45 protein-coding genes (2 of these 45 cut by a window edge) are annotated in these 57,671 nt (G+C 48.4%); 12 read left to right on the forward strand and 33 right to left on the reverse strand.

The window, feature by feature from the left end; all coding sequences use genetic code 11:
- The 7 genes from FE296_RS20865 to FE296_RS20895 form a co-directional block, all read right to left on the reverse strand.
- Positions 1-1,200: the 5' portion of an ABC transporter substrate-binding protein gene (locus FE296_RS20865; protein ID WP_150366177.1), read on the reverse strand. 459 nt of this gene lie to the left of the window's left edge; the window shows 1,200 of its 1,659 coding nt (coding positions 1-1,200); the start codon lies at positions 1,198-1,200; the stop codon falls past the left edge of the window.
- 284 nt (positions 1,201-1,484) lie between these two features.
- Positions 1,485-2,024: a nickel-responsive transcriptional regulator NikR gene (gene nikR / locus FE296_RS20870; protein WP_150366178.1), complete on the reverse strand. Its 540-nt coding sequence runs from the start codon at positions 2,022-2,024 to the stop codon at positions 1,485-1,487.
- Positions 2,025-2,076: 52 nt separating this feature from the next.
- Positions 2,077-3,102: an alpha/beta hydrolase gene (locus FE296_RS20875; RefSeq protein ID WP_150366179.1), complete on the reverse strand. Its 1,026-nt coding sequence runs from the start codon at positions 3,100-3,102 to the stop codon at positions 2,077-2,079.
- 80 nt (positions 3,103-3,182) lie between these two features.
- Entirely contained in the window at positions 3,183-4,289 is a 1,107-nt protein-coding gene (locus tag FE296_RS20880) for a hypothetical protein (protein WP_150366180.1), read from the reverse strand.
- Positions 4,290-4,578: 289 nt separating this feature from the next.
- Positions 4,579-6,606: a hypothetical protein gene (locus tag FE296_RS20885; protein WP_150366181.1), complete on the reverse strand. Its 2,028-nt coding sequence runs from the start codon at positions 6,604-6,606 to the stop codon at positions 4,579-4,581.
- A complete protein-coding gene (locus FE296_RS20890; protein ID WP_150366182.1) occupies positions 6,581-7,483 on the reverse strand; it encodes an ABC transporter ATP-binding protein in 903 nt (300 codons plus the stop codon). The genes FE296_RS20885 and FE296_RS20890 overlap by 26 nt, the downstream gene beginning before the upstream one ends.
- Positions 7,476-7,865: a GntR family transcriptional regulator gene (locus FE296_RS20895; protein WP_036606399.1), complete on the reverse strand. Its 390-nt coding sequence runs from the start codon at positions 7,863-7,865 to the stop codon at positions 7,476-7,478. Before FE296_RS20895 ends, FE296_RS20890 begins: the two co-directional genes overlap by 8 nt.
- Positions 7,866-9,076: 1,211 nt before the next feature.
- Here FE296_RS20895 and FE296_RS20900 point away from each other — a divergent pair.
- Positions 9,077-9,982 carry a futalosine hydrolase gene (locus tag FE296_RS20900; RefSeq protein WP_150366183.1) on the forward strand — a complete coding sequence of 302 codons (906 nt, stop codon included), beginning with the start codon at positions 9,077-9,079 and terminating at the stop codon, positions 9,980-9,982.
- Positions 9,979-10,821, forward strand: a complete 843-nt coding sequence (locus FE296_RS20905) for a 1,4-dihydroxy-6-naphtoate synthase (protein ID WP_150366184.1) — start codon at positions 9,979-9,981, stop codon at positions 10,819-10,821. Before FE296_RS20900 ends, FE296_RS20905 begins: the two co-directional genes overlap by 4 nt.
- 480 nt (positions 10,822-11,301) lie before the next feature.
- Here the strand turns inward: FE296_RS20905 and FE296_RS32900 are convergent, their stop codons facing one another.
- The 3 genes from FE296_RS32900 to FE296_RS20915 are packed head-to-tail and all read right to left on the reverse strand — an operon-like array spanning position 11,302 to position 13,122.
- Positions 11,302-11,472 carry a hypothetical protein gene (locus FE296_RS32900; protein WP_190945398.1) on the reverse strand — a complete coding sequence of 57 codons (171 nt, stop codon included), beginning with the start codon at positions 11,470-11,472 and terminating at the stop codon, positions 11,302-11,304.
- A 3-nt stretch (positions 11,473-11,475) separates the two neighbouring features.
- Entirely contained in the window at positions 11,476-12,099 is a 624-nt protein-coding gene (locus FE296_RS20910; RefSeq protein WP_190945400.1) for a pyroglutamyl-peptidase I, read from the reverse strand.
- Between the two features lie 21 nt (positions 12,100-12,120).
- Positions 12,121-13,122, reverse strand: a complete 1,002-nt coding sequence (locus tag FE296_RS20915; protein ID WP_150366185.1) for a Gfo/Idh/MocA family protein — start codon at positions 13,120-13,122, stop codon at positions 12,121-12,123.
- A gap of 357 nt (positions 13,123-13,479) precedes the next feature.
- Here FE296_RS20915 and FE296_RS20920 point away from each other — a divergent pair, with 357 nt between their 5' ends.
- From FE296_RS20920 to FE296_RS20935, 4 genes are all read left to right on the forward strand, one after another.
- Positions 13,480-15,210, forward strand: a complete 1,731-nt coding sequence (locus FE296_RS20920; protein WP_150366186.1) for an AraC family transcriptional regulator — start codon at positions 13,480-13,482, stop codon at positions 15,208-15,210.
- A gap of 99 nt (positions 15,211-15,309) precedes the next feature.
- Positions 15,310-16,383, forward strand: coding sequence for a FecCD family ABC transporter permease (locus tag FE296_RS20925; RefSeq protein WP_150366187.1), 1,074 nt, complete (start codon positions 15,310-15,312; stop codon positions 16,381-16,383).
- 2 nt (positions 16,384-16,385) lie between these two features.
- Entirely contained in the window at positions 16,386-17,402 is a 1,017-nt protein-coding gene (locus FE296_RS20930) for a FecCD family ABC transporter permease (protein WP_150366188.1), read from the forward strand.
- 60 nt (positions 17,403-17,462) lie between these two features.
- Positions 17,463-18,410: an iron-hydroxamate ABC transporter substrate-binding protein gene (locus tag FE296_RS20935; protein WP_150366189.1), complete on the forward strand. Its 948-nt coding sequence runs from the start codon at positions 17,463-17,465 to the stop codon at positions 18,408-18,410.
- Between the two features lie 131 nt (positions 18,411-18,541).
- Here the strand turns inward: FE296_RS20935 and FE296_RS20940 are convergent, their stop codons facing one another.
- The 4 genes from FE296_RS20940 to FE296_RS20955 form a co-directional block, all read right to left on the reverse strand.
- Positions 18,542-18,964, reverse strand: coding sequence for a macro domain-containing protein (locus FE296_RS20940; RefSeq protein ID WP_150366190.1), 423 nt, complete (start codon positions 18,962-18,964; stop codon positions 18,542-18,544).
- 144 nt (positions 18,965-19,108) lie between these two features.
- Complete coding sequence (locus FE296_RS20945; protein ID WP_223868984.1) at positions 19,109-19,981, reverse strand: TIGR02452 family protein; 873 nt, start codon at positions 19,979-19,981, stop codon at positions 19,109-19,111.
- Between the two features lie 115 nt (positions 19,982-20,096).
- Entirely contained in the window at positions 20,097-20,582 is a 486-nt protein-coding gene (ybiA, locus tag FE296_RS20950; RefSeq protein WP_150366192.1) for a riboflavin biosynthesis intermediates N-glycosidase, read from the reverse strand.
- Between the two features lie 91 nt (positions 20,583-20,673).
- A complete protein-coding gene (locus tag FE296_RS20955; RefSeq protein ID WP_190945402.1) occupies positions 20,674-21,615 on the reverse strand; it encodes an NUDIX hydrolase in 942 nt (313 codons plus the stop codon).
- A gap of 240 nt (positions 21,616-21,855) precedes the next feature.
- Here FE296_RS20955 and FE296_RS20960 point away from each other — a divergent pair, with 240 nt between their 5' ends.
- The 3 genes from FE296_RS20960 (at position 21,856) to FE296_RS20970 (ending at position 26,006) form a co-directional block, all read left to right on the forward strand.
- Entirely contained in the window at positions 21,856-22,290 is a 435-nt protein-coding gene (locus tag FE296_RS20960; RefSeq protein WP_124117193.1) for a MarR family winged helix-turn-helix transcriptional regulator, read from the forward strand.
- Positions 22,291-22,393: 103 nt separating this feature from the next.
- Entirely contained in the window at positions 22,394-24,181 is a 1,788-nt protein-coding gene (locus FE296_RS20965) for an ABC transporter ATP-binding protein (RefSeq protein WP_150366193.1), read from the forward strand.
- Positions 24,165-26,006, forward strand: a complete 1,842-nt coding sequence (locus tag FE296_RS20970; protein ID WP_223868985.1) for an ABC transporter ATP-binding protein — start codon at positions 24,165-24,167, stop codon at positions 26,004-26,006. Before FE296_RS20965 ends, FE296_RS20970 begins: the two co-directional genes overlap by 17 nt.
- A gap of 136 nt (positions 26,007-26,142) precedes the next feature.
- Here FE296_RS20970 and FE296_RS20975 read toward each other — a convergent pair whose 3' ends face one another.
- Positions 26,143-27,699 (reverse strand): ATP-binding protein, encoded by a 1,557-nt coding sequence (locus FE296_RS20975; RefSeq protein WP_223868969.1) that lies wholly within the window; start codon positions 27,697-27,699, stop codon positions 26,143-26,145.
- A gap of 272 nt (positions 27,700-27,971) precedes the next feature.
- On the opposite strand from FE296_RS20975, the gene FE296_RS20980 reads away from it, so the two are divergent.
- Positions 27,972-28,307 (forward strand): hypothetical protein, encoded by a 336-nt coding sequence (locus tag FE296_RS20980; RefSeq protein WP_091034259.1) that lies wholly within the window; start codon positions 27,972-27,974, stop codon positions 28,305-28,307.
- A gap of 277 nt (positions 28,308-28,584) precedes the next feature.
- Here the strand turns inward: FE296_RS20980 and mglC are convergent, their stop codons facing one another.
- The 7 genes from mglC to FE296_RS21015 all read right to left on the reverse strand — a co-directional run bounded on the left by mglC (position 28,585) and on the right by FE296_RS21015 (position 38,369).
- Complete coding sequence (gene mglC / locus FE296_RS20985; protein ID WP_076214373.1) at positions 28,585-29,604, reverse strand: galactose/methyl galactoside ABC transporter permease MglC; 1,020 nt, start codon at positions 29,602-29,604, stop codon at positions 28,585-28,587.
- Between the two features lie 15 nt (positions 29,605-29,619).
- Positions 29,620-31,125, reverse strand: coding sequence for a sugar ABC transporter ATP-binding protein (locus FE296_RS20990; RefSeq protein WP_124117196.1), 1,506 nt, complete (start codon positions 31,123-31,125; stop codon positions 29,620-29,622).
- A gap of 74 nt (positions 31,126-31,199) precedes the next feature.
- Positions 31,200-32,261, reverse strand: a complete 1,062-nt coding sequence (locus FE296_RS20995) for a galactose ABC transporter substrate-binding protein (RefSeq protein ID WP_036606548.1) — start codon at positions 32,259-32,261, stop codon at positions 31,200-31,202.
- Positions 32,262-32,423: 162 nt separating this feature from the next.
- Positions 32,424-33,596: a substrate-binding domain-containing protein gene (locus tag FE296_RS21000; RefSeq protein WP_190945404.1), complete on the reverse strand. Its 1,173-nt coding sequence runs from the start codon at positions 33,594-33,596 to the stop codon at positions 32,424-32,426.
- A complete protein-coding gene (locus FE296_RS21005) occupies positions 33,574-35,370 on the reverse strand; it encodes a sensor histidine kinase (RefSeq protein WP_190945406.1) in 1,797 nt (598 codons plus the stop codon). Before FE296_RS21005 ends, FE296_RS21000 begins: the two co-directional genes overlap by 23 nt.
- A 26-nt stretch (positions 35,371-35,396) precedes the next feature.
- Entirely contained in the window at positions 35,397-37,130 is a 1,734-nt protein-coding gene (locus tag FE296_RS21010) for a response regulator (protein ID WP_150366197.1), read from the reverse strand.
- A 336-nt stretch (positions 37,131-37,466) separates the two neighbouring features.
- Positions 37,467-38,369: a tyrosine-type recombinase/integrase gene (locus FE296_RS21015; RefSeq protein WP_150366198.1), complete on the reverse strand. Its 903-nt coding sequence runs from the start codon at positions 38,367-38,369 to the stop codon at positions 37,467-37,469.
- Positions 38,370-38,538: 169 nt separating this feature from the next.
- On the opposite strand from FE296_RS21015, the gene FE296_RS21020 reads away from it, so the two are divergent.
- Both FE296_RS21020 and FE296_RS21025 read left to right on the forward strand, forming a co-directional pair.
- Positions 38,539-38,739, forward strand: coding sequence for a cold-shock protein (locus FE296_RS21020; RefSeq protein ID WP_017690333.1), 201 nt, complete (start codon positions 38,539-38,541; stop codon positions 38,737-38,739).
- A gap of 99 nt (positions 38,740-38,838) precedes the next feature.
- Positions 38,839-39,111, forward strand: coding sequence for an HU family DNA-binding protein (locus tag FE296_RS21025; RefSeq protein WP_124117202.1), 273 nt, complete (start codon positions 38,839-38,841; stop codon positions 39,109-39,111).
- Between the two features lie 340 nt (positions 39,112-39,451).
- Here FE296_RS21025 and FE296_RS21030 read toward each other — a convergent pair whose 3' ends face one another.
- From FE296_RS21030 to FE296_RS21080, 11 genes are all read right to left on the reverse strand, one after another.
- Positions 39,452-40,096, reverse strand: a complete 645-nt coding sequence (locus FE296_RS21030) for a Vat family streptogramin A O-acetyltransferase (protein ID WP_150366199.1) — start codon at positions 40,094-40,096, stop codon at positions 39,452-39,454.
- Positions 40,097-40,131: 35 nt separating this feature from the next.
- Positions 40,132-41,820 carry a methyl-accepting chemotaxis protein gene (locus tag FE296_RS21035; protein ID WP_150366200.1) on the reverse strand — a complete coding sequence of 563 codons (1,689 nt, stop codon included), beginning with the start codon at positions 41,818-41,820 and terminating at the stop codon, positions 40,132-40,134.
- A 350-nt stretch (positions 41,821-42,170) separates the two neighbouring features.
- The gene (locus FE296_RS21040) at positions 42,171-44,120 is read right to left on the reverse strand and encodes a CotH kinase family protein (RefSeq protein WP_150366201.1); all 1,950 of its coding nucleotides are present in this window, start codon (positions 44,118-44,120) and stop codon (positions 42,171-42,173) included.
- A 341-nt stretch (positions 44,121-44,461) separates the two neighbouring features.
- The gene (locus tag FE296_RS21045; protein ID WP_223868970.1) at positions 44,462-48,874 is read right to left on the reverse strand and encodes an alpha/beta hydrolase fold domain-containing protein; all 4,413 of its coding nucleotides are present in this window, start codon (positions 48,872-48,874) and stop codon (positions 44,462-44,464) included.
- Positions 48,875-48,876: 2 nt separating this feature from the next.
- Positions 48,877-50,427: an extracellular solute-binding protein gene (locus FE296_RS21050; RefSeq protein ID WP_150366202.1), complete on the reverse strand. Its 1,551-nt coding sequence runs from the start codon at positions 50,425-50,427 to the stop codon at positions 48,877-48,879.
- A gap of 141 nt (positions 50,428-50,568) precedes the next feature.
- Complete coding sequence (locus FE296_RS21055; protein WP_150366203.1) at positions 50,569-52,938, reverse strand: DUF4962 domain-containing protein; 2,370 nt, start codon at positions 52,936-52,938, stop codon at positions 50,569-50,571.
- 33 nt (positions 52,939-52,971) lie between these two features.
- Entirely contained in the window at positions 52,972-53,739 is a 768-nt protein-coding gene (locus FE296_RS21060; RefSeq protein WP_150366204.1) for an SDR family NAD(P)-dependent oxidoreductase, read from the reverse strand.
- A gap of 36 nt (positions 53,740-53,775) precedes the next feature.
- Entirely contained in the window at positions 53,776-55,614 is a 1,839-nt protein-coding gene (locus FE296_RS21065) for a cache domain-containing sensor histidine kinase (RefSeq protein ID WP_150366205.1), read from the reverse strand.
- Positions 55,611-56,648 carry a response regulator transcription factor gene (locus tag FE296_RS21070; RefSeq protein WP_124117210.1) on the reverse strand — a complete coding sequence of 346 codons (1,038 nt, stop codon included), beginning with the start codon at positions 56,646-56,648 and terminating at the stop codon, positions 55,611-55,613. The genes FE296_RS21065 and FE296_RS21070 overlap by 4 nt, the downstream gene beginning before the upstream one ends.
- 42 nt (positions 56,649-56,690) lie before the next feature.
- Complete coding sequence (locus FE296_RS21075) at positions 56,691-57,569, reverse strand: carbohydrate ABC transporter permease (RefSeq protein ID WP_124117211.1); 879 nt, start codon at positions 57,567-57,569, stop codon at positions 56,691-56,693.
- Positions 57,570-57,581: 12 nt separating this feature from the next.
- A protein-coding gene (locus tag FE296_RS21080; protein ID WP_223868986.1) for an ABC transporter permease crosses the window boundary here: on the reverse strand, positions 57,582-57,671 show its 3' end. 828 nt of this gene lie beyond the right edge of the window; the window shows 90 of its 918 coding nt (coding positions 829-918); its start codon lies beyond the right edge, outside the window; its stop codon occupies positions 57,582-57,584.

Here is a 57,671-nt window from a genome sequence, read left to right on the forward strand (position 1 = left end):
AGCCAGTGCCAGAGATTGTCTTGTTAAATCACCTGCAAAATAAAGCAGATTGAACTCGGCCTCAACTCCGTTTTTCTCGACGATACCATCACCATCCGCATCCACCCAGCCACCAGACGCTAGAATGCGCTTCGCTTCTTCGAGATTGGCATCCGTAAATACAGCTTCTGCATTGCTCCAAGGCAGATCATCACTGACAGAATAAGCCGGACGACCATGCCCTTCCAGTACACCCTCAACCAAAGCCTCACGATCAATCACAACATTCACCGCTTGGCGAATCGCCAGATCGGATGTCACATCATTTCCTGCGGGGAGACCATCGCCCGCCTTGGCACCAGCAGGTTGCATGGGGAACATGATGCCCCGGTTATCTACGGTTTTCACGGCCTCTAATGTCATGCCATTCACCTGTTGTTTGCTAAAGGCTGCCGGGATCGCAGCGATATCCACTGTACCTGCCTGTGCAGCTGCATAAGCCGCATCTTCATCCAGATAGAGGAAGGTAAGTTTGTGGAATGCAGACTTGTTACCGTAATATTCTTCATTGGCTTCAACGATGGCCTGTTGTCCTTTGTCCCATTGAACCAGCTTGTACGGTCCTGATCCGACCGGGTGTTCTGCATAATCAGCGCCATAGGCGTGTTCAGGTACAATGCCAAGTGTCGTCAGCAGACTGATGAATGTAGACTGCGGCGACTTCAGTGTAAATACAACCGTGCTATTATCAGGTGCCTTCACATCAGCCATATTTGTCAAATCAATCACAGACCCACTCTGGGCAGCTGTATCAAACGTAAATTTTACATCTTCAGCCGTAAGCGGCTCCCCATCAGAGAATTTTACATCGTTCCGAAGTGTAACCGTCCAGGTCAGCCCATCTTCACTAACGGAGTATGCCGTAGCCAGATCGTTAACCAGTTGTAGCTTGGCATCCCTCTTCAGCAAGGTACTCTGGAAAAGTGGTGACCCATATTGCCCCCATCCGGTTGTTGGATCAAACCCACCTTCCGGCTCGGTGCCAACGGCCAGCACCAATTCGTCTTTGGTTAAGGTTGTACCTGATTGTCCATTCTCTGCTGGTGATGCTGTCGGCGCTCCCCCCTGCGCACAACCAGATAATGCAATGGAACATACAAGCAGGATGCCTAATCCTGTTCTAACTTTTCGTTTTCCCCATCTCCATGAAAATTTGCCCATTCTGGTCGTTCCCCCTCTAAATATGTGCTGCACCCCTTTTTTCGTGTTACTTTTTAGAGAAATTGTAGCACAAAACACAAATCATATGTCGACAAAGTTCACTTCATCATCCATATTTTCTCATAATTTAGAATTAATAATTAAAAAGTTATATAACTGAGCATTTGTAGCGCTCTATAAAGTCAGGTATTATAACAAACCAAAAAAACAGACGGTTGGCATCTAACCAATAGTCTGTTTTTTAGATTTGCTATATTTTCATAGAAATTACACTCGTATTTGTCTTACTCCGTAGAGCGATGATGATGATGGCTGTGACCATGCTGCCCCGCACTGTGATTATGATCCAGACTTTGAATTGGATTGCCATCCTGACCGCTACTCTGAGCATGAGCCAGTTTGTTGAGTTCATCTACATAAGTCACAGACAGCTCCGCATACAAAACACCTTTTTGCACCTGGATCTGCTGATGCAGATGACGCAATCGTCCCAGGTTACCCCGTACGGCAATTACCTCCAGGCATTGGTCATGGTTCAGGTGCACGTGCATATTGGAAATGATGTCATGATGCGCCTCATGTTGCAGCTCCATCAAACGAATGGGAAGATCGCTGATATGGTGATCGTAGACCATCACAATGGTGCCTGCCACATCCTGGTCGGATTGTAATGTAGAAGGTTGCAGTAATGTTTTGCGAACAAGATCACGGAAAGCCTCAGATCGGTTTTTGTATCCCTGTTCCTCAATATAATGGTCAAACTGCTCAATCAGAGGTGTAGGAAACGCCACCCCGAACCGGGTCAAATCTTCTTTATCTGCCATACTTCTCCTCCTGCGCCCTCATTTGCTTCGAGTGTACCACAGACTTGTCTGCTCATCGACTATACTGTTGCATGAATCGTACTGCCGAATGTATCGCCTGTTGTCCGGCGTCACTCTCCAGATCAAATTGATAATCATGTCCCAGCTTCTCTGATGAGTTCGAGAAAAACAAGGTTTCCACCTCAACATCAAGGCGCTTCAATACTTGCGCGAGCTCAATCGATTGACTGGTCAACGGGTCATCATTGCCTGAGGTAATAAATGCAGGCGGATACTCTGCTGTGGCCTGAAGCACGGTCGACATTTCATGCAGACGTGGGTAGTCTTCGAATGTTTTGACTCCGGTGTATGACCAGAGAAATGTCCGTATGAGTGGAAAGCCTGTATTGGCTACCGTGCTTAGATTGTATGGACCACAGAATAGAAGAACCCCACGCAACTCTTCCGGCTGGGCGGCTGGAGTTATATTCATCAGCTTGGCGAGGGAAGGATTTGTCACCACGGCCGCAGTCTGACTTGCAATCTGGGCACCTGCCGAATTGCCTGCGAGAAATATGTTTTCCGGGTCACCCTGATACTCACTGACATGGTTCTTCACGTAAGTCAAAGCCTGATTCGCCTGGATCACGGGAATGGGATATTTCGTGTCCGGTGCGAGCGCATAATTCATACTGACCACAACATAACCTTGTTTGGCTAATTGTACGGCATAATCTGCGATATCTTCTTTGTCACCCAAGACCCATCCACCGCCATGAACCCATAACACAACAGGCAAAGGTTCCGATGTTACGGAAGGATAATAGATATCCAGCGTACTGTCATTACGCCCTCCGTCTGTATAGGGTACATCCACAACACGAGTTACGCCTCCCGAGATCATACTATCCTTGCCGTTCGTATCTGGATTAGCAATCTCAATAAATGACTTTAATAAAGATACCGTTATTTTGGGTGTCCATTGTGTACCAATCCCAATAAAACCTATGATCAAAATTAGTACAACGGTGGGAATCCAGTAACGTTTACGTTTAAAACCTTTTGCCCCCGTACGTTTCGTTTCCAATTTGGACTGCAATAGTTCCACCTCGTTCCATCATCATCGAAGCGTCTTTACATCTAAAGTGGTGTACGTAGCAGGGAGAACCAGGTTTCCTCTTATTTGGGTCTCTTCGCGATTTCCTGTCTGACTCTCACATACGTAGTAGATACTTTTTGCTCCAGTGTATGAATGTTTTGTTTTGTGCCTGTCCACTTCTCTGCTGCAGAAGCCAATGTGTTCAATGAGCTGAGTACACGTGACGTTTGGCCTTGCTTTGTATTCTGTTTGAACTGTTGTAGAGCATTGGAATATCGTTCTTTTGCCAGAGTTGCCTGTTTTTTAGCCGTTTGAATCTGTTTTTTCGCCGAGTCGGCCCCTGCTAGCATAGCTCGTAAACGTTTTATTTCAGCGCTCTTCCGTTTACGTGCTTCAGCAAGTTCCTTTTTCTTGATCCGGATGTCTTCTCTGGCAAGTTTCACAACGGGTTTCAACGTCTCTGCCTGAGTACGGATCGCTGCACTCCATTCCTTATTTTTGATGGCTTTGGCTGCATCCAACTGTCTATTGACTGAACTATAGAGGGCGAATAGCGGCTCATATCGGGCTTGGGTTTGCTTTACCTTTTCAGCTAGAGCTGCGACCTTCGCGTCATCGGTTTGTCTTATTTCTACACGTAATCGCTCCAATTCCGCGGTATTGGCGGCATGAAGTGTCTTTATCTTTTGTTCCCAAGTTTGCTCTTGAGCCTTCCAGTTCCCCACTTTCTCATACGCTTGCTTCAACGTTAACTTGGTTTGTGCATCGGCTTTGTTCAAAACGGAATCCCAGGCTTTCTGCGCGGTTACGCCAAGATCTATGCCCGCAGCCTCCACTGAAGAAGCAAAATAAATCGTGCCTGCGCTGAACAGAATCACAAGCCCTATAAGTAGGCGTGATCCGAAAATAAGATGAGCGAATGATGACAATTGGCGACGCCGGACGTTACTTTGTTCCATCATGTGACTATGACTAGTTGCTATTGGAGAAGGGAATAGTATGTCACTCGTCTCCATTGAAGCTATATCTTCTGTAGCTGTATCTTCGATATGCTGTCGCCCCTTCTTTTCTTCTAATAAACCGTGATGTTCTATGATGTTATGAGAGCTTGATCGTTCCAATAGGGAAGAACAACACTCCATTGCCTCCTGTTCACTTATTGTTTCCTTCCATGCTTCTGTTTGCATCCGTCTCTACACCCTTTCTTCTAAAGTATTTAGCAGAATAGCCAACGAAATCGGCGAACGACAAAAAAAGCACCCGCAAGTCAGGCATTTGCCTGCTCTTACGGGTGCTTCCCTCATAAGCCGTTCCATATGAGATTCGATTGAACGAGTCGCTCGAACCTTTCCTTTTTCTAATATATTCCATTCACTGTATCTGGTCAAGTCGTGCTAGTTTGACTGGTCTAATATCAACCCATCAATCAACGGGAGAACCCTTCCCGCTTATAGTTAACAACTGATACAGCTCAGCTTATTGATTGACCAAAATAGCTTTCATTTCCTCGGTCAGATCCTCTTCTTTTAGCATCATATAGATGTTCTCACCACGAGTTACATTCAACTTAATCTGATAAATGGTATCTTTCTCTGTTAGATAACCAGACCGTTGACGTTTGAGCAGATCGCTAATGATTTCTTTGTTTTGAGTCGCGACCTGCTTCTTGATGCTTAGACTCCCATCAATATATTCTGGCTGCGGAGTAGCCCACTGAAGCGAACCCGGACTATTAATCTCCTGCTTCGCAAACTGAGCGGAGACAATCTCATCTGCCTGGACAAGCAACTGGTCGTATAATTGGTTCTCCTTCAGCCAAGCCAATACCCGATCATAGCTGGGTTTGATCTCAAAATTCCACATCTCCCTCGGTTGAAATGGATCTTTCGAAGTAGAGTCCTGATTCATCTCCGCGTAAGCAAACGACTGCCATGGAGAGCGCTGTTCTTCATAAGTCTGGTCCAAAATGTCCTGTTTCAAGAGTTCCTTGAATTCACGGACTTGCTCTGGATTGCTAATATACACCTTTCGGTAAGAACTAGTGGCAGAGCGAATGCCAAAACTTAGTGCATCCTCTTCCAGCTTATACGTTTCAAAGGCAACTCTTTTGTAATCCTGGGACTGTTTCAGAGCCATTAATTCCTGATGGAATTCGGCTTCTGGAATGTAGTATTTGCGTTTCATCACCTTGCCGTTATCCAGCTTGTAATTAATAAATACATACTCATCATCACGCATACCTGGATTGATTGGATCATTCAATAAAGGAAGATCGGAATCCACGATTTTTTGATGAAGATCGATAACTGCCCCCATGTATTCCGGATCATTGGAATAGAGGTGCCCGTCATCCATTTTCTGATTGACACCGTTACTATAGATATAACGTTCTCCGCCAAGCTTGATGCTGTTCACCTTGTTTAGTTCAGGCACTCGGGCAGCGTATCCATTCCAGTCGGCAATAGGTACGTACAGTATCAGACCAGCGATAATACCATATAGAATCATCTTGGGTAGTAACTTGCTGCTCCAGATCAGCCATGTTTTGCGAATAATCATCTCGGCAACGATATAGCCTACAATGCCACCGAGAACATATCCGAAGATTCCCCATCCAGCTGATCCTCTTGGAGCAATAATAGTGAAGTAAGCTCCGCCAATCAGAACCAACGTAAACATTAAACCAAATCGGAATATAGGTTTCACAAGAGCAAACGTAACTGCTTGCGTAGCAGATTCAACCTGTCTTCTCGCATAGAGCACATAAGTCAGAGGAATAAACAGGATTGCGAATATCGAATAGATTATAAGTTCTCCATTAGTGACAGGAGAATAACTGATTGAAGCTACACGAAGAACAAGTGACATTTCTTCGGCATTACGTCCCAATTCATCGTACGGATATCCAAGCAAATAATGTTGGAGATGCAGCGACATAATGAACCACACAACAACAGGTAACAAAAGTAGCGCGTACACGGTAAGCCCCTGCAATACAGATTGACCAATGCACATACCGACCGCCACAGTTAGCATGAACATAAACAGCGAGTAGATACTCATGCTCAAACCCCACATCCAGATTGTATTGCCATCGAACAGAAATGCAGGTGTGTCCAGTACTGCCCATACCCAGCCTGTAATCGCAGTTGTAATCCAGATTGGAATCAGGATCATGGCATATCCGTTCAACAGATTCACCGTTAACAGATGTTTACGACGTAACGGCAAACTATGAAATAGATCAGAAGGTGCACCGGATTGAACATAGCGGAAAAGAAAGATACCCGCAGCTACCGGCAGTGTAATAGCGAACAAAATCTGCACTTCACCATTAGCCTGAAACAAACTTGTAATCTGTTGTGGCACATCCCTGTACTCGGTAGCGATATATAACGGAAGTGAGAACAACAATGTGATGAGATATAAAATGCCTATCCATCCATGTTGTCTGAAATTTTGGATCAGGATGCCCCGGTTACAGAACAATCGGTTGAATATCATATCCTGCGTCCTCCATTTCGTAAATAAAGATTTCTTCGAGCGTCAAAGGCAGTACATCCAGCAGATACGGATCATGTACACGGAATTGATCCGTTACCTGTTGTCGGTTGCCTTTGACAATGTACAGGGATACACTTCCCCGTTTTTCTTCATGCAAAATATTAATCTGTTCCTCCATGGCTTTGGCATGGTCCGGATGGCGGAAAGCAACCTGGATTTTGTGCGTATCGGCCTTCAGATCATCAAGATCCTTCTCTACAATAATTCGGCCTTTGTGCATAATCGCCACATGGTCACACAGATCTTCAATCTCACGCAAGTTGTGCGACGAGATAACAATGGTTACCTGACGCTCAGCTGCTTCCTGGAAGAGCAAGTTTTTGATCTGCTGGCGCATGACCGGGTCGAGGCCGTCAATCGGCTCATCCATCAGCAGCACTTCAGGCATGCAGCTAAGTCCCAGCCATACGGCTGCCTGACGGCGCATGCCTTTGGACATGCGATGCAGCTTGCGTTTTACGTCCAATTTGAACACGGTGGCCAGTTGCTTGAACCGATCCTCATTCCAGCGTGGATATACGGAACGATAGAATGCAGCCATCTGTGTTATTGAAGATTGCGGGAAAAAGTAGGGCGAATCTGCCATAAAGATCGTGCGGCCTTTGAGATCCATATTTTCATAAATCTCATTATCTTCGATACGAACTGTCCCGCTGTCCTGACGGTAAATACCAGCCATCATTTTGAGCAGCGATGTCTTGCCTGCCCCGTTGGAACCGAGCAAACCATAGATCGACCCCTTATGTATGTGCATCGTTACGCCATCCACTGCCTTTTCCTGTTCAAACGCTTTGACGACTTGATTCAGCTCAATCATGAGGCTCCTCCTTCTCTATACGGGCCATCGCTTCCTCAAACAAAAGCGTCATATCCGCTTTGGTCAAACCGGAATACGAAGCTTCTGCAATCAACTTCACCAGGGACTCTCTGATCTCATCTCTCATGGCTTCATTCGGATGTTCCACTGACGATGATACGAAGCTCCCTTTTCCCTGCAAAGAATAAATGTAACCTTCACGTTCAAGCTCACGATACGCTTTCTGAATCGTATTCGGATTCACAGTCAGCTGCGTGGATAACGCACGAACGGAAGGAAGCTGCTCGTCGGGCTTTAGAATACCGTATACGATCATTTCTTTGACTTTGTCCACCAGTTGCTCGTAGATCGCCTTACGGCTGCGTACATCTAATTCGAACATCCCGCACCTCCTTTCTGTAAATGTGTGAAATAACCTATGGGTGTTAAATGACTGTATCTGAGGTGTATGTGCAAATATCTGGGTGTAAAAAAGATGCTACCTAAGCTGTACAGCTGTACGTATTCAACTTTTAAGTGTGTTAACTGTACTACTATTATTAATACAGTTAAATCGAATTGTCAACCGTTGACTTTGACTTCTTGTTTTATTGGGAGTACGTTAATAAAGATAGGTTATATGGTTTATTTGACATATCAAACTATTGGAAGTAAGTTCATTTCGACTTAGGACGCGACACGATCAGGGTGGCATTCACATGAGGTGAGGCAAAACGGCTATCTGAAGCGATAGGGCTAGATGTGGCTACTCGAAGTGATACGGCTACCCGCCACCTTTGCTTGACCGCTTTTGACAGAATTACATGCAAAGGTTGTTCAGGTCTTTCCCCTTCCGTTATGATGGAGATGAAATATTGTTCAATAATCACTGTATCTTTGTTACTTTTTTGTGCGCGTTTAATCTGATTGATTGTTAGGTCTGTTATGCGTTATATATGTTGTGTTGTGTTATAGACCTATTGTCTGCATAAACGGTAGGCCGTAAAGTGGGCAGCTATATCAGAGTTAGCAAAACTGTGTATTTTGCTTTAAATTCGGGTTTACACAAATGAGCTACTATATAGGGATCAGGTGTAGACCCGGCCAGTTATTCATTTGGTTTGTGGTAAATAATCCGATGGCCCGATATATAATTAGCGTTGAACGGGTCGGGGCAGTCTTCAGCGTTTTCAATTGTTTATCTGTTCGTTTGGAGGGCCAACTCGTGCTGTCCACACTGAGCATATATATTGTAGATATGTCTTTCAAAGGGTGGACACGGACATGAGAAAGCACTTCGGAATTGATATCCTACATATAGATCATTTTTAATTTTATATCTGAAAACATCTATATATAGTGTTTCATTTTCCTGGATGGATATAGTATCTTTTAGAAAAAGTGTCCACTCTTTGAAAGACAAAATGAAGATAAATGTCCTTTTGTAGTGGACAAATATATGCCCTAATTCCATTTATATAAGCTGAACTATACATTTACACGAAAATATAGAAGTAAGTAGTAACCTTAAGAAGTGTAACTAGAAGCTTGCTGTAAGAAAGATACTATGGAGGCATATGTTACACTTCTAATACCTCATAAGGAGAATCCGATATGAATGAACATAAACAGGATGAAGAGCAGAATAAAAAACCAAACGCATCATTCGAAAATAGTGGACACCACGGTGATTCAACTGGGGAAATAAACACTTCAGATATAAGTCCGGTACAATCAAATTCATCACAACGTGTGTTAATTGTAACCGCGGTTGATGCGGAAAAAGATGCAGTCCTCCGTGGTTTGGGAGATACGGCCGCGGAACGTTTTGACGTCATCGCTGCGGGCGTTGGCCCAGCCTCGGCCGCAGCAGGAACAGCCGCTACATTGGCATATGCCGTAGCGGCTGCAAGCACAAGGGCGTTGGCGCAGGGTTCCACTGCGCCAAGCCCATCGGATGTGGCACAGGCATCTGCCACATCTTCAAGGCCGGGGCCCCTTGCCGGGGCCGGATATTCACCAGCCTACATGCTGGTGATCAGTGCCGGCATCGGCGGCGGGTTCCCCGGCCGGGCGGACGTCGGCTCCCTCGTGGTAGCCGACGCCATGGTTGCTGCCGATCTGGGCTCGCAGACGCCAGACGGCTTCCTTAGCGTGGACGAGCTCGGATTCGGCTCGTCCATTGTGGCGGCGGACGCGGAGCTTGCCGCTCGCCTGCGCCATGAGCTGCAGCGGGCCGGGCTCGCTGTCAGCGGAGGCACTGCGGTCACCGTGTCCACGGCGACCGGAACAGCGGAGACGGCCGCGGAGCTATTGCGCCGCGTGCCGGATGCCGCCGCCGAAGGCATGGAAGGCTTCGGCGTGGCAACAGCTGCCCAGCAGTTCGGCGTGCCAGCACTCGAAGTGCGGGCCATATCCAACGCGGTCGGTCCACGCGACCGCGATGCTTGGCGCATCAAGGATGCCCTCGATGCGCTTCAGGCTGCAAGTTCCATTTTACGGGAGGTTATTACATCATGAAAATTGCATTTTCCCCTTGTCCAAACGATACATTTATCTTTCACGCGTGGGTGCACGGGTTGATCCCTGGCGCACCTGAGCTGGATGTCCGTTATGCTGATATTGATATTACCAATGGTCTGGCGGCAAATCCCGATGGACCCGACACACCTGAAGTGATGAAAATATCTTATGCAGCACTGCCATACGTGTTATCTGACTATGCTCTGCTTCCTGCTGGAGGCGCACTTGGCAGAGGATGCGGTCCGCTGGTTCTGACCGCAAATGGCACGACCGATCCAGCATATCTTTCAGGACGACGGGTTGCTGTGCCAAGTGAACGCTCGACAGCATATCTGTTATTCCGTCTGTGGGCAGCGCAAAATGTTCCGGGCGGTGTAGGCGAGATTGTTGTCATGCCATTCGACCAAATCATGCCTGCTGTGCGAGACGGCAAGATCGATGCCGGACTTGTTATCCATGAAGCACGCTTCACATACCAGAACTATGATCTCAAACTGATGACGGATCTTGGTAACTGGTGGGAAAGCGATACGGGTCTTCCGATTCCACTCGGAGCCATCATTGCACGTCGCAATATGGATGCTCACGCCCTCGCCGGATGGGCACGCGCCTCCGTTGAATATGCTTGGGCACACCCGGACGAGTCGAGAGCGTACGTGATGGAACATGCCCAAGAAATGGATCCTGAAGTAGCTGCACAGCATATTGGCCTGTACGTTAATGAATTTAGCGCCAACCTGGGTGATGATGGGTATGGTGCGATTACTGCACTTCTTGGACGTGCCATGAAAGAAGGACTTGTTCCTGAGTTCGACCTTGATCTGTTGCGGATCTAACATCTATATCTGTACGCTCTATACTTAAAGAACACAGCACATCTTTTTTAGCCGGATAACGTGGGATGAGAATTCTAAAGAATCTCAGACATCGTATTCGGCTAAATCTTGTTCTAATTGCCGATAAACTCTCACACTCAAGCACAATAACGATCCTACGATTCGTTAGAAAATGGTAAGTGCCGATTTTCGGCTAATAGCGTGTACTCGATTCGTTAGGGTCCTGCATAGGGTACATTCCGAGATAAAAACTTTTTAACTAGCCAGGGTGATGGTGGTGTCCTAGGGTCTTGTTTTTATAAGGGCTTTGGGAGCATCAAGATACTTGCTGCAAACTAGTGGCCTCACTAACCATGTTGGACTATACATGACACACGACATAGAAAGAGCCGTCCCCTAACGTCAGACTCACGACGATGGGACAGCTCTTTTTTCACTATATATTTAATTTCATATTTATTCTCATACCTATCATCCTACTCAACCCAAGATAGAAGCAGAAAGAAACCCATGCAACTCCACACTCTCCACGTCATCTTGGAACTCTACTGTAACCCTTCCCAACTCACTGTTCTCCCATTCACAACTGTGGTCTACGAATAAACCATCGCCTACGCTCTGCTGCAACCGCAGCCGAACGACCGCAACCATCCCCTACGAATCAGCCAAAACCGTGCGAATCATGATCCGCAGCGCATCCAGCATCATGGGAATTGGCAGCGACGGAACGGAAGGCTGCAACACAGCCATCTCTGTGGAGGCTGGAAAGTGTACAAATCCGGCACGGATCGGAAGCTGCCTTACACGAATATATTCCAGTACCCGGTACATCGTGTTGTTGCAGATATATGTACCTGCTGTGTTGGACACGGCAGCTGGAATACCCGCTGCGGACATGTCATTCACCATGGCACGTATGGGCAAGGTGGAAAACAAACCGTCCGGGCTACCATCAGCAATTGGCTCGTCTACGGGACGTTGTCCCTGGTTATCCGCGTAGGAGCCAGGCGGAATGTCTTTGACATTAACGGCAATCCGCTCCGGTGTGATGGACGTTCTGCCCTTGGCCAGCCCACAGGCGATGACAACATCGGGCCCATAGGCTTCCATCTTCGAGATGAGCAGGTCTGCACATTCATCGAAGTGCACGGGCAACAGTACTGTTTTTAGCTCAGCCCCCTCCACCACTTCGTTCGCAAGAGCTTCCATTAACGCTCCCGTCGGATTCACCGCATCCCCGCCAAAAGGTTCAAACCCGGATATCAGAATCTTCACCATCACACGTCAGCTCCCGTCTGTTTACTCCGATTTGTATCGCAATCCCCACTGGCCCCGGATCGTGTCCATCAGCTTCATGATTTCCAGGGATTCGTCCAGTTTAATAGTATGGCTCTCCGTGCGACCTTCCAGGATGCAACGTCCCGCTTCTTCTGCCTCAAAAGCATAACCAATGCATGTTCGATCATCCGTAAACTTCTCGGGCTCGTCCTGACCATTCACATGCAGATAGGCTTCTTTACCCGCCAGGAATAAAGGCAGACGAATCTTGCCTTCCGTACCGTATATGACCGCTTCATTACTGAGGTTCAGACGAATGGCAGCACTCAGTGAGGCAGAACGCCCCTCGGAATAGGATAACAATACGGAAAATTGCTCATCCACACCCGTCTCACCGATATTGGCCGTACTCCATACATGCTGGGGCTGTTCGCCAAAGATCATCGAAGCAAAGGAGATCGGGTACACCCCTGCATCAAGCAGAGCTCCTCCACCCAAATCCGGATTAAGCAACCTTCCTTCCGGCTCCCAGCCGACACGGAATCCAAAGTCTGCCTGCAGCAAACGTACTTCACCGATTCGTCCTTCTGCAATCCATGCTCTGGCTTGAGCGATCGGCGGCAAAAAGCGTGTCCACATCCCTTCCATCAGGAAAAGGTTGCGCTCCCGTGCCTTCTCCACCAGTTGCTCCAGTTGACGCGCATTCATTGTAAACGGCTTTTCACAGAGCACCGCCTTGCCTGCCTCCAGACAAGCCATTACATTTTCCTTATGCACCGGATGAGGTGTTGCCACATAGATAATATCTACCTCAGGATCTTGCAGTATCTCATCATACGAGCCGTAAGCGCGTGCAAAACCATATTCAGCTGCAAACTTCTCCGCACTTCCCGCCGTTCGTGAACCTACAGCTGTTTTCACCGCGTTCCCGGCATGCTCCAGATCCTTTGCGAACTGGGATGCAATCCATCCCGTGCCCATAATGCCCCAACGTACTTTGTCCCGTCCCACTACTTCTGTCATATCGAAGCCTCCCTACTGCAAATTTGGTTGAAAAGGTTCATGATTCAGATCAGGCCAACATGTTATCCCCTTTATTTTACCAAAAAGAAACGCCTTCGTCAGAAAACGTTTTCCATATTGTACGTTCATTAGACTTCCACCTCATCCGCACCTCGAACATATCTGTGTACATTTCAATTCTTCAATAGATTTGCTAAGATTATCAGCAGACTAAGGCCAAGAGGATCTTGTTCCTATCCATGCAAAGCGTATCCATAGAGGTTCAATAAAGACGTTCAGGACCGCCAAAATATAGCACGTTCCCGATTCAATCATGACCTAAATAACTGTTTAAAAGAAAGGAGGTCGCTTAGCACCATGACAACCTTCCAAAGTACCGCCCACAGCGGCATGAATCCACACCTGTTGCATCAGCAGACAAGTCTCAATGCAGAAAAGGAATCCTCAACCCGAGCAGGCCTGAATGCATTCCTGAATGATACCCTGCTCGAACTTCGTCAGGCAAAACATATCATAACCCGTGGGAAATGGCGCTACTCCACTACTGAACTTGCTCATCATACCTTCATATATATGCACAAATTCACAGGCCAACTGATCATGAATGGGACCGAATCCCTCGTGGTTCGCAAATCAGCTTGTCTGTACACACCAGGAACTGCAATCGAACTGATCGGAGATGAAGACCATGATATTGAACTATATATCATTCATTTCGATCTGTATCGGGCTACGGAGAAAACAAAAGCCAGACGTATCTACGAACGTGAGCTCAGTTCACCTGTTACAGGCTGGATTCAGGGCCCATTTTACGGTATACAGCGCATTGCCGCACAGCTTACACAATTAAGCAATGAAGGTTTGGAAACAGGCTTGAAAGCACAGCTCCTCCTGACGGAACTGTTACATATGCTCTGGCCTCAAGAAGACCAGACTGACGTAGGGGCTGGGCAGGATGAACCCGAACAGTGGCTCAGGTCCACCCTGCAATACATGCGCGAAAACTATATGCACGAGATCAAGCTGGAAAAGCTGGCTGAACTGGCTGACATGCACCCGTCCTATTACTCACAGCTATTTAAGAGCCGCATGCAGAAGAATCCGATTGAATACATCACTCATCTGCGCATGAACCGGGCCAAGGAACTGCTGCTCACTTCCGATCTGCGTATCCGTGATGTGGCTCGTGAGGTGGGTTACCGTGACGAATTCTATTTCAGCAGACGTTTCCGAAACCATGCTGGCTATGCTCCCACTTCTTATGCGAAGCAGGTCCACCGGAACATCGTGTCGCTCTCCTATCCATACACGGACCATCTGATGACACTTGGCGTCACGCCATGCGCAGCTCAGATCCAAGGTCACCTGCCTCATCTGCCAAAATCGCTGGCACTGCCCTTCCACGCTTATGAACCGTGGGAACAGGGACGTCAGGCTTTCCTCGATGTGAATCCTGATTTGATTCTGACCAAGGACAATGCCACTGTAAAAGCCATGGAGCATATTGGCGATGTCGCTCCCATCATCACCATTCCCTGGAACCAGACAGACGTCTTCGGTCATCTGCATCAGATTGCCTCCATTGTGGATCGTACCCAAGCCGCGACAGATTGGCTCGATCGACATGAACGCAAGGCAGAGCGTGCACGCAAAAAAATCAAGGAATTCGTCGGGGACATCACCGTTGCCGTTGGCACGTTAACGCCAAAAGGTCCACGGATGTACAGCCATCGGAACTTTGGACATGTCTTTTATCGAACCTTGCAACTTGCCTCTCCTCAGCGTATTCAGACCGAACTGGCTGGCAAATCTCCCGGCGTTGGATTCAACTGGCTGCCCTTCACACCAGGAGAATGGGACGGACTGGAGGCAGATGTGCTGGTACTGGCGATTAATTCTATGCATGAAAAGGCAACACTGTTGAAAGAGATGGCTTCGAATCCACTGTGGAACAGTCATCCTGCGGTAAAAAACGGACGTGTACATCTCATCGACTGGAACTCATGGGTCGTATATGCTCCATATTCCATCAACATCCAGCTCGATGAAGCGCTCTCTATGTTGACGAACAAACCTTCACTTTTGTAATCTAAAAAATGTCCATCTTCAAAATCTTAATTTATGCCATGTACGGGCCTGAATTAAGATTCTATAATGATCACTAATTGATAATGATAATCAATAACAATGAAATACGTTGTTGGTACCAAAGGAGTGACCCGTATTCAACATCCGGGACTGCCACATCGTCCGTCTAATTCAAGAAAATCTGCAGTGACCGTTGGGCTGACATTTTTGTCTGCCATAGCCATATTGCTGCTAAGTATGTTTGTCGCAATCTCTTTAGGTGCCAAAGGGCTAACGCTGGAAACTGTATGGGCTGCCATATTTCAGTACAACCCAGCTTTGACACCACATCAGATTATTCATGAACTTCGGCTGCCTCGTGTCCTTGCCGCGGTTATTATCGGTGCTGCCTTTGCCGTTGCAGGAGCTTTAATGCAAGGTATTACGCGTAATCCGCTGGCAGACACGGGCATTCTGGGCATCAATGCTGGAGCAACTTTTGTCGTAGCACTGAGCTTTGCCTTTTGGCCCGGACTGCCGTACGGCTGGATTATGGTTTTATCATTCGTGGGGGCTGTTCTCGGCACTCTGCTTATCTTCCTGCTTGGAATGGCAGCACCTGGTGGTCTGAATTCCATCAGACTGACCGTTGCAGGGGCCGTTATTGCAGCCATGTTAACCTCGCTCAGCACAGGAGTTGCCATTTATTTTGACCTGAGTCAGGATCTGGCCTTCTGGTATGCAGGAGGTTTTGGCGGAATAGAATGGCGGCATCTGAAGTTGATTCTTCCCGTACTGCTCGTGACGCTGGTGCTGATTATGCCACTCGCCCGGCGTGTATCCCTTATGTCACTCGGAGAAGAAGTCGCGATTAATCTCGGGATCAACCTGCGCTGGACGAGGTTTCTCGCCCTCGCAGCAGTTGTTGTGCTGGCTGGTGTGTCCGTGTCGGCAGTAGGTTCAATTGGATTTGTCGGACTTGTCATCCCTCATATCTCCCGCAAACTGGTGGGTGTGGATTATCGACTCATCATTCCGATGTCTTCTCTGCTTGGAGCGATATTACTGGTGCTCGCCGATCTGGGCTCACGCATCGTGAATCCGCCCGAAGAGCTCGCGGTAGGCATTATGGTCGCCTTTGTAGGTGTACCATTCTTCCTCCATCTGGCCCGTAAAGAAAGGAGGGCCTTGTAGCGATGAATTCCAATACACCTTCACGAGGTAAACGTTCAATAATCGTCAGTATCACGCTGCTCTGCATCGCCATTGCCGTTATTGTGATCAGCCTGAACACGGGAACCATTCGTCTCTCCCCAGCGGTTGTGTTACAGACTTTGTTTGGTAATGGCAGTTCGGATGATCAGATTGTACTGTTTGATTACCGATTGCCTCGCATCCTGGTAACTGTACTAGCCGGAGCAGGACTTGGTATTGCCGGAGCAGCCTTGCAAGGGATCACCCGCAATCCATTGGCGGACCCGGGCATTCTCGGATTACATGCGGGGGCAGCGTTTGGACTCATGGTGTTTGTTAGTCTCTCCTTTACGATGGATGGCTCTGTAGCCTTGCTGATTCCGTTGTTTGCTTTTGCAGGCAGTGTTGCCGCCGCCCTGATCATCATGCTGTTATCTTATGATCGCCATAACGGCGTGTCACCCATTAAGCTGATTCTGGTGGGAATCGCGGTAGCGGCCGGGTTTCATGCGTTGACCCTCTACCTATCCCTGCGTCTGGATGAAGACACCTATTCCTTTGCCGCTCGCTGGCTGGCAGGAAGCGTCTGGGGCCGGGATTGGATTCATGTGCAAGCGTTGCTTCCTTGGGTGGTGTTATGTATCTCGTACATTTGGAGTCGATCCAAAACGCTCGATGCCTTTAATCTTGGAGATGCTGCCGCAACCAGCATTGGGACGCCTGTTCGATCCCAGCGTATTATTTTGTTACTCTGTGCCGTAGCCTTGTCTGCCGTCAGTGTATCGATGGCTGGAGGGATTGGCTTTATCGGTCTGGCGGCACCACATCTGGCGCGCAGACTTGTCGGTCCGATGCATCGGCATCTGATCCCTGCTGCCGGGCTCATTGGTATGGTTATTCTGGTGAGCGCTGATACGGTCGGGCGAACGATCTTTCAGCCTAACGCCATTCCGGCAGGCGTGGTGGTTGCCGCGATTGGCGCACCTTACTTTTTGTACCTGTTAGTACGAAGCAAGTGATCTTTTTTTCAAAAAACAATAAAGACATCCAAGAGATGTTCAAGGAGAATGTGACTACCTATGTTAAAGAAAAATCTTATGCTTGTCCTGAGTATCTGTCTGGTGCTTGTACTCGCTGCCTGTGGAACGGCCAAGACTTCACCATCTGCTTCTGGCGGTTCGTCCACGGATACTTCAACCAACAATCAAGACAACAGTGCAAATACGGGAGAGCAACGCATTGCCTCCATGTCGATCCACCTGACCAATGATCTGCTGTCTCTCGGCATTACGCCGGTTGGTTCTGTTATCGGTGGCGAAGCCAAAGGCTTCCTGTCTCACGTTGCTGATCGCCTTCAAAATACAACGCCACTTGGTCCGGTTAAAGACCCGGATATGGAAGCTTTGCTTGCCCTGAAACCCGATGTGATCTATCTGGACGAAGAATTCTCCGGTGGTGATATTGCCAAATTCGAAAAAATTGCTCCGGTGCATGTCTTCAATCTGGATGACGGTACATGGCGCGACCATCTGAAAGACATTGGCAAACTCGTGAATCGCGAGAAGGAAGCCGAGCAATACATTCAGGACTACGCGACCGAAACGGAAGAAGTGAAATCCCTGATTCATGACACGATTGGTGATGGTACCGTAATGGCAATCCGTGTTACTGCCAAAGAGTTACGTGTGTTCAGTACACGCCGTCCCATGGGTCCCATTTTGTATGAGGATCTCGGTCTGACTCCTGCCAAAGGCATCACAGATATCGATTCAACTAAACCGTACCAGGTCGTCTCACGTGAAATATTGCCGGACTATGATGCAGATGCGATCTTTGTGGTTGTGAATTCGGATGATGAAGCGAAAGAAATGTTCAAGGAGCTGCAAAACAATCCGATCTGGCAAGGTCTGAAAGCCGTCAAAGCCGGTCATGTCTACCCAATTGGTGCACAACCTTGGCTCGATTACTCATCGATCGGTAATAAAATGGCCATGGATGAAGCCAAAGAAATGTTCTCCAAAAAATAACCAAAAAACCTCACTTTGAAATCGGAACAGCGTTAGTATGAATCATACTTACACTCTATTCCCCTCAAAGCTGAGGTTTTTGCTTTGGATCTGCCAGCAAGCTGCAGTCCATCCTCTTCCACCAAGTGCGCTCACAGTGCACAGACAATAATCTCAACATCCGTATCGGCAAAAGCTTTCTGAATAATTGGGCTGACTTTCTCCCATTTCAGTCTGTCCAACCCGCATCCGATCCGGGGCATCGCCAGTTTCGTAATACCTTCCATCACACATACGTCCCGCATGGATTCTAACGCATTCGTCAACGATTGGTACGTCGGCTTATTGGAGAACTTTGCCTTGGTGACCAGATTGAGCGTCCGTCCTACCGGATAACATCGTCCAATCTCAAGCGGCTCTTGTTTGGCCTGTTCTTGAAGATTCTCCAAACCGAATCGCTCGCGGAACTGTACCGCAATGCCCTTGCCCATCCTTGCATCGGCTGATATGCAGTGCGCAAGCGAGTAATCATCTCCCAGATCGAATAAATCCTGCTGTCTCTCATGAAATTGCATGTCCTCTCTCTCCTTTATCCTATTTACACAGACACAATGATGACAGAACAACCCTCCAAGTCGCTGTTATCCCCAAGTCTTTTCTGTCCTCTCCGTAATCGTGCAAATGATTAGTTCAACATATCGAGATCCTTATTTTATTTATTAGACCTCTGCCAAAATACGTTGAAATGCCATTAACGTTCTCTGACCTGCTGATCGATCATATACAGCAAATACAATGCGTTCAAAGGCGTCCTTATATGCCTCTCCCACTAACACATCATGAAAATACTTCGCCACTACTGCTGGTTCATTACGAAATACGCCGCAACCGTACGCACCCAGAACAATCGTGCGGTGACCATTCGCAGCAGCCACGTCCAGAATATAACGGATGCGTTCCTTCATCACCGACTCAATCTGTAGATCATCCGCTTCTCCACGCTCTTTCACCACACCCGCATTCACCGCCGGCGCAGTAATGAATGAGGATACATAATATTTGTCCAGCAGCCTGTCTTCATCATCACGGATCACCGGAACATCCGGTGAATAGATCATATGATTCGAATAGAGACCCGATCGCTGTTTGCGATTGTAATCGTACATTTCATCCATCTGGGCGATGCACGGGTATAGTCCTGTCGCTCGGGCCAGACTCTCTTCCTGTGCCTGACTTCCGCCAAGGAAACCGCCGCCCGGATTTTTCGCCGATGCAAAGTTCAAACAGACCACATCTTCTCTTCCTTCATCTACCGTCAAACGTGAAGCCGCTCCAAGTGTAGTCTCACCAGTAACTTCAATGCGACCCAATGCAGCTTCAACTTCAGATGATGGGGCCGCGGGTTGAATTCCAACGTGAGCTTCTGTACAACGCTTCTCTCTGAGCGCGGACAATTCTGCTGGACGGTATAAGACCGAATTTCGGATCGCTTGCTGCACATCGGTACCGATCCCAACCTTGCGATCATACCCATTTACGTAATGCCCTTCATCCAAAATAGCCAACGTCTGCTGTGCGATATTAGCCCGCATGGAACGTGAATTGGAGCCAGCATTCCCAGTTGATCTACCGAGTTTATTATTGTTGTTGTTATAACGCCCACTGCTATTTTTGTTATTGCTGCTATTGTTTTTATCCTGTTGTTGGTTACTCATCTGAATCACTTCCTATATCTTCTCTTAGACGGGTCAGAATCTCACCCAGCCAGTTGGTTCCCCGCCATGTTCTTCGATTGCGAATACGCGGGTCTTCCTCCGCCAGTCCCACACCCCAGATGCGATCATCCGGACTTGCTTCCACAAGGGTCGTTCCACGAGTGGCGCGCAGCGCGGTTAGCAGTTCTTCGTTTTGTGTAAATTTGGCCAAATTGCCCTCGTAAACGATGCGCTGGCACTCAGCTTCCCATAAAGTCCGGTCGAAGCCCGTAACCTGTCTGCCCAGCTTTTTTTGTACCGAAGCAGAGCTTGCCTTCAGAATCTTGTCTGCCATGGTCTGATCGCCAAACAGCAGCGCTTTCTGGTGCATCATGTATTGCTCCGCACTCGTGTAGTGAACCCCGTTCACGGTAAAGTCCGCCGGGTGCCACTGTGAGAATGGAGATGCTGTCCTCCAGAAAAACGTAAACTTTTCCATCCATATCCCCTCTTTACTTGTTCCTCATGTATGCAGTCATCCCGCGAAAATCTTGAATGACTTCATTCGATTTATTAATGCATGCCATCTTCTATATGTTTTGCCTCTCTGGGTTCAATCTGTATAAACGGGAGGGTCGATGACCGGCACTGCTGGCATAGTCTCCCGTCTCAATGACCCAATCGGCGATTTTGCGCCGGAAAGCGGCAGCCAGCAGTTTTTTGCCACTGATGATCTCATGTACTTTCTGAAGCGCAGTCAATGTGAACGTCTCTGGCATCAGATTGAATGCAATATCCGTATACTCGATCTTGGATCGCAGACGCTCAAGTGCATAATGAATGATTTTGGCATGATCAAATGCAATCCCCTGGACCTCACCCAACGTCAAATGATGGCTCCGCACTTTTCCTTCTATCGTTTCTTTTGTCTCAACAATGGCTGACAACTCTTCTGTTCCATTGGTCAAAATCAATTGCAGCCTGCGTTCTGTCACACGTCCACGCTCATGGATATGGCGCTTCTCTTCCAGAAGACGCTGCTCCACCCGAAACCAACTGGCCTCACTGGCATCATCACCGGCCTGAAGCTCCAGCTCGCTGCTATCGACGACCAGCGCCATATAGGAACAGCTGATAACCCGTGTACGTGGATCTCGATCGACATCTCCCCAGGTGTACAGTTGCTCCAGATAAATATCATCCAGCCCCGTCTCCGTCAACAATTCCCGCCGAGCAGCATCTTCCAATGATTCCTGCATGGAGACAAATCCGCCCGGTAAAGCCCACTGTCCCAGATAGGGATGGCCGCCTCGCCGAATCAGCAGCAACTGGAGTTCGGGTTCCGCGAGCTTGCGATAATTCTCCTGAGCTTCACTGCGAATCGTAAATACCAACATGTCCACGGTGACGGAAGGACGTTCATAATCGCCAGCATTATACGTTTCCAGAAACTGTTGTTCACTGATATGTACCTGATCCGGATGCTCCCTGTAATCTGGGGCTTTTCCTCCAGAGGAACTTTCGTAAGTCATAATATACAAACTCCATTCTGTTATTAACATTATGTTATTAACAATTAGATAATATCAATTTATCACATCGTTTTATCTCAGGTCAATATTTCCAGTTTAAAATAAATGATCTGTATTCACTTGACGATATGTCAAATCGAACTTAAAATTTAGTTAGTCGACTAACTAAATGTGCATGTTCAAAAAGTCTGGTTTTAAGTACCGAGAAGATGGAATGAAGATAGAAATGGAGTAGATGATATGAACCCAGTCCAAAATGATCGGTTAATGCGACAGCTATCCGAACTCGTGAAACTGAAACGCTACAAGGTTCATGAGAAACTTGTGAACCACCCCGAGTTATACCCGGGGCAGCCCCCTTTGCTGTTCCAGCTTGAACGGGAAGATGGCCAATCCCAGAAAAACCTGGCCGAACAACTTCAGCGCAGTCCCGCAACGGTAACCGTGATGCTCAAGCGCATGGAAACATCCGGTTATGTGAGACGCGAAGCAGACCCGAAGGATCTGCGCAGTCTGCGGGTATACCTGACGGATCAGGGGCGCTCCGCGCTACAAGAATTGAGAGTAGTGATTCAGGAGTTGGAACAGCAGGCTCAGAAAGATTTCACCCCGGAAGAATCCCGGATCATGTCTCTACTTGCACAGCGTATGCTCCAAAACCTGCGTGAATCCTGAGGTGATGCAAACTCTCAACATCGCTAGCAACAACAGGCTTGAAGCAGCTACAGGTATGATGAAATTGATTCACTTATGCAATTAAAACTGAGGTGATTTCCTATTGTGGACGTTAAAACGATTCTTGACACCGTATAAGTCAGCGGCGATCATCGCCCCGCTGCTCATGGTACTTGAGGTAACCATGGACCTGCTCCAGCCCAAGCTGATGTCCAGCATCGTAGATGACGGTGTACTTGCTGGGAATCTGTCCCATATCGTAACTACAGGTCTGATCATGTTACTTGTTGCGTTAATCGGCTGGGTTGGCGGCGCAGGCTGTACACTCTATTCAAGCAAAGCTGCCGTTGGATACGGCACGGATCTGCGTCAGGAACTGTTTGATCATATTCAGACCTTCTCCTTCCGTAATCTGGATACGTTTCAGGAAGGATCACTGATCACTCGTCTGACCAGTGATATTACCCAGATGCAAACTTTTGTACAGATGTTGCTGCGGATGTTCATCCGTTCGCCGATGCTGATCATCGGTAGTATCATCATGGCATTTACGATTAGTGTGAAGCTGGCTTTGATTCTTATTGCCACTGTGCCCGTACTGTTTATTATCTTATTTATTCTGATAAAAGCTTCCTATCCGCTGTTCGCCAGTGTTCAGAGCAAACTTGATCAGGTCAACGCCGTGCTCCAGGAGAATCTTGCCGGCATCCGTGTCGTCAAGGCGTTTGCACGTGCACGTCTGGAGAAAAAGCGGTTCAAGCAATCCAACGAAGACTACACTTCAACCGCCGTCAAAGCCTGGCGTATTGTAACGCTGAATGCACCTGTGCTCAGCTTGATGCTCAACGCTACCATTGTAGCGGTACTGTGGTTCGGAGGTTTTCAGGTAGTAGGAGGAGATATCGCTGCCGGAGATCTGATTGCTTTTATCAACTATGTCACGGTTGTACTCTCATCCCTCACGTCGATCGGCATGATGATGATGAGTTTCTCCCGAGCCAAGGTATCTGCCGCCCGGATCAACGAGGTGTTACATACACAGCCGGATATTCAATCAGGAAGCGATAATTCAAGGAATGTACAGTCACTTCCGTCTACCCGTGACCACCAGAGATCATCCCAACCATCTCCTGTCGTGTCGCGTACAGCTGGTCAAGTGGAGTTCAGGGACGTATCTTTCCGTTATGACGGAGACCATGCACTTACCGGCATTAACCTGATAGCTCGCCCGGGTGAGAAAGTGGCCCTGATCGGTTCCACAGGTTCAGGCAAAACATCGCTGGTGCAGCTGATTCCCCGTCTGTATGATGCTTCGCAGGGTGAAGTGCTCGTGAATGGAGTGAACGTACGCAACTGGGATCTTCAGGATCTTCGCAGCCGTGTATCCATTGTGCTCCAGGAATCCATTCTGTTCAGCGGCAGCATCCGGGATAACATTTGCTTCGGCCGGCCCGGTGCAACGGATGCTGAATTGCGTGCTGCGGCACAAGCTGCGGCAGCGGATGATTTTATTATGAAACTGAAAGACGGGTATGACACGGAACTGGGTCAGCGCGGGGTCAATCTGTCCGGTGGGCAGAAACAACGTATATCCATTGCACGTGCCCTGCTCATGCGACCGGAAGTTCTGATTCTGGATGATAGCACCAGTGCTGTGGATCTGCGTACAGAAGCAAGTATTCAGAAGGCATTGCAGTCCTTAATGAAAGACAGCACCACCTTTTTGATTGCACAGCGGATCTCCTCCGTGAAGGATGCAGACTGTATATATGTTATTGATGAAGGACAGATCGTTGCCAGGGGCACACATGATGACCTTATGGCTCATTCATCTCACTACCAATCGATCTATTATTCGCAGCAACGGAAGGAGGATGTTCAATTTGGCTAAACCTGCCTCTTCCTCCATACAACAAACGGTCGTGCCTCCCATCGGAAGACCCGGACCAGCGGGCAGAGGACCTGTTCCCAAAGTCAGAGCCAAAAATGCCCGCCACGCCTTAATCCGGGTATGGTCATACATGGGACGTCATCGCAAAGGAGTTATTGCTGCATTGGTGCTGACCGCTCTCGGAACACTGCTCAATCTGGCGGGACCTTATCTTCTCGGCCGCGCCGTTAACGAACATATCGTTCCCAAAGTAACAGCGGGTTTGCTGAAAGAATGTCTCCTCTTGCTGAGTGTTTATGTCCTTGGCTCACTCCTGATGTGGGCTCAATCCTATGTCATGATTGGTGTGTCCCAACTGACTGTTAAAGATCTGCGTCATGCATTGTTCTCCCGACTGCAAGAGCTGCCTGTTAGCTTTTTTGATAAAAATCAAAGCGGGGATCTGATGAGCCGGGCCACCAATGATATCGATAACGTATCTACAACGCTGAATCAAAGCGTAACCCAATTGATGTCCAGCGCCATCCTGCTTGTTGGCTCTTTGTCGATCATGTTCGCACTTGATGTTCGGCTTACCCTGCTCAGTCTGGTGACGGTACCCTTAATTACCATCGCCACTCGTCTGATCGCGTCAAGAACACGCAAACACTTCACCGCCCAGCAGAAATTGCTCGGTGAGTTGAATGGGTATGCTCAGGAAACCATTGCTGGACAGAAAGTCGTAGCGGCTTATAACCGTCAGGATCAGGCACATCAACATTTTGAGAACCTGAACGAGAAACTTCGCACATCCAGCACACAGGCCCAGACTGTTTCGGGTTTGGTTGGCCCTACGATGAACGTGATGAACAATATTGGTTTTGCCATACTGGCTTCTGTAGGTGGCTGGATGGCTTATCATGATCTGACGTCCATCGGACTAATCGTCAGCTTTCTCGCTTACTCCCGCCAGATTGAGCGGCCGCTGAGCGATCTGGCCAATCAGTACAATCTGATTCAGGCTGCAATCGCAGGTGCTGAACGTGTGTTTCACATCATGGATACGCCTGGCGAATACGTGGAGGAACAGAAGAAACAACTGGACCAGATTCAAGGCAAAGTGGTATTTGAAGACGTCTCCTTCGGGTATAGTGCGGAGCGAGACATTCTTAAGAAGGTCAGTTTTACTGCAAAACCTGGTGAGATGATTGCACTTGTTGGACCCACCGGCGCAGGCAAAACGACCATTATCAACCTGTTACCCCGTTTCTACGAGATTACAGGCGGACGGATCACCATCGATGGATGTGACATCTCGGAACTGGAGAAGAATCAACTCCGTCGGCAACTCGGCATTGTACTTCAGGATGCCTACCTGTTCTCGGGTACCATTCGTGACAATCTCGCCTATGGCAAGCCGGACGCAACCGATGAACAGATCAGGCAAGCAGCTATGCTTGCGAATGCACATTCATTCATCCGCAAACTGTCGCAGGGCTACGATACGCCCATCATTTCCGGGGGCAGTAATCTAAGCCAGGGACAACGACAGTTGTTGACCATTGCCCGGGCAATTCTGGCTGATCCGGCCATTCTTATTCTGGATGAAGCAACAAGCAGCATTGATACGCGTACTGAGATGAAGATCCAGGAAGCGATGCGCACTTTAATGAAAGACCGCACCAGCTTTGTCATCGCCCACAGACTGAGCACGATTCGTGAAGCCGATCAGATTCTCGTCATTGATGATGGACAGATCGCTGAACGGGGCAGCCATGATGAGTTAATGCAGCAACAAAGATTCTACTATCAGTTACATCAGGGACAGCTCAATAAGTCGAACTAAAGTGTGTCTGCATAGCTACTGCACAATAGTTTAATCGAAATGCTAAACGCCGCATGGGTTCTTCAGGACCCATGCGGCGTTTTTATGTTTTTGTCTAATGACTATTTAATTGCTATCTCTGGGTAAGTTATATGATTTACGTCTCCATTGGCAGATGAAGCGTGAAGGTGGAACCAACCCCCATTTCGCTATGGACGGTAATTTTACCATTGTGATCCTGAACGATTTTCTGGCAGAGTGCAAGTCCCAGTCCCGTCCCTTCTTCTTTGGTTGTATAAAATGGATTAAAGATTGTAGATAGCGAATTTTCCGGAATACCGCTTCCTGTATCTGTAATTGAAATGAGCACTACGTCTCCTTCCTGTAACAAATCCATATGAACCTCACCAGGGTCTGTCATTGCTTCAAAAGCGTTACGAATCAGATTGATCAATACCTGTACAATCTTATCCCGATCCATGTTGATCACAACTGGCTCATTAGTCATTTCAAGCGTAATTTGATGCCCTCGGGATGCCGCATCTGACTCGGTCAAAGACATCACTCGTTCAAGGCAGTGACCCAAATGTTCAGGTTTCATGTGATTGGCATGTGGTTTGGAAAACTGCAAAAATTCAGCCGTCAGATCGGTTACTCTCGTCACCTCACCCATAATCACTTCATACCATGGCGCGATATTAAACGCTTGTCCACGGGAAAGCTGCAGAAATCCCCGAATTGCGGTAAGCGGGTTCCGAATTTCATGAGCCATCCCCGCGGCCAGTTCACCCACGGCCCTTAATCTTTCGGAACGAAATACTTCTTCTTCATTTTTCAGCCATTTGCTGCGCTGTTGTTGAAGCAGCCTATCCTCGGCTACCGTCATAAAGTGCTGCAACGAATCCGACATTTCCGGGTACAGGGAGATGCTGTAGCTTACCTGGAGTCCTTGAAGCTGCACGGATAACAGTGACGACATTCGTTCTTCCACATCCTGTATCTCCGGCAAAACGACCGCAAATCGGTCTCCTGCATACCGGGATATGCCATAGGCCTCGGTGAAATGATTGCTGATCATCTGACCTGTACTTGTGATTACCGTACACCAAGGATCTTCTGAATCTTTTTTAAAGCCGCTAAAGTTATTAACGTTCAAAAGGACAAGCAAAAAAGACCGTTGCTGTTCTACTGTCTTATGCAGTACCTCCATGTAACCTTCGTAATTCAACAGACCGGTAAGCGGATCATGCAGGGTCAGGAACCGATTTTTTTCCCGAAGCCTGCGCTTCTCGACCTCACTGTTGATTAAGGTATGATACAAAAAAATGATAACAACCGAGGTTAACAGGTCAAATAACGAAACCAGCAATGCGTATGCATCTATAGGCACATAGGAAAGGCGAATCACCGTATATTCCAGCATAAACAGCAGTGAAATGGGCAAGGTCTGCGCTACACGCTGTTTGCCCTCGATCATAGAAAGGATGAGCATATAATACAACATGTTGCACCAGTTCAGCTCACTGAAATAATGGAATATTCCGAGAAAAATCCATTGGAACTTTCGCAGTACAGGATATCTTCTCTCCCCATAAATACTTGCTACCAATAAAGTCCCCGAAAGCAACATGATTTCCAAATGAGGGGTAAGCCTTAGAACATAAGAGGACAGAATGACAAGCAAACAGCCCAGTGGGAAAATTACCATTTTCATCGTGTAACTTAGCAAATAGCCTCGCCCCCTTTGACATAAAACTCACATCAAACAACTTATGTACATGTATTATATCGATTATGATTAGCTGATGTTGTCGATTAATGGAGGCTGGTCAAATTCACATGAATGTATAATTTTCGAAGGCAATAGGACATATGATGTAATTGTAATCAACAAAAGTGAAATAATTCCTCTTCGCATATCATTATTGTGGTACAATACATTAATGGATTAATTTAGGATAAATTCTTGGTTATGGAGGATATCACATGACAACACAACGAAAACCACTGGGCTTCGGAACGCTATCTCTGCTTGTACTGACGATGGGCCTTGCTTTTAACTTTCCATGGGGCAAAGCAAACTTTATGATCAGTCATTATCTTTTAAACTTAATAAACATACCTATTTATAGCAATGGAACTCAAGGACTTCACATTCCATTTGTAGTAGCCGCCCTCTTCTGGATTCCAGCCTTCTTGATTGCCAAAAAATATCGTGCGCATTTCGGTACGAGTGTATCTTATAACGTCGCCGGATTCATGTTGCTCTTATGCATCATTGGACCAGTTATCCCCGTTATCGATTGGATGGTCAATGGGTAAACAATTAAAGCCAGCTCTCTATATATCCCGAGGGCTGGCTTTTTTGCTACTTTTTCATATAAGATGAATGGAATTTTTACACCATAACGTAGAGGACAGAAATAACCTGAAGAAGCGGAGCTAAAAGCTTTCTGAAAGAAAGCTACTTCGGAAGCATACATCTCGCCTTTATCCCCGGATTTTCACTTTTAGAAGGGAATCAAAAAATCTGGGGATAACAGCGATCAGAAGGTTGTTCTGTCATCGGAGTGACTGGTGTAACCTCTTGAGGCTCATCTTATTTTTTCGCCATATACTTACGGATGTCAAAAGCCACCGCAGCAACAATGATTAATCCTTTGATAATCAATTGCCAGTACGGACTCACACCGATAAACGTCAGACCATAGTTAATGACCCCGAAGATCAGTACACCCGCCATAACTCCAGGTACCGTTCCAATACCACCCGCCGTTGATACGCCACCTACCACACATGCGGCAATCGCATCCAGCTCATACATATTACCGTAATTGTTTGTTGCTCCACCTGTTCGGGCTGCCTCAAGCACACCACCCAGGCCATATAATGCACCCGCAATGGCATACAGGGCAACCAGGTTGCGGGCCACATGAATCCCGGATACATGTGCTGCCTGAATGTTACCACCGATCGCGTACATATTTTTGCCGAGACGTGTTTTATTAAAGATCACCCAGCAGATTAAAGCCACCGCAATAGCGATAAGGACAATATACGGGATGGAATAACCCCCGCCCAGATCAATGTATCCAGAGCCAATGACGGTAAAATCAGGTCTTAATCCTCCGATAGGCTGTGATTGGTTGGGTTCCGTATCAAAATAGATGGAGTTCAGTCCATACACGGCAACCATTGTACCCAGCGTTGCGATAAAAGGGGGCACATGTAATTTGGCGACAATCAGTCCATTGACCAAACCCACGAATAGACCTGCGGTGATTCCAACCAGAATCGGCAACAACACCGGCAAATGGGGCAGATCGGGGAAGAAGCGGTTCGCATACTCATCAATTTGCAGCATCGATGCCGATACAACAGCCGTCAGACCAACCACTCTTCCCGCGGACAGATCGACCCCACCCGTGACGAGGATAAAGGCTGCACCGAGTGCAATAATGGCCCGTGTGGAGGATTGCTGTAAGATGTCCCGCAGTGTAGAGAAGGCCAGAAAATTAGGATCGGCAATAGCTATACCAATGATGAGCAGAATCAATACGATAAAGATGGCGCGTTGTGTTACATAATTTTTCACTTGATTGATCATCTGTGTGTTCATCTGTTTCCCTCCTGACTAAGCCATCCGCTGCTGAGCGGCCAGCCTCATAATATCCTGCTCTGTTGCCTCGGCTCCGTCCACGATTCCGGTTAGACGCCCTTCGCTCATCACCATAATGCGATCCGACATACCAAGCAGTTCAGGCATCTCCGAACTAATCATAATAATGCTTTTGCCCTGACGAGCCAGTTCCGTAATAATGGTGTAAATCTCGAACTTGGCCCCTACATCGATTCCACGTGTCGGTTCATCCAGCAACAGAATCTCCGGATCGGTCAGCAACCAGCGGGCCAGCAGAACTTTCTGTTGATTACCGCCCGACAGGTTTCGAATCAGCGTGTTAACTGAAGGCGTTTTGGTTCTGAACTTCTGCGTCTGTTCCCGTGCTTCTTCCCGTCCCTTTTTCTCATCCAGCAAGCCCAAGCGATTGCGGTAGCGCCCCAGACTGGCAATGATCGTATTCTCATACACCGACAACACGGGGAATATTCCTGTAACCCTTCGTTCTTCCGTGAGCAACGCGATATTATGACGCTTCGCTGCTGCGGGGGAGTTAATCTTCACCTTGCGCCCATGAATCGAAATCGTACCTGAAGCGAGTCCGCGTAGTCCAAACAAGGACTCCATCAGTTCTGTACGCTGTGCTCCAACCAACCCGCCAATGCCGAGCACTTCACCTTTTCGCAGCTCAAAGGATACATCCTGAAACGATTTGGACTGGTTGGATGTCAGACCCTCGGCCTTTAATATCACTTCACCGGGTACGTTGGTCCGTTCCGGGAAACGTTCATCCAGATCACGACCCACCATACGCGTAATAATCAGATCTGTCGTTAAATCCGCAGCATCCCACGTCCCGACAACGAAGCCATCACGCATGATTGTCACTTCATCCGAGATCGTCAGGATCTCCTCCATCTTGTGGGAAATGTAGATTATGGACACACCCCGACTGCGTAGTTCATTAATAATGGCGAAGAGCTGATCCACTTCCTTGCCTGTCAGGGAAGAAGTTGGCTCATCCATGACGATGACTTTGGAATTGAACGAGACCGCCTTGGCGATTTCCATCGATTGAATCTTGGAGACAGACAATGTTCCCGCTTGAGCCTTCGGATCAATATCCAGATTCAGGTCCTTGAACAGAGCCAGTGTATCGGTATACATCCGTTTCTCGTCCACAAGTATTCCCTTCATTGGAAAACGACCCAGCCAGATATTCTCCATCACCGGACGATGCGGGACCGGATTAAGCTCCTGATGAATCATGGATATGCCTTGCTGAAGTGCCGCTTTGGAATTCGGAATATCCACATCCTTTCCTCCGATGCGTATCGTTCCTTCATCCGGATGGTACATCCCGAACAGACATTTCATAAGTGTGGATTTGCCCGCTCCATTCTCTCCCATCAAGGCATGAACCGTACCGGGCTTCAGTTTCAATGTGACCTGACTTAGTGCCTGCACACCCGGAAATGCTTTCGAAACTCCATTCATCTCCAGCAGGTAAGGTGACTCCATCTTGGTTCCTCCCTTCCATATGACCGGCAAAAAAGGGACGTTACCCGAATGTCGGACGTCCCTGTCTCGTGTTGTTATTGGGCGTCGGCAATGTTGTCTTTGGTAATCTTTTTGTATGCAATCCAGACGTATTTACCATCGGTAATATCGTATTTGGTATTTTCCTTCGTTGGTGTCTCACCTTTGGCAAGTACGGAAGCCAGTGCCACCGTGGCTGCACCCTGATTCTTGGCATCATTGAGCACCGTGCCCAGCATTGTGCCATCCTGTAGAGCCTGAATGGCTGGAGCTGTTGCATCCACACCTACAACGGGCATCGATTTGCCATCCTTGAAGTATCCGGCTGCTTTCAATGCCTCAATCGCACCCAAGGCCATGTCATCATTGTTCGCAAGAACGGCTTCAATTTTGTCGCCGTGGGATGCCAGGAAAGCTTGCATTTTCTCCTGACCCTTCACGCGGTCCCACATCGCCGTGTCTTCCGCCAATGCTTCCACTTCGATACCGGCATCCTGGATCGCCTGAACCGAATATTTGGTCCGAAGCTCTGCATCCTGGTGACCCGGTTCCCCTTTCAGCATGACGTATTGCAGTTTGCCATCGCCGTTTTTGTCTGCTTCCGGATGTGCTTTCCAGTAATCTACAATCAGCTGTCCAGAGATCGTACCGGACTCCTCCGCTTTTGCTCCTACGTAGTACACTTTATCCCACTTGTTCATATCTTCAGCCACGGGCTCACGGTTAAGGAATACCACCGGAATGTTCGCTGCCTTGGCCTTGTCAATGATGACACCTGCTGCCGTCCGGTCCACCGGATTCACGGCCATGGCATTGTATTTCTTGGACACAAACAGATCGACCTTCTCGTTCTGGGTTGGCTGTGCATTCTGGCTATCCACAATATCCAGAGTCGCAACACCTTCCGCTGCTGCGGTCATTGCATTACGCACTCCCGTCATGAAAGTATCGTCAAATTTGTAGATGGCAACACCAATCTTTGGCGTTTCCGTCCCGGCTGCTGTCTGGCCTCCTGTATCTGTTCCCGTACTTCCACCTGCACTGTCTCCGCCGCTACTACACCCCGCCGCCACAACCATACATGCCGTAATCAACAGTGTCATCCATGTTTTCTTCATATCCTAATGACCTCCCCCAAGTTCATTCGGCTTCACCGATGTCTTTATTATGAAAGGGTTTACATTAAATTCGAATACAATATCTTCACCTGTTCTATCGAAATCTTCCTCAAGTTAACAAACACCGTAATTTCTTCATTCAGCATTCGTCCCGGCACTCGTTCATTGTACAAAAGGAAACAACAGCTTCTGGTTATCCATCCAGAACATATTGTCTGTACTAACCAGCTTGGTCTCAAGTAACACTCTCGCTTGCACCTGTTGATTGTTCAGCCGTGCAATGGCTTGATTCAATCCCAGATAACCTGCACTGTATCCATTCTGGACGATGAGATGATCAAAGACCCCTTCCTGCAATTGTTCCAGTTGCTGTTGTTCACTGCCAAATCCAACAATCCTTACCTTGTCCGCCGATTTGCGTCGATTCAGTTCATCCGCTGCCCCCAGAGAAGCAGGTTCCTGAAGAGTAATGAAGCCATCCACCTTCTGCTGGTCCAGCAATTGCTTCGCAGTCTGCCAACATCCATCCCGTGTATTACATATCGATTTGGTTTCCACTTGAATATCAGGATACTGTACCAAGGCTTCCATAACTCCCTGCTCTCTCTGAATCAGACCAGAATTTAGAGGATCGGGGCCCAATAAGGCAACATGCCCTTTCCCTTCCAGAAGCTCCGCCATAGCCTGGCCGGCCTGTCTTCCCGCCTCAACATTATCCATCGAGATGAAACTGGTGATGCCTTTCACAGGGAATTCATCGTTAAGCACAATGACAGGAACAATGGTTCCATCGGAATTTGTTGTCTGTGCCTCCTGAATGATGTCACTAAGTGCCTTCTCACTTAGGGGATCAACCAATAGAGCTGATGCCCCCTGCTTCAGAGCCGATGCGGCGGCCTCCACTTGAGCCCGCTCTCGCGCACTGCGAGACAACGTTTGGCTGTTGATATTTGCTCGTTTGACCTGCATCTGATTTTCAGCAGAGTCCAAAATGGTAGGCGTGTACACATCACCATCGGAAGGGTATGCTTCCACGGTAATCAGTTCGGCTCCACTCTCTTTGGCAGCCGCTTCGGCGCCAAGCCGGATGGCTTCCGCAAGTTCCCCTGTCCCAGCTGGCGTAATCAGCGCGATACGTGGCGGCGATGCCGTAGCATCGGGACTCGATAAACCACAGGCGCTGCATATGAGCAGACAGCAACTTGCAGCTGTCAGGGTTATTAAACGAATTTTCCGAATTCCAGGGAAGCTCGCAGCAACCTTTTTCCAAAACGTACGAATATTCAATTCTTTAACTCTATGGGCATCGTTCCTACTCACTTGTTTGTCTGTCATCAGGCTCGCCCTCCTTCTGCTGCGATTGAATGGGAATCCGAATCCAGACCGTGGTGCCTTCTTCCAACTCACTTGCAAATTCAAGTCCGTAACCCTCCCCATAATAGAGCCGAATTCGGTCATGGACGTTGCGTACCGCTACGCCGGAGCCTGCACCGCTTTTGACCACAGGACGACCACTTAGTAATCCCGACATCTGTTCTTCCGTCATGCCGACCCCATTATCTGTAATGCGAAACACCAGCTTGTTGTCCTCACAATAAACATCGACCTCAATACTTCCTTCGTCCATGTGGTACTCAATGCCATGAACAATGGCGTTCTCAATCAGGGGTTGAAGCACCAGCTTTAATGTAAGGCATTCCATGATCGTCTCATCTGCATTGATGGTAAAGTTGAATTTGCGCTTGAACCTCATCTGCTGAATCGTCAAATAATGCTGCGCATGCTCCAGCTCTTCCCTGATCGTGATAATCGTTTTACCTTGACTAAGACTGATGCGAAACAGGCGCGAGAGTGATGTAATCATCGTAATCACTTCTTCATTGCGACTCATGCCTACCATGCGCACCACGGAATTCAGCGTATTGTACAAAAAATGCGGATTAATCTGGGCCTGCAAAGCTTCCAGCTCCAGACGCCGCTTCTGTTCCTGTTCATGAATGATCTCATCCATCAAGGTGCGAATTTTATTGACCATCAGGTTGAAGCGACGGGATAGTCGTTCCACCTCCAGCGGGCCTTCAATAGGTAACTCCACGTTGAAATCCCCGCGCTCCACCGCCTTCATCTTACGTTCCATCCGCCGGATCGGACGAGTCAGACTGGAGGATAGGAACAGGGATACAAGGATGACCAGTACCAGTACAACGACCAGTACACGAATGAGATATCCGTTCACTTCCTGACGCGTTGTCATAATCTCATCCAGATAAGCAACACCGACGATTTTCCACCCGATGTTAGTGACTGACTTAACAGTATTCAGTCTTTTCTGTCCATCTGCTTCATCTTCGTAACTGCCGGAAGCCACCAAAGCCTGTTCGATATTCTCGCTTTTGAGTCCCATATACATCAATTGCTGCTGCGGATGGTACACGATATTGCCCGCACTCTCATCGATGATATAGACATATCCCCGTTGCCCCAGACTGACCCGACGGCTCAGTTCATCCATCTGTTTGAAATTGATATCGACCAGCAGGATAACCTGCCGATCCTGACCATTTTGCCGTATCGTTATGCCTTTGCTCATGGAAACGACCCATTTATATGGGCCTGTGTACATGTTCTGAATATGAGGTAACGAGAAACTCAGGTGATCTGGCACACGGAGTGCAGACTGAAACCACCCTTGCTGTGTCACATGGGCGCTGGTTTTTAATTCGGCTGTAGGTCGGTTCTTGAGCAGTTTCCCCGTGGAATCAAGCAGAGTAATCGAGATGATATCTTCACGACTGCTGAGCAGTGTGTCAAGCTGTTTGTCCACCAGTTCCCCTTCCCATTTCCCGTCACGCAGCATGTGTTCCTCAATGGCACGGTACAGATGAGACATACTGCGGACGTAATCCTCCAGGTTATAACTGACCTGATCCACAATCTGTCTCGTAGTGAGTTCCGCACTTCGCTCGGCAGCCTGTGTGAACTTGTCATGCAGAAGCATCGCCATGATGGTTAGCACCAAGACGATGAAGACGGAAAAGGACCACGTTATAATAAACCGGATACTGCTGACTCTGGACGAACGCAGACGAGAGCGTAATTGAACTCCCATGGACTTCACCCATCTGGACAAGAACTTCATCGGAGTGAACCCTCACTTGCAGCCTGGGAAGCCTGTTTACGATATTCTTTGGGCGAGACGCCAATATGTTTTTTGAAACAAAAACTGAAGTAATTGGGTTCAGCAAAGCCAACCTGCTCCGCAATCTGAAAGGACTTCAGCTCTGTCGAACGAAGCAGTTCACGGGCTGCCTCCATTCGGATCTGCATCAGGTACTGCAGGAAGGTAAGTTGCACTTCTTTTTTGAAAATGCCACAAAAATAACCGGAGCTGATATGCAAATGCCCGCACACCTTCTGAATGGACAGGTCAGGGTCGGCATAATGCTCTTTCGTGAAGACCAACGCCTGCTCGACAATATCCTTATATACATGCTGCCGTCCGCTGGCAATGCGATGTTGTACGAGTAGACAGACCTCCTGTACCTTCTTCTGTGCCTCAGTAAGACCCGGCAGTCGGAACAAATCCGCATACAACTGGAACCCTGCACCAAAGATGTCTTCCATCTCCTCCCCTGATGCCTGTGCTGCCTTCCATACTGTTGTTAATACTTCAATTAAATAGAGCTGAATATCACTTCGCCCGTGTTCCACTGTAATTTCCCCGAAAATGATCGCCAGTGCTTCCTCCAGCTCTGCTTGTGTACCTGCCTTCAGGCATCGTGTCAGCGTCTGCTGCTTCAATTCGTCGAACCGCAGCTTGCCCGCCGTCTGTCTCTCTACGTCCGCGATGTATATGATTGAATCCGTCCCGGGCACAAGCCGATAATCCAGTGCCAGCAGGGCATCTTCATAGGCATGATTCACATCCGCGAGTGTATCCACAATCTGACCAGATCCCACCGTAGCCGGGATACGTAAATAGTGGTTGATGCTGCGCATCACATTTTCCAATGCCTTCTGTTGCCGCTTCGCTCCATCTGTACCGCCCGAGCGATCCACATAGAGCAGGACAATCGTCTCCTGATGCATAAAGGCATGACCAGCCCCATGCTCCGCCCAAACTTCTGCCGCAATATTAAGTGCAGCAAAGCGTTTCAGCTCAGCATCCTCAGATTGACGCAAGGAACCTCCGGGAACAAATATCTCAGACTGATCCGATACCTCGGATGTTGTTTTGTTATGTCGGTTTGGAGGCTCGTTGAATCCTCCCTCAGGTTTCTCCTTTTGTATATCCCCATCCATATGCAGCGTCAATACGGACACACCATAGCGTTCTCCTGTCAGATCCAATCCGCATTGTTTGGCTTTACTATGAATATATGTGGAGGATTTCTGCCGATGGAGCAAGGTCGCCATCAGATCTGCCTGTAATAAAGGCAAGCTGGTATGATAGTGCTCACGCAGCTGCTGTACATCTTCACGCTCAGCCACTTCAGCCGCCATCTGGGCGCGTAATCTTGTGAGCAGTTCGGTGAGATGCCCTGCCGAGAACGGCTTCAACAGATATTCATCCACACTTAACGAGATGGCTTGCCTTGCATAATCAAATTCATCATATCCAGTCAAAATGACCACCCTCACAAGTGGATTTCGCTTCCTCAATCTTTGCGCGAGTTCCAGACCATTCATGAAGGGCATGCTGATATCGGTCAATACAATATCCGGCTCTACCCGCTCCGCCATCTCCAATGCTTCCCGCCCATTCTCAGCCAAACCGACAATCCGCAGATCGAGCGCTTCCCAATCAACCTCTACAACAAGTCCTTCACGCACATCTTCTTCATCATCCACCAGCAGTACCCGGTACACGTTCGGATTCCTCCTTTTTATGACAGGCCGTATGCCCTAACAACTAATATATATGTGACATTGTGAATCATTGGATTTCTTATTGCTCACCGAATTTATGCCAAATGCTAAGGGCTCATGTTGATCAGTCCCGAGGTTGCCATCATAATATACAATATTATCAGGGATATGTAATCGCTTTCTTCAATAGAGGTAAGGCAACCCTGTTGGGCAGTGCCTAAGTGAAATGTGAAGGATCGTATATAAATGCTAAAGGTAGGTTAAAGTAATAAAAACACGGAAAATTTCGAAGTACTTTTAATAAGAGGTGTTTTGATTCTGACTATAATTCAGACTTTATTCTTGTTCTTTACGATGATTCGTACTTAATGCTTTAAAATAAATCATTGTTGTATCTGGGTTGGTGTGTCCCATTATCTCGGCCAAACGGTGCAGTGGCGTATGCTCAGCCATGGCGTAGCCAAAACGATGACGCAGGTCGTGTGAACTCAGTCCTTCCAGCCCTGCTGCAATCATTACTTTTTTAATCAGATGGCGTAGTGCTCTCTCCGTTAAACGATCGTTTGTCTTTTCCGAAGGAAAAAGGTAAGCAGGATCGGTAGCGAAATCAGATAAGTACTGATTCAATATTACAATACACTGCATATTCAAAGGGACCTTACGCTCCCGGTTGCGTTTATCGGCTCTCACTGTCAGATGACCATTCCGTCTACCAAGTTCGATATCATGAGACTTGAGGTTGCATACCTCCATCGTTCGCAAGCCCGTGTGAAACATAAGGGTCAGGATGGTCTGATCACGAAGGGAATTACCATATTCCACTGCAGCGAGGAATGCCTGCTCTTCTTCGAATGTCATTCGACGTGGACTTACTTTGTCTTCCGGAATGAATTTTAGTGGTTTGGAAGGGTCCTGACTGAGCCTGGATTCCGCGACAGCCCATTTAAAAAAACGCTTCAGCGTAATCAACCTCCGGTTAATGGTGGCTGGTTTCAATAACATAACTTTGTGAGCATCTTCGCGATAGTTGACTAAAGTGGATGTATCCACGTCTTCGATTCGCAATGTCATTTCTTCGCTAAGCATGGTGCTTTCCTTGTACCATTCGATAAAGTGCTTCAGATCGCTTGCATATTCCTTCACGGTTTTGGGATGCAATTCTCCCTCAATGGCAAGCATATGTATGAATTCCTCTATCGTCGTTTCCCGCTGCACCGAAACCCCTGATGACTGATTCATTAGAAAATACCTCCAAATCTTGACTTATATTAGCGGACATGGTATTATAATATTAATCGATACATTAGCGGACATCAAGTCTGTGGTTTAAATGCACCAGGTGAGTGTCAATTTTTCAATAATACTCGTCATAATGATCGGCTAAAAACTTATTTTTTGGAGGAATCACATGCAAACAGGTACAGTGAAATGGTTCAACGCGGATAAAGGATTCGGCTTTATCGAAACTGAAGAAGGAACAGACGTATTCGTTCATTTCAGTGCAATTCAAGGTGAAGGTTACAAATCTTTGGACGAAGGTCAACGCGTTCAATTTGAAGTAACTCAAGGTAACCGTGGACCACAAGCTGAGAACGTTACTAAACTTTAATTATATGAAAGCTGCCTTATTAATAAGGCAGCTTTTTATTTACTCATATGTGTCACAGCAAAGTTTCCACATCCCAAGAATGAAAGCGAGGTATTCCCCATGGATAAAGAACAATTGATCACAGAAGTAGCCAAGGCTGGCGGTTTTTCCAAGAAGAATGCTGAAAAAGCTGTAACCGTTGTACTGGATTCAATTCTCGAAGCTCTCAAAGAAGGTAAAGAAGTTCAAGTCGTTGGATTTGGGAAATTCGAAGTACAGAAGCGTGAGGCAAGAACGGGAAGAAGCCGGAGAACAGGCAAGGAAATTCAACTACCTGCAGGTAAAGTTCCTGTATTCACAGCAGGTTTAAGCATGAAAGAAGCTTTAAATTAAACCACGTAACAAACGTAACAACCCATTGAAAAGAGGTTTTTATTCAAACACACAATGATAATATGGATTTAAATGTCGTGTTTACTACCGTTGATGATATCATTAACTTTTATTCTGGCAAACAGACAAACTCGGATCATGCAGAAGCTCATACTCATTTAAAGCCCCCATCAGTACAGTCTGATTGCAACCTACGACCACCCACCCGCTAAATTAACATTTCATCTTGGACAACAAGAGGCCCTGATCCGCTCAAAACGGTCCAGGGCCTGATTTGCTTGGGAAGCCGGCTCCGTCAGGGACCAGCTTTTTTGTCTTTTATGCACAATGGATAACCATCCTATTTGCTGTTCAGAAGTTCGCGCAAGATTTGTAGATCATATGTAGAGACAAGACGTTCCAAATGCGTATCCAGCCATTCCTCATCCTGATCCCACCACTTCAATTCCAGCAGCAGTGCAATCGTTTCTTCGTCAAAACGCTTTTTAACAGTCTTGGCTGGATTACCACCTACTATTGTATAGGGTTCAATGTCCTTAACAACGGTTGAATTGGAGGCAATGATTGCTCCGTCTCCAATCGTGATACCAGGCATGATCGTCACATGTTGTCCAAGCCATACATCGTTCCCCAGTACCGTGTCACCCTTATATGGAAGCTGCTCAAGTGTAGGTGTCACACGCTCCCATCCTCCACCGAAAATGTTAAAAGGATACGTCGTCATGCCCTCCATCCGATGATTCGCGCCATTCATAATGAATGTCACACCTTCCGCAATTGCACAGAACTTGCCAATAACCAGGCGATCACCAATAAAGTCATAATGATGTTGTATCCGGTCATAGAATTGCTCTGGCGGATTCGTGTTATCGCTATAATACGTATAATCACCGATGTCCACGTTGGAACGCGGCGGCAGGTTTTGAATGTAACATACGGTGCGGATATTCTCATTGGGGAAAAGTTTTGTTTTATCAGGAGCCATATTGCAGTCCCTCCTTTTCCCTATTGTAACAGATATTATATCTTAAACGGACGAAGTGAAGTCTGGAGTTCTGTCGACACATCAGACAAAATAGCCGCAGAAGCCTTGATCTGCTCTACCGACTTGAGCTGTTCATGAACAGATTCGGCAGCCTGCTGTGAATTGGTACTGGCCGTCTGCGCATGGCGAGCGATCTCATGTACGGAAGCCACAATCTGCTCCACGCCTGCGGACATCTCTTCACTCGTCGCAGCCATGTCCTCAATCTCTGTCGCAATACGCAAGTTCGTATCCCGGATCAGGCTGAAGTTTTGTTCCGTTTCCCGGGTCAAGCGCAGCCCTTCTTGCACTTCATCCTTCACTCTCGACATGGCCGATAGCGATTGCTGCATATCTTGTTCCATGGCTTTGACCAGTTCTTCAATACGATCTGAAGAGTCTTCCGCTTGTTCAGCCAGTTTACGAACCTCGGTAGATACCACGGCAAATCCTCTGCCATGTTCCCCGGCTCTTGCCGCTTCAATGGATGCATTGAGGGCGAGCAGATTCGTTTGATTCGCAATCTCATGAATGGTGGAAACCATCTGGCTAATCTGTGCCGACTTCCCTTCCAGCATGCGAATGACTTCATCCGTTCTGGTAACGGAGGATTCAATCGCAGACATCTGCTGAACGGTAAGTTGCACCGCTTCACCTCCGGTCTCTGCCTGGTTGCGTGAATACATAGCAGAGTCAGAGATGCTGGAGGCCTTGTCTGCCATACGTTGTACGCCTATAGCCACTTCTTCCATGGCCTGCAGATTTTCTTCCGTACTAATCGTCTGGCTCTCGGCTCCCTGTGCCACTTGTTCAACGGAGGATTCAATCTGCGCCGATTCTTTGGCTGTTTGATCCGCAATCTTCAGGAGCAGCCCGGTCGAATGCCCCGCCTTCTCCGCAGCCTGAAGTCCCCCCTGAATGATGACCTGCAGATTGCTTCTCATCTCATTGTATCCCGTGCCCAACATGCCAATCTCGTCTTGAACATGGTCCACAACCGGCTGTGTGAAATCCCCCGTACCCGCACGCTTAATCGCTACGGATACCCGTTCGATTCGTACTCTCACCCTGCGAACGTACCACAGGATCAAGATAATTGCGACCAACATCGCAACCAGGAATACGATGAGGAATGTCTTGAGGAACGAGGAGATAATCACATCGATTAATGATTGAGAAGCACCAACATAGAAAATTCCGATAATCTCTCCGGATGCGTTCTTGATGGGTTCATAGGCCGTTTGATATTTCTGACCCACAACCACGGCTTCACCGAAGTATTTTTCCCCTTGCTGCAAAACGGTCTGGGCGACCTCTTCAGATACCTTCGTGCCAACAGCACGTTCCCCGTCTATCATAACATTCGTAGCGACACGTTCATCACCTCGGAAGATGGTCACCGTGTCCCCAGATGCTTGTCCAATCTCATCCACCAGTTCGAAGTTACCTTCCAGCGCGATATCTCCCTTGAATAATTGTCCGTCTTGAATGGCCCAATCTCCTGGATACTTATATGTGATGATACTATTCGCCATTTCCAAATCTCGCTTCGCCTTCTCTGTAGCGAATGTCGTAATCCCCTGTCTCATCTCCATGATTACACTTACCGCCACAGCTGAGGAGAAGACGATAAATATACTGATAACGATCAAACTGATTTTGGTACCGATGCTCATGCTTCGCATGTGTGTGAGCCACCCTTTTCCCTATGTAATTGTGGGGATATTCAAGCCGATTACAATTCCGTTTCGAACATCACTATAGTCTTATCGGTAGGAGTGTTCACAATATTTATAAGATTTCAGTGACATTTGTCACAGTTATCAAAAATAAAAATCAAAGTTTTTCAGCTTTCTCCGTAATTATGTGAGAATGATCTGCTGGTTGGAAATTAAATATCAATCTGGAACGATAAATTGGATATGTCTTCGCTCCTTTCTAATCTACAAAAGCAGAGCAAAAAGGGATTCGATCTGACCATCGAATCCCTTCTCTCATTCTCCGTACAACAACGTTGCACCACAGAAGATATTGCTTATTTGGATGTAAGACTTACTTGTGATGCAGTTTGATCCCAGTCCACGGTAAGTCCCAGTCCTTCAGAGATGAAGCGTACAGGCACGAGTGTGCGACTGTTTTGAATGATCGCTGGTGCATCAATTTCAATTGTCTCTCCATTTACCGTTGCTGTGCTGCTTCCGATCTTGAGCACAAGGGTCTGATCATGCAGAACAGCCGTTACCGTCTTCGCCGTTTTGTCCCAAGTCACTTCTGCACCAAGTGTTTCAAGGATTGCATTCACAGGTACCATCACTCTTCCACTTTGCTCTAGCGGGTCCTGATCCGGGAATGTGATCGATTTACCATCGAGTGTTACGGTAATGGTTTTGTCAGTTGTTCCAGATGAAGTATTCGAGCCTGCCTCTTCCGAAGTCTCAGGCAGCGGCGTTACTTCACGCCCAAGTTGCTCTTGCAGATTCGCAAGGCGGTTCAGTGCAAATGTGGTTAGTGACCCGGCTGCCATGGAGCCCATACCTCCGCCTCCACCGCCAAAGTTACCGCCAGGACGTGTCTGCGTATTGCCTGTGCTATCTGTTGTTCCCGTTATGCCATCCGGAGGTGTTGCTCCATCTGGCGGTGTCATGCCTTCCATGCCCTCAGGTGGTGTCATTCCCTCAAATCCTTCAGGTGGTGTTCCGCCCATCCCCCCTGCGACATCTGCATTGGCAGAATAAGCGATGTTGGATTCAAACTGTTCTGTCGTATAGAATTTCGTTGGATCTGCTTCTACATAAGGACGAATCTCATCGGCAAGGCCAGTAATACGATCCTGAATGCCTTCCATATAGTCTGTCAGTTCATTGACGTAGCTCAAATATTTTTCCTTATACTCCGGCACAGCAAGCAGGTTATTAATCATCGGTACATTTTCCATGCTAATGCCTAGTACAGGCTCATCCACAGATACGTTCGTTGCATTGGTGCTGGTCGTGGTCGATCCGGTTGTTGTACCACGTCCGCCTCCACCGGAATATCCATTGAAGGACATGTTAAAGTCCCAAGGCACAACTGTAAACTTGCCATCCTCATCGCCGTAGAGCATGTAGTTATGTCCTTTGTCGCCGCTATAGCTGTCATAGTTGCCGAAAACCATGTTGCCTGCAATATATTGAAGCGCCGAATCCACGTCCAGCACGCTCTCGATATCACCCTTTTCGCCTTCTGGCATCTCGTTCAGCGTTTGGATGAAGGTTTTTAATTTGGCTTTGTCCTTATCCGTACCCAAGTCTTTGGTGATTGTACTGTAGTCACTGCCCACTTCATATTGAAGATAACTCTTCTCATCCGTATCATAGAGCACACCTTCTTCGTAATCCTCCCCGTAGTTGCGTTCCAAGTAACTGTCATCTACGGCTTCAACCCCGGTGTAGAAACCGACCAGTTCGCCATTAACATACAGATTGACGTAGTTCGTCATTGGTACATCCATGCCAATACTTCGCAGTGCTTCATAATGAAGAACTTCACGCATGTAGGATGGATCGGCGTAGTTGTTGTTCAACACCATTTTGTCCAGTCCGAGCAGGGTTTGTGTTTTGTCGTATTTATCAAACTTCAGTCTGAAGCTGTATCGATCCGAATCCTCCATCGAGGCTACGGCTTTCAGGGTCAGGTTCCCCTTGGTGGAGAAACCGACGTTCTCCAGCTTGTTGCCGTCCACGTCCACACTCACATTCTTGTAATCCTTATCGAGCGGGCTTTCGAGCATACTATTCCAGTCTGCATCATCAATCGTTACATTGACATCAATGACGTTATCCGTCTGGAACAACGATTCATAAGCTTGTGTCACGCCTGCACTCGCGGTTGTTGCTGTACTTTCTGCAGCATATGCCGCATTCGGACTTGCAATCAGGCCAAAAGATGACGTTACCATGGTGACGGATAATGCCGTTACTGCTGCTTTTCGTAATAAATTATTCAAAATGATAAATCCTCCTTCTTGGTTTCTGTTAAGCAACTGAGGCTTATGTAACCATGGTAGAGGACGAACCTTTAGTGAAACTTAAATAACGACCATAACAAAAAGTAGCCCATCAGGCTACATAAGTTGAACTATAAATGTTACACCTTATCACTCCGATTGCAGTACCATTTTCCGATCACTCTTATCCCCAGATTTTCATCATTCCCTTTGTTTAAGGGGAAAATCCGGTGATAAAGGCGAACGCTACGCTTCTTCAAATTGGTTCTGCACTCTCCGTTTAGGTGTAAAATTGAGCTTCAACTTATATAGATACCTGCTAAGCTACTTATTCTGATCCTTTATAGCTCGGTAACGGTCACACCTTCAGCTTGGTAGTAGTCCTCATTCACGTTGTTTAGAATGTTAGCCTTTAGCAGAATGCCGACTCCGGCAAACAAGCCGATTCCGTTTGTGTTACCTTCGATTCGGTTATCCTCAATCAACACATTCTCGGGATTCCCTTCGCCAATATTGCCAGCTCCAGCATCGCCTTTGTCGCGCTCAAGCCGTACGCCCCAGTATCCACTGGCAGTATTGTTACGAATGACATTGCCGCGAATCACCGTACCCGGTCCATTCAATACTTTGATTCCAGCCGCATCTGCAATCGTGGTTGTATTCTCGATGAGATTATCCTCAATTAGAGTATCGGGGGTACCCATCGTCACCGAAATACCGATCCGGCTGTTCTTGATTGTGTTGTCATGAATGTAGTTTCCTTTGCCAGACTTGCTGTGGTTGCTGGGCGCTGAACCCCCTGTATTGCCAAGCCCAATCCCTGCACCTGTCAGCACATCCGTAATGACATTGCCGGAGATTTCATTCAAATACTCCAGTTCACCATGAAGATCAATGGCATCCAGCTTGGTTCCATTAAATGTATTGCCGCGTAACACGTTATTGTGAGCCACAAACTGAATCAGTGCTCCATGTCTGAGATAAGGACCCTCAAATGTACTGTCCTCCACCACATTCCATAACGTATCATTGTCAAAGCCGAGTCGATCGGTCTTGGCCGTTCCCTGAATCGAAATTCCGTATCCTGAACCTCCGGGGCCCAGATCTGTTGCATTGCGGAAGGTTGCATGCTTCACAACAACATCGCGGCTATGCTCAATTCGGATAGCCATTCGTTTGAACTTTTCCACAATTACGCCGTCAATTGTAATGTCATACGATGGTACCTCGCCATAATTAGCGATATGAATCAGACTATCCGGCCCCCCTGCGGAGGGATTATTGGATTGATGATCCGTCGTGTAGCTTCCGGACCAGGATGAAGTTAGGGTCATGTTGGATACGAGAATGCTATGCTGAGCCGATGCCTTCAGAACGGCACTGCCCGTCACCTGATCCAGCGATGTCTGGAGCACGGTTCCTTCACGGCTCTCTCCTCTCAGATTCACCCCGGATTTGAGCATCAGGTTGGTGGTTCCATCCGGCCCGGATAACAAATTGTACACTCCATTGGGTAGAAACACTTCATCACCCACGTCAGCCTCATCAATGGCGGCCTGTATTGCTGGTCGGTCATCACTCGTGTTGTCGGCAGGATCTGCTCCATAATCCCGTACATCAATTGTACGTCCGGTCACGGCATGTGGAACATGGACAGCATGTGGTGTACCATCTGTTTCCGTCAGACCTGGGGCGATAAAGGGCATCGTCCCTTCAGGTGGTTGTGGAACGATGTATGGGATCAGAGCCACAGGTGTCCCTCCCCCTGCAAAAGGGGCATACAGATGCACATCGGTCAGACTTGTGTAAATACTTGCATCGGAATTGCCATGGCCGGTGATCCGTACATAACGTACAGAAGTGTCTGGGATATCAAATGCCTGCATTTCGGTTGTATTCCCACTGCTTTCGCCGTTGAATACCTGGGTCCACTGCTCACCGTCAAGAGACGATTCCATCTCAAAAAAGGTCTTTCGGACATCCCCTTTGTAAAAACCAATCCCCACATAACCCACTGACTGTACCTGACCCAGATCAAATGTGATCCATTGCCCCTCCCCGGCAACAGACCAGCGTGTATAGCTGTTATTGTCGATGGTATTGGTCGCCAGGTTACCGTCGCTGCCACTTGCCGTGACAGAAGCCACAGGCAGGGACGATAACGGGAAGTCTAGGGTTGTCATCTCGGTTGATAAAGCACTGCTGATATTGCCCGCCTCGTCAATTGCTTTCACTTGAAACGTATACGATGTCCCAGCTGCAAGTTCGCTGTCATGAAATGACTGTTTATCTTGTTCAGCCAGCAAAACTCCATCCCGATAAATCCGGTAGGCAGATACAGCTGTATCATCGCTGGCCGCTGGCCATCTTAGTTCCGCAAAATCTGTCCCCCAGTTGCGAATCTCAAGCTCAGCTCCCTGCTCCCATTCGGGTGACTGCGTGTCACTGCCTTCTTCGATCAAAGCAATGACTGCTAACTGTGGACGCGGATTGCTCGTTCCGTTCGCTTCCTTGGTGTATACGTTCACGGAAACACCCGTTGATTCCGCATCCGCAAGCAAAAATGCAACCTGATCCGCATCTGGACGACTCTTCACAGCATCGGTTACATCCACTTCGTAGACGGCCGGGCTTCCATTCCGATCTGCCGTAACCTGGAATGTGCCGAGCAGCGAACCTTCGCTCAGACTTTGGACCGGAGCATTCGACCAGGTTAACGATGATTCGCTCCAGTCTGTTTCATTCAAACCGTACAGAGACAACGTGGTATCGATATTTGATGTGCCTTTTTTGGCGGCAATCCGCAATCGATACCGATCTCCTTCCGGCTCATTTCCAGTCATATCAAATTTGAAGTACACATATTTCTTGGTTGAAGAAGTGGAAGAGATGCTTAGTAATCCGGTACTGGAGCCCGTGGCCTGATTGAAATTCAGGTCAGGCTTGCTGCTGTCAATCGCCGCATCGTCGCTTGGCAGCTTACTGGCGATGACCTTTTCAATCAACGGTTTTCCTTCATCTTCTTCATCTTCAGGCGAAGTGTCTTCAGGATTGCTTTTGAGAATAATAGGCTCCGTAACGATCCGGTTCTTCACATGTTCATCCAAAAAGGCCCATGCCTCTGCATTCGCAGTCTCGGAAGCCGTCCCTGTAAATCCATGGCCCTGACCGGGTACGACTTTCATATCCACAATCGGCACACCCGCAGATTGAAGCTGTCCCGCGAAAGCAACGCTGTCGGTATAGGGAATAGTGGCGTCAGCATCACCGTGCCGAATCCAGAATGGTGGATCATCCGTTGAAGCATACGTGCCCGGCATGGCAAGTCTGGCCTGCTCCGGAACATCGAACGCACGATGCCCGCCAAGCAGAGCCGTGATCGAGCTATAGTTATTGGCAAATGTCGTCGTAAAATCGGCAGGTCCGTACCAGTCGGCGACTGCCTGCACTTTGTCGGAATACTCAGGCCATCCGCCTGAACCCTCCAGATCAGGTATATCTACTGTCACCCCTGTATCGAGCTCTACAGTGTCACCAGCGACCATGTCCCCTGTTGTACCGAGCAATGCAGCCAGATGTCCGCCCGCCGATGATCCCCAGACACCAATACGGCTTGGGTCCAGATTGTACTGCTCTGCATGAGCTCGCAGGTATCGAATAGCAAGCTTCACATCCTGAATCTGGGCAGGGAAAGGTGCCTCAGGCGTCAGTCGGTAGTCCAGAGACACACCAATGTAACCGCGTTTGAGTACATAATTGCATATGGAGTTCAATGCCTGCTTCCGGTCCCCGTGGTTCCATCCACCTCCATGGATATAGACCATGACTGGCATCGGTTCTGCTGCCGCTATCTCGGGAACGGCAATGGATGAATACATCGCCCGCCCACCAGCTGTACCTATCTCCACATCTTCGTACAAAGTCACTCCTTGTGGTGGCGTAAATTCAGTATTCCCCTCTCCTGGTGGCACTGGGGAGGGAGCAGGCGTTATTCCGGGAATAGCCTGACCGTAAATGGCAACATTGTCGATATACATGTTGGCCTGCATCGCATCTCCCGTCCGAAATCTAATTTTAACCGTGCTGATATTGTTCGCTTCCGAACCCAGCGTCCAGCTTTTTAGCGTATTGCCTTCCTTGTTCTTCAGGTCCGGGGTGCCCGGGGGAAGTTCAAATGTCTCCAGCGTCGTCCAGGATGTACCACCATCCTTCGACCATTCGATAATCACACTCCCACTTATATAGGAGGAAGCACGCGTGTAGTAGCTCAGCCGAATATTTCCGTATCCAGTCAAGTTTAGAGGCAGTGCAAGCGCATCGGTTCCGTCCATCTTGATCATATTGGGCAGCGAGGGAGCAGTGGTGGAAGATGACGTCTTGGCCTTGCTTCCACCTGCCCCTTCCTGCGACCAGGGAGCTCTCAATGCAATTCCACCTGTAGAGCCAAAATTGTCCGGGTCATCAAAGTTTTCCGCGTAAATCTCCAGCTCCGGGCCCTCCGGCTCAGGGACGTTTTCTCTTTCTTCCTGTGTAGGGTTACGAATAGAGCTAGAAATGACATCTTCCATTGCCCGAACTTCATGCACGGGAACGATGGTACCGTTAATGAGAATCATAGACATGGCAACAAGGACAACGCGCTTTTTCCACGTTTTGAACAAATTATTCAGTTGTATCCCCTCCGCACGGTAGTCCAATCTCCTGACGTTATACCTTTGCAATTGCTGATGGTAATCATTGCTTATGTCGAACAATTCTAGCGACGCGGTGCCGACACGCCTTCACCGTTCTTGAACTTCTCTGTGGCTTCCTTGATGGCCTGATCCCCGCCTTTGGATTTCCATTCCTCAACTACCTTCGGCCAATCGGATATCGGCTCCTTGCCATAAACCATCTTGATCATGTGTGTGAGCAATACCTGAGGAGGTGTATCCGAATTGGGAGCAATATCGGGATTCTGTACAAAAGCTTCCAAACGCGGATCAAAGTTAATGCCATCCCGACCTTCTTTGGCTAAAACCGTATCGTAAATATTCATCAGCTTTCTGCCTTCTTCAGTCAGGGATAGGGAGCCTTTGTTGTATGTTGTGTCCTGTACGAACCATAAGAACGATTGACGGTAACGCTCCTCGTCCACACCAGCAGAGTCGGTTGGAGCTGTATATGAAATCACACCATTATCCTCTGTGTAGGTCTCTCCTTCCGTACCGTACGTAAAGAACTTCTCCGCTTCATCAGACACCATCCAGTTGAAAAAACGGATAATGGAAGCCGGATCGGCCGCATCCTTATTAATAAAGTAGGCACGTGTCACAGGACCGTACAGATAATACCCGCCCTTTCCGTCCGGACCGACAGGGGAAGGGATAATCTCAATTTTGGCATCGGGAACCGACGCTTTAATCTGCTTCTCCCACTGGATCAGTTCGTTGGCATTCATGGACCACATGCCTGCCTTGCCGGAGAGGATCGTATTTTTGAATACGGTGGAGTTGATGGTCGCAAACTCTTTGTTAATCAGCCCTTCTTCGTACATCGTCTTATAAACCGTCAGGGCTTGCTGCATATTCTCGTTATCCATGAACTTTGGTACAATCTGGTCGCCCTGCTGCTCCATCATGGAGAGGAACTGTTGCACATCATAGGCACCAAAGAAGGTATCCGCATATTTGAAATCCTCACGCCCCATATATGGATTCTCCACGCCAAGTTTTTTAAAGGCGCGCAGCATTTCCATTGTCTCCTCCACCGTGGTAGGCACCGGCAATCCGGTTTGATCCAGCAGATCCTTACGAATCCAGGTTGCCCGGCGGGATGGATTGGATAAATATTCAGGGATGGCATAGATCTGGCCGTCATGGGTAACCTGGTCCCAGGCTTCCTTCGGCACGGCTTTCAGCAAATCTTGCCCATACTGCTGCAACAACTCATCCAGTGGCTGAAATACTCCGGCTTCGACCGAGCCGGCCATCTCCTTGCCGTTGACGCCGCCGTCACCCTGCACCACATCAGGAATATCATTGGTGGCAAACATTTGCACCATTTTCTGCTCATATTCCTTATGAGGCACCAGGACAATTTTGAGATCTGTATTGGTCAGATCCTCCAGCTTTTTCACCCATTTATCCTGGTTGATGTCGGGCGACTTCTCCACATACGTATACGCCAGCGTTCGCAGTGACATGGAGAACCTCGTCTTGCCGTCTCCCCCATTCTCACCGGAATTCGCCCCGCTTCCAGTGCTGCATCCCGCCATGACGGTTGTCGCCAGCAATAGCGCCATGCCTGTGACCATCCACTTTTTCATGCTACCCCTCTTTTCATCCTGATTTAGATTTAGGTACCACTCGTTGGTGAAGCGCTTTCATATAGATGGTAAAACATCCCCACCGCCTGCAACAATGGGGATGTTTTAGATGAGATTGCGTTTTCTTTAGGTCAGCACTTACTAGTACGTCTTGGATACCTCGATCTTCTTCGTTACACCGTTGTCGGTAAAATATAGATGAATGCCGTGATCCTGGTCATCGATGAAATAAGGGACATACTTCGGCTCCTCAATCTTATATGGCACAAGCAGCGTTACAATTCTATGGCTTGAAGCAGGCCGTGTTTCCGCGCTTAGATGATAATGTCTGTCCAGCCCTTCATACTCTGTCGGGTCCACCTCTGCGAATTGATCCGTCTGGCTGAGCGACAGTTCACCGGAGGAAGCATAGACAAATGTCCCCTCAAGCCCTGCCTTAGTACCGTTCAGACGGAAGGTCTGCCCTTTCAGCTGTAACGGGTGTAGTGCATGGAACAGCCATTGAACGCTGTCCGGCTTCTTCAGGTCAATGTGGTCCACAATGACGAAGTAGGATGATTGCAGAAAATGTATTTCCCGTACAACACGCTTCACATGCGGTACGGTGCTGGCGTAGGCATCGGTCGCTACCGCGCGCACATAACCATCGCCATCCCGCCAATAGGCATCTTCGATCTGCCCGGTTGCCGCCATGTTCAGCACTTTGTTGTTCTCGGCATACTGACCTGCTCCGCCAATCAGCAGATTGTTTTTGGAGTGTGTCTGCCTGCGCCATTCCCGGTGAAAGGAACTTCCATGCGCGATATAATAGCCCGTATCCGCCGCAAGCGGCTCACCGAACGCATGCAAAGTGAAGCTATTCTGATCCGCATGGCTATGACTGATGGAGCCGTAACGGCTTGACTTGAGCAGCAGCATCATATGCTCATCCGGATCATCCATCCGGTGATGCATAGCTACCCATCCCACATCCCGGAACCATTTGAGCGGCTCGATGTTCACAGGTGACTCTTCCTCCACCTGCGGATAATCGTGGCGATATACCAATTCGTCAAAGTTAAAATCCCACCAGCCGTAGTTATAAAAGGCTCCCTCTGTCCCCGGATCGGATTGGCGTACACGCTCAAAGTACCACTGGTACCAGCGGTTGCCTGTAACACCTGCCAGTTGGCGCACAAGATAGCCTGTTTTCAAATTTACCGGGTCACCCAGCGTAGACTGATCTCCAAAGCTGGCGCGCCGTGCATCAGGCGGGTACATGTAGAGTGGAAAATCCCCGGTACGCTGGAAGAACGGTCGACGGAAGAAGTCGATGCCCGCATAGTTTCGCAGCAGATTCATCGCTTCGGTCACGTAAGCCATACCTGTTGTCCAGTACATCGGACCTTCAGCCCAACCTCCATCACTTCCTCCCCAGGGGGAGTACAGACAGGCATAATAATCGATCGCATAATCCAGCCACTCTGCAGCCTGCTGCTCCTCATGCAACAAAGCCATACAGCACGGTACAAATACGGAAGACAATGAACGAATTGCATGGCTGTCATAGGGCACATGATGAATCTTTGAGCGGACCATCACATGCTGGGCTACCTGTTCTGTCCGCCGCAGCAAACTGCTCCTTACCACATTTTGCTCTTCACTGTTCAACTCATCATGCAGCCAGTCATAACCCCAAGCGAGCGCCGCTGCGACCCGAAAAGCCGCCTCATCGTTATAATCGCGGGAGGTCGTTCCCTCCGTATCCCAGGCCGCCACATGCAACAGCCAGGTTTTCGCCGCTTCAAGCAGCCGTTCGTCTCGAAGCACCCGCCCAGCGATACTGAGATGCCGAATCGCATATAACGTTTCCTGACAGTCAATGTACATTTGTCTCCACAACGTGGCGACGCGTTTGTTCTCCGGGTAAGGCAGCGGTTCACGAATTGGCTCACGGTCTGCCCACGGTTCCACGGAATTTGCCATAAACACATCCCAGCCGCAATACGTGGAATCGGACGCAACGCCATCGGCAAGAGCATTCAGTCCACGCTCACCAAGCCACAGCCTTGGGTGAGATGTGTCTGTGGAAACGTATCGCTGTGCCCGGGAGGGTAGAGGTGTCTCAGGTAGTCCCGCTGGAACCGTAAACCGCCGCACCTCACTCCATGATGACATTTCCTGCTGTTTCTCCTGCACGGCATCCGTTTCGGCTTCGCTTCCTTGCTGCACTGGATGATCCACAAGCAGCGCATATCGCCAATAATACTCTCCAGGTTGAAACACCCGGTCAGGTGTGAAAAAATTATACGGGAGCGGCGTATAGGTCATCGTCTCTTCTTCCTGAAAAGAAGGGCTCGCCGATACTTGCAGCAGATAGGCATTCTCATCCTCCTGCTGTGCCGCCATCCAGGTAAACCTTGGCGGATTCTCTGCCAGAACGGTATGCTCGTCAGGGGCATAGTCCACATGGAACGGCCCACTAATGGGTTGGTACAACGGTCTTTCTACAAGCTTCCGTTTCACTTCCATCGTATCGTTCCTCCTTATCGCAATGATGTAGCCTCAACGCATGTACATTCCGCCATTGATCTCAATCGTTTCTCCGGTTATAAAAGCACCCAGCTCGGAACACAGGTACAGCGCCGCACCTGCGACATCATCGGGAGTCCCTTCCCGTCCAAGGGGGATGCTGCCTACAGCAGAAGTTCGGCCTTCCGCCGAGGTGAACGTAGCATGGAACGCAGTCTGTCCGATGAAGCCCGGTGAAAGGGCATTGACCGTAATCCCGCCAGGAGCCAGTTCTTTGGCAAGTCCTTTGGTTAATGCAATGACAGCCGCCTTGGATGCTGCGTAAATAGCTGCACCCGGCCCGCCACCATTATGAGCCGCTACCGAGGTCAGATTGATAATTCGTCCGCCGCCAGCCGCCTTCATGCCAGGAATGACCGCTTTGGAGACAAAGACGGCGCTCTTCAGATTGACATCCATAATCCGGCTATACAGCTCCTCGCTCATCGTTTCAATAGGACTACGCTCCACCAGATGTCCAGCGTTATTGATCAACAGGTCAATCGGACCGCCGAAACGAAGCGTGATATCCCCAACCATCGATTCTATGGCATCCATATCGGTCACATCGGCCTGAAATGCCGCTGCTTCACCACCAGCATCCCGAATCGCTGCCACGACCTCCTCCGCCCTCTCCATATTATGCAGCCCATTCACAGCCACCTTTGCCCCACAGCGAGCTAATGCCCCGGCAATAGCAGCGCCAATCCCTCCACTGGAACCTGTTACCAATGCAATTTTGTTCTGCAAGTTAATATTCATGTTTGATCTTCCTCCCTGTTATTGGTTTCAATTACATTAAATCCGCTTGCTGTGCTGATCGGCCGGAAGCGCCATCGTAATGGTCGTTCCCAAGCCCCGCTCACTCTCAATCATCAAGCCATACGTTTCTCCAAATACCAGTTGAATCCGTCGATGGACATTCATAAGACCAATGCCTCCACGATGGTAGACATCATCGGAGTCTTCCCCTGCCAGACGATTCAATTCCAGACGGTCACGCAGCTTCTTCAGGCGTTCCTCGTTCATGCCCATGCCGTTATCCTGCACGATCACAAGGAAGCGATCTTCCAGGCGCCGAGCATCGATGCGGATATAATGACCCGGTTCCATGCCCTGTGGAAACGCATGTTGCAACACATTCTCCACCAGGGGCTGGAGGGTGAGACGAACCATTTTTTCCAGCAACAGATCCGGTGCAATGATGACCTCCACTTCAAGCTCCCGATCCATGCGATGTTTCATGATGGAAAGGTAGGCGAGTACATGCTTCAACTCATTGGCCACCGTAATTTCCTCCAGATTGGTCTGAATGGAATAACGGAGCATATGGGCCATCGATTCCACCATCTGTGCAATTTCTTCGGAGTCCTGTACAACGGCATAACATTTGATCGTCTCCAGCGTGTTGTAGAGAAAATGCGGATTGATCTGCAACTGGAGCGCCTGAAATTCCGCACGGTGTCGTTCCAACGCCTCCTGCTGTAGCTCAATTTCCGACTTCTGGCGGCGCAGCTCCGACTCGTATACACTCTCAATCATATCCGACAAACGGCTGACCATCAGATTATAGCTGCGGATCAGCACGCCGATCTCATCGCGCCTTTCCTTCATTTCCACCTTGTTCCAGATTCCCTTCTCAGTCTGTCTCATTCCGTTCATCAGCACCCGAATGGGTTCCACTTGAGATGCTCCGATCCGATACGCCACAATAAGCGCAGCGAGCAAGGTTCCTGCACCAACCCATAATGTAGCTGAGCGAATCGTTGCAATCGGCCTTTGAAGCTCCGACAGCGGCACGGAAGCAACAAAGCGCCAGCCCGAATAGGCAGACAGTTCCGATATAAACAGCCGTTTGGTGCCTTCCGTGTTCTGTTCCAGTGATCCTGCCTCCATGTGCATAAGTCTGTCCACGGTGCTGGATGACATCACGGTTTGCGCCTCCTCGACCCCAGGAAGGTAGATGACATTTCCGCTCTGATCCATCACATACTGATATCCCCCTTGACCGAGATCGAGTTCTCCCCAGATGTTGTCCAGCTCAAGCACATTCACTTCCATCGCCAGCACTCCGTTTGGTGTGTAGGAGGACATCCCCCTGATCCGGCGTGCAATCGTAATGACATTCGAACTCTGTCCACTGCGAATACTGCGGGTGAGCAACATCGATTCGCCATTCGCAGGAGTTGCAGCGAGCAGCTCCTTATACTGTTGTGCAGCATCGATATCGGGTATGCCCGCTGAATTCTGGTTGTCATCGATGACAACCCGCCCGTTCTTCCCGATAACATACAGGAACTTGATCTGTGGATATAACATAAATACAGGCGGGAACACGTTCCTTTTAATCTGACGGCTGTACTCGTAATAGGCATAACTATCCTCCGAATTCATATCGAGGAAATGCTTCACACTTCCATTGGAGAGGATGGAGTAGGTTGCGCGATCATAATTTTGCAAATACAGGTCGGTCTGGTACGCCGTATTGCGCATCGTTTGGGCGATGTTGTCCGCCAGCTGATCGTTCATCTCAGTCGAGGCATAGGTGTAGGTAAACAAGCTGATAGCAGACAGGGACAACGTAATCACGATGGCAAAATGAAAGAACAGGCGGATCGACAGGCTGCGCTTCATCATTCAATGCCCAACTTGCTACGGTATTCGGACGGGGTCAGTCCGGTAATCTTCTTGAATGTCTTGGTAAAATGGGGATGATCCGCATACCCCACTTCGTAGGATATATCCGTAATTCGGTTGCCCGGCTGTTCCAGCATGCGTTTGGCCAGTTCCATTTTGCTGCGTATCCGGTATTGAATAAAGGTCTGACCTGTCGTCTGTTTAAACAGTTGGCTGAAGTAGGACGGGTTCAGTCCCAACTTGGCAGCAATCTCGTCCAGTGACACTTCCCGGCGCAAATGCTGCTCCAGATAAGCCTTAGCTTCTTCCACCGGATGCTTGCGCTTGCCGCTGCGCTTTTCCTTAATCGTCTTCATTAACGTCTGGATTTCGTTGCCCAGAGCCTTGAAGCACTCTTTTGAGGAAGCGCTTTCATTAATCTGACTGGACGTACTCATCGTTCCGTTTCCCCGTGCATTCATTCTGGCTACAATCAATTCCAGCAATTCCTGAAAAAGCTCCGCTGTCTGCTCAGGCATCAGGGCATATGCCGGATAACGATCTGACCATGCTGCGAGCAACTCCGTCACATCGGATTGTCTAAGCTCCCATATCGCCTCTTCCAGACGCTTCGCCCAATCGTTCAGCTCCCTCACGGGTACAAGAGAAACCGTAGGTTTATCCTCTTCGGATGCCAGCAATTTGAGCAGCAGTTCATGAAGCTCCTGTCGTCCCACAGGTTTGAGCAAATATCGCTTTACCCCATAATCCATACAGGCTCTTGCATATTCAAAGTCCGAATAACCGGAGACCACAATAATGCGTATCGTACTGCCTTGCTCGGATAAACGACGGCATAGCTCAATACCGTCCATCGTTGGCATGCGGATATCCGTAAACAGGATGTGCGGCCGAAAGTCTCCCATCACCTGGAGAGCTTCTTCCCCATGTGCAGCCTGCCGAATCTCACAGTCGAACAGTCCCGCTTGTTTGATCATCTTCGCCAGACCCATTCGAATCATTGGCTCATCGTCCGTAATCAAGATTCTGAACATCGCCATTCCCCCGTTTCCGTCAGATCTGTATGTTGCTTGTACTTAAGATTTGACGGAGCCGACCATGATTCCTTTTACAAAATGCTTTTGCAGGAAAGGGTAAATGATAATGATCGGCAAGGTGGCGATAATAATGGTTGCCATTTTGATGCCTTCCGGCGATGTATGCGCAAGGGTGCTATAGACGGCAGAACCTGGATCGACGGAAATATCGTCACTTTCAAACAGCTTCTTGAGTGTTACCTGGATCGGCCACCAGGCCGGATCATTCAGATAATAGAGCGCCGTGGAATACGCATTCCAGTGGCCCACGGCATAGAAAATACCGAGTGATGCCATGGCCGGTTTGGACAATGGGATGACGATACGCCAGATGATACCGAATTCTCCACAGCCATCGATGCGGGCAGCGTCAATCAGCTCACCCGGCAACTGTGCGAAGAACGAGCGCATAACGAAGAAATTAAAGGCGTTAATCGCTCCGGGCACAATCAGCACCAGTGGATTATTGACCAGATGCAGCTCCTTCATCAGGATAAAGTTCGGAATGAGCGGCGCCGAGAATACGACGGTCACCAGGACAAACATGACAACGAGAGAGCGTCCCTTGTACTCGGGACGAGACACAGGATACGCAAGTGATGCCGTTGCAGCAAGATTGACCAGCGTCCCGAACAGCGTCACCCCAACCGATACCGCAAATGCCCGCCAGAACGCAGCATCGCCAAATACATATTCGTAATTGATCCAGGTAAAATCAACAGGCCAGAAGCTAACCTTTCCACCCATGATCGCTTCCGAGCTGCTAAGGGACTGGGCCAGCACATTAATGAAAGGCAGAATCATTGTCAACGAGAGCAGCGTAAGAAAAACGAGATTACCAATGCGAAATATACGGTAACGGACACTGGGGGTACGCATAGAACTCGCCTCCTAATACAGGCTTTCGCCGGTTGTTTTTTTGCTGAAGAAATTACCAAGTAGAACAAGCATCAAACCCACGACCGACTTGAACAATCCGAT

The organism is Paenibacillus sp. UASWS1643 (assembly GCF_008693195.1).
Classification (GTDB): domain Bacteria; phylum Bacillota; class Bacilli; order Paenibacillales; family Paenibacillaceae; genus Paenibacillus; species Paenibacillus amylolyticus_B.

Excerpts from the sequence above, each read along its gene's own strand:
- nikR (WP_150366178.1), bottom strand. The coding sequence starts at position 2,024 with ATGGCAGATAAAGAAGATTTGACCCGGTTCGGGGTGGCGTTTCCTACA.
- FE296_RS20880 (WP_150366180.1), bottom strand. The coding sequence starts at position 4,289 with ATGCAAACAGAAGCATGGAAGGAAACAATAAGTGAACAGGAGGCAATG.
- FE296_RS20885 (WP_150366181.1), bottom strand. The coding sequence starts at position 6,606 with ATGATATTCAACCGATTGTTCTGTAACCGGGGCATCCTGATCCAAAAT.
- FE296_RS20890 (WP_150366182.1), bottom strand. The coding sequence starts at position 7,483 with ATGATTGAGCTGAATCAAGTCGTCAAAGCGTTTGAACAGGAAAAGGCA.
- FE296_RS20895 (WP_036606399.1), bottom strand. The coding sequence starts at position 7,865 with ATGTTCGAATTAGATGTACGCAGCCGTAAGGCGATCTACGAGCAACTG.
- FE296_RS20900 (WP_150366183.1), top strand. The coding sequence starts at position 9,077 with ATGAATGAACATAAACAGGATGAAGAGCAGAATAAAAAACCAAACGCA.
- FE296_RS20905 (WP_150366184.1), top strand. The coding sequence starts at position 9,979 with ATGAAAATTGCATTTTCCCCTTGTCCAAACGATACATTTATCTTTCAC.
- FE296_RS32900 (WP_190945398.1), bottom strand. The coding sequence starts at position 11,472 with ATGGTTGCGGTCGTTCGGCTGCGGTTGCAGCAGAGCGTAGGCGATGGT.
- FE296_RS20910 (WP_190945400.1), bottom strand. The coding sequence starts at position 12,099 with ATGGTGAAGATTCTGATATCCGGGTTTGAACCTTTTGGCGGGGATGCG.
- FE296_RS20915 (WP_150366185.1), bottom strand. The coding sequence starts at position 13,122 with ATGACAGAAGTAGTGGGACGGGACAAAGTACGTTGGGGCATTATGGGC.
- FE296_RS20920 (WP_150366186.1), top strand. The coding sequence starts at position 13,480 with ATGACAACCTTCCAAAGTACCGCCCACAGCGGCATGAATCCACACCTG.
- FE296_RS20925 (WP_150366187.1), top strand. The coding sequence starts at position 15,310 with ATGAAATACGTTGTTGGTACCAAAGGAGTGACCCGTATTCAACATCCG.
- FE296_RS20930 (WP_150366188.1), top strand. The coding sequence starts at position 16,386 with ATGAATTCCAATACACCTTCACGAGGTAAACGTTCAATAATCGTCAGT.
- FE296_RS20935 (WP_150366189.1), top strand. The coding sequence starts at position 17,463 with ATGTTAAAGAAAAATCTTATGCTTGTCCTGAGTATCTGTCTGGTGCTT.
- FE296_RS20940 (WP_150366190.1), bottom strand. The coding sequence starts at position 18,964 with ATGCAATTTCATGAGAGACAGCAGGATTTATTCGATCTGGGAGATGAT.
- FE296_RS20945 (WP_223868984.1), bottom strand. The coding sequence starts at position 19,981 with ATGCGGGCTAATATCGCACAGCAGACGTTGGCTATTTTGGATGAAGGG.
- ybiA (WP_150366192.1), bottom strand. The coding sequence starts at position 20,582 with ATGGAAAAGTTTACGTTTTTCTGGAGGACAGCATCTCCATTCTCACAG.
- FE296_RS20955 (WP_190945402.1), bottom strand. The coding sequence starts at position 21,615 with ATGACTTACGAAAGTTCCTCTGGAGGAAAAGCCCCAGATTACAGGGAG.
- FE296_RS20960 (WP_124117193.1), top strand. The coding sequence starts at position 21,856 with ATGAACCCAGTCCAAAATGATCGGTTAATGCGACAGCTATCCGAACTC.
- FE296_RS20970 (WP_223868985.1), top strand. The coding sequence starts at position 24,165 with ATGTTCAATTTGGCTAAACCTGCCTCTTCCTCCATACAACAAACGGTC.
- FE296_RS20975 (WP_223868969.1), bottom strand. The coding sequence starts at position 27,699 with ATGAAAATGGTAATTTTCCCACTGGGCTGTTTGCTTGTCATTCTGTCC.
- FE296_RS20980 (WP_091034259.1), top strand. The coding sequence starts at position 27,972 with ATGACAACACAACGAAAACCACTGGGCTTCGGAACGCTATCTCTGCTT.
- mglC (WP_076214373.1), bottom strand. The coding sequence starts at position 29,604 with ATGAACACACAGATGATCAATCAAGTGAAAAATTATGTAACACAACGC.
- FE296_RS20990 (WP_124117196.1), bottom strand. The coding sequence starts at position 31,125 with ATGGAGTCACCTTACCTGCTGGAGATGAATGGAGTTTCGAAAGCATTT.
- FE296_RS20995 (WP_036606548.1), bottom strand. The coding sequence starts at position 32,261 with ATGAAGAAAACATGGATGACACTGTTGATTACGGCATGTATGGTTGTG.
- FE296_RS21000 (WP_190945404.1), bottom strand. The coding sequence starts at position 33,596 with ATGACAGACAAACAAGTGAGTAGGAACGATGCCCATAGAGTTAAAGAA.
- FE296_RS21005 (WP_190945406.1), bottom strand. The coding sequence starts at position 35,370 with ATGGGAGTTCAATTACGCTCTCGTCTGCGTTCGTCCAGAGTCAGCAGT.
- FE296_RS21015 (WP_150366198.1), bottom strand. The coding sequence starts at position 38,369 with ATGAATCAGTCATCAGGGGTTTCGGTGCAGCGGGAAACGACGATAGAG.
- FE296_RS21020 (WP_017690333.1), top strand. The coding sequence starts at position 38,539 with ATGCAAACAGGTACAGTGAAATGGTTCAACGCGGATAAAGGATTCGGC.
- FE296_RS21025 (WP_124117202.1), top strand. The coding sequence starts at position 38,839 with ATGGATAAAGAACAATTGATCACAGAAGTAGCCAAGGCTGGCGGTTTT.
- FE296_RS21030 (WP_150366199.1), bottom strand. The coding sequence starts at position 40,096 with ATGGCTCCTGATAAAACAAAACTTTTCCCCAATGAGAATATCCGCACC.
- FE296_RS21035 (WP_150366200.1), bottom strand. The coding sequence starts at position 41,820 with ATGCGAAGCATGAGCATCGGTACCAAAATCAGTTTGATCGTTATCAGT.
- FE296_RS21050 (WP_150366202.1), bottom strand. The coding sequence starts at position 50,427 with ATGAAAAAGTGGATGGTCACAGGCATGGCGCTATTGCTGGCGACAACC.
- FE296_RS21055 (WP_150366203.1), bottom strand. The coding sequence starts at position 52,938 with ATGGAAGTGAAACGGAAGCTTGTAGAAAGACCGTTGTACCAACCCATT.
- FE296_RS21060 (WP_150366204.1), bottom strand. The coding sequence starts at position 53,739 with ATGAATATTAACTTGCAGAACAAAATTGCATTGGTAACAGGTTCCAGT.
- FE296_RS21065 (WP_150366205.1), bottom strand. The coding sequence starts at position 55,614 with ATGATGAAGCGCAGCCTGTCGATCCGCCTGTTCTTTCATTTTGCCATC.
- FE296_RS21070 (WP_124117210.1), bottom strand. The coding sequence starts at position 56,648 with ATGTTCAGAATCTTGATTACGGACGATGAGCCAATGATTCGAATGGGT.
- FE296_RS21075 (WP_124117211.1), bottom strand. The coding sequence starts at position 57,569 with ATGCGTACCCCCAGTGTCCGTTACCGTATATTTCGCATTGGTAATCTC.